This window comes from Mesorhizobium temperatum, assembly GCF_002284575.1.
GTDB classification, from domain to species: domain Bacteria; phylum Pseudomonadota; class Alphaproteobacteria; order Rhizobiales; family Rhizobiaceae; genus Mesorhizobium; species Mesorhizobium temperatum.
In genome coordinates, this window is the sequence record NZ_NPKJ01000060.1 from 395,564 (window position 1) to 446,462 (window position 50,899).

Annotated in this window: 44 protein-coding genes and 1 other RNA gene (1 of these 45 only partly in view); 14 read left to right on the top strand and 31 right to left on the bottom strand. The window is 63.5% G+C overall.

Annotated elements, in window-relative coordinates; genetic code table 11:
* The 6 genes from CIT26_RS23420 to CIT26_RS23445 form a co-directional block, all read left to right on the top strand.
* Nucleotides 1-56: the 3' end of a cupin domain-containing protein gene (locus CIT26_RS23420; protein WP_095494741.1), read on the top strand. Its footprint begins 391 nt before the window's first position; the window shows 56 of its 447 coding nt (coding positions 392-447); its start codon lies beyond the left edge, outside the window; its stop codon occupies nt 54-56.
* 207 nt (nt 57-263) lie between these two features.
* Nucleotides 264-812, top strand: a complete 549-nt coding sequence (locus tag CIT26_RS23425) for an RNA polymerase sigma factor (RefSeq protein ID WP_206072804.1) — start codon at nt 264-266, stop codon at nt 810-812.
* Nucleotides 809-1,213 (top strand): hypothetical protein, encoded by a 405-nt coding sequence (locus tag CIT26_RS23430; RefSeq protein WP_095494743.1) that lies wholly within the window; start codon nt 809-811, stop codon nt 1,211-1,213. The genes CIT26_RS23425 and CIT26_RS23430 overlap by 4 nt, the downstream gene beginning before the upstream one ends.
* Nucleotides 1,210-1,677, top strand: coding sequence for a periplasmic heavy metal sensor (locus CIT26_RS23435; protein WP_095494744.1), 468 nt, complete (start codon nt 1,210-1,212; stop codon nt 1,675-1,677). The genes CIT26_RS23430 and CIT26_RS23435 overlap by 4 nt, the downstream gene beginning before the upstream one ends.
* Nucleotides 1,678-1,748: 71 nt before the next feature.
* Nucleotides 1,749-3,119: a DUF1800 domain-containing protein gene (locus tag CIT26_RS23440; RefSeq protein ID WP_245319528.1), complete on the top strand. Its 1,371-nt coding sequence runs from the start codon at nt 1,749-1,751 to the stop codon at nt 3,117-3,119.
* Between the two features lie 21 nt (nt 3,120-3,140).
* On the top strand, nt 3,141-4,280 hold the full coding sequence (locus CIT26_RS23445; protein WP_206072805.1) for a DUF1501 domain-containing protein: 1,140 nt from the start codon (nt 3,141-3,143) through the stop codon (nt 4,278-4,280).
* A gap of 24 nt (nt 4,281-4,304) precedes the next feature.
* Here the strand turns inward: CIT26_RS23445 and CIT26_RS23450 are convergent, their stop codons facing one another.
* The 23 genes from CIT26_RS23450 to mraZ form a co-directional block, all read right to left on the bottom strand.
* Nucleotides 4,305-4,601 carry an AzlD family protein gene (locus CIT26_RS23450; protein WP_077383210.1) on the bottom strand — a complete coding sequence of 99 codons (297 nt, stop codon included), beginning with the start codon at nt 4,599-4,601 and terminating at the stop codon, nt 4,305-4,307.
* Nucleotides 4,598-5,326 (bottom strand): AzlC family ABC transporter permease, encoded by a 729-nt coding sequence (locus CIT26_RS23455; RefSeq protein WP_095494747.1) that lies wholly within the window; start codon nt 5,324-5,326, stop codon nt 4,598-4,600. The genes CIT26_RS23450 and CIT26_RS23455 overlap by 4 nt, the downstream gene beginning before the upstream one ends.
* Before the next feature lie 107 nt (nt 5,327-5,433).
* A complete protein-coding gene (locus CIT26_RS23460) occupies nt 5,434-6,120 on the bottom strand; it encodes a DUF2461 domain-containing protein (protein ID WP_095494816.1) in 687 nt (228 codons plus the stop codon).
* Entirely contained in the window at nt 6,117-8,267 is a 2,151-nt protein-coding gene (gene ligA, locus CIT26_RS23465) for an NAD-dependent DNA ligase LigA (RefSeq protein WP_095494748.1), read from the bottom strand. The genes CIT26_RS23460 and ligA overlap by 4 nt, the downstream gene beginning before the upstream one ends.
* 189 nt (nt 8,268-8,456) lie before the next feature.
* Complete coding sequence (gene recN, locus CIT26_RS23470; RefSeq protein WP_095494749.1) at nt 8,457-10,127, bottom strand: DNA repair protein RecN; 1,671 nt, start codon at nt 10,125-10,127, stop codon at nt 8,457-8,459.
* A 13-nt stretch (nt 10,128-10,140) separates the two neighbouring features.
* A complete protein-coding gene (locus tag CIT26_RS23475; RefSeq protein ID WP_095494750.1) occupies nt 10,141-11,010 on the bottom strand; it encodes an outer membrane protein assembly factor BamD in 870 nt (289 codons plus the stop codon).
* Nucleotides 11,011-11,222: 212 nt separating this feature from the next.
* Nucleotides 11,223-12,170 carry a UDP-3-O-acyl-N-acetylglucosamine deacetylase gene (lpxC, locus tag CIT26_RS23480; protein ID WP_095494751.1) on the bottom strand — a complete coding sequence of 316 codons (948 nt, stop codon included), beginning with the start codon at nt 12,168-12,170 and terminating at the stop codon, nt 11,223-11,225.
* Between the two features lie 273 nt (nt 12,171-12,443).
* Nucleotides 12,444-14,096, bottom strand: coding sequence for a cell division protein FtsZ (gene ftsZ, locus CIT26_RS23485; RefSeq protein ID WP_095494752.1), 1,653 nt, complete (start codon nt 14,094-14,096; stop codon nt 12,444-12,446).
* A gap of 67 nt (nt 14,097-14,163) precedes the next feature.
* Nucleotides 14,164-15,471 carry a cell division protein FtsA gene (gene ftsA, locus CIT26_RS23490; RefSeq protein ID WP_095494753.1) on the bottom strand — a complete coding sequence of 436 codons (1,308 nt, stop codon included), beginning with the start codon at nt 15,469-15,471 and terminating at the stop codon, nt 14,164-14,166.
* Nucleotides 15,468-16,409, bottom strand: coding sequence for a cell division protein FtsQ/DivIB (locus CIT26_RS23495; RefSeq protein ID WP_095494754.1), 942 nt, complete (start codon nt 16,407-16,409; stop codon nt 15,468-15,470). Before CIT26_RS23495 ends, ftsA begins: the two co-directional genes overlap by 4 nt.
* On the bottom strand, nt 16,397-17,323 hold the full coding sequence (locus CIT26_RS23500; protein ID WP_095494755.1) for a D-alanine--D-alanine ligase: 927 nt from the start codon (nt 17,321-17,323) through the stop codon (nt 16,397-16,399). The genes CIT26_RS23495 and CIT26_RS23500 overlap by 13 nt, the downstream gene beginning before the upstream one ends.
* Before the next feature lie 301 nt (nt 17,324-17,624).
* Nucleotides 17,625-18,590, bottom strand: a complete 966-nt coding sequence (gene murB, locus CIT26_RS23505) for a UDP-N-acetylmuramate dehydrogenase (RefSeq protein ID WP_095494756.1) — start codon at nt 18,588-18,590, stop codon at nt 17,625-17,627.
* Nucleotides 18,587-19,993 carry a UDP-N-acetylmuramate--L-alanine ligase gene (murC, locus tag CIT26_RS23510; protein WP_095494757.1) on the bottom strand — a complete coding sequence of 469 codons (1,407 nt, stop codon included), beginning with the start codon at nt 19,991-19,993 and terminating at the stop codon, nt 18,587-18,589. Before murC ends, murB begins: the two co-directional genes overlap by 4 nt.
* Entirely contained in the window at nt 19,990-21,117 is a 1,128-nt protein-coding gene (murG, locus tag CIT26_RS23515) for an undecaprenyldiphospho-muramoylpentapeptide beta-N-acetylglucosaminyltransferase (protein ID WP_095494758.1), read from the bottom strand. Before murG ends, murC begins: the two co-directional genes overlap by 4 nt.
* A 1-nt stretch (nt 21,118) precedes the next feature.
* Nucleotides 21,119-22,270, bottom strand: a complete 1,152-nt coding sequence (gene ftsW / locus CIT26_RS23520; protein WP_095494759.1) for a putative lipid II flippase FtsW — start codon at nt 22,268-22,270, stop codon at nt 21,119-21,121.
* Nucleotides 22,270-23,673 carry a UDP-N-acetylmuramoyl-L-alanine--D-glutamate ligase gene (gene murD, locus CIT26_RS23525; RefSeq protein ID WP_095494760.1) on the bottom strand — a complete coding sequence of 468 codons (1,404 nt, stop codon included), beginning with the start codon at nt 23,671-23,673 and terminating at the stop codon, nt 22,270-22,272. The genes ftsW and murD overlap by 1 nt, the downstream gene beginning before the upstream one ends.
* 8 nt (nt 23,674-23,681) lie before the next feature.
* Nucleotides 23,682-24,764, bottom strand: coding sequence for a phospho-N-acetylmuramoyl-pentapeptide-transferase (gene mraY, locus CIT26_RS23530; protein WP_095483331.1), 1,083 nt, complete (start codon nt 24,762-24,764; stop codon nt 23,682-23,684).
* Nucleotides 24,765-24,788: 24 nt separating this feature from the next.
* On the bottom strand, nt 24,789-26,222 hold the full coding sequence (locus CIT26_RS23535) for a UDP-N-acetylmuramoylalanyl-D-glutamyl-2,6-diaminopimelate--D-alanyl-D-alanine ligase (protein WP_095494761.1): 1,434 nt from the start codon (nt 26,220-26,222) through the stop codon (nt 24,789-24,791).
* The gene (locus tag CIT26_RS23540) at nt 26,219-27,673 is read right to left on the bottom strand and encodes a UDP-N-acetylmuramoyl-L-alanyl-D-glutamate--2,6-diaminopimelate ligase (RefSeq protein WP_095494762.1); all 1,455 of its coding nucleotides are present in this window, start codon (nt 27,671-27,673) and stop codon (nt 26,219-26,221) included. The genes CIT26_RS23535 and CIT26_RS23540 overlap by 4 nt, the downstream gene beginning before the upstream one ends.
* A gap of 54 nt (nt 27,674-27,727) precedes the next feature.
* Nucleotides 27,728-29,452: a peptidoglycan D,D-transpeptidase FtsI family protein gene (locus tag CIT26_RS23545; RefSeq protein WP_095494763.1), complete on the bottom strand. Its 1,725-nt coding sequence runs from the start codon at nt 29,450-29,452 to the stop codon at nt 27,728-27,730.
* Nucleotides 29,449-29,844, bottom strand: a complete 396-nt coding sequence (gene ftsL, locus CIT26_RS23550; RefSeq protein ID WP_095494764.1) for a cell division protein FtsL — start codon at nt 29,842-29,844, stop codon at nt 29,449-29,451. The genes CIT26_RS23545 and ftsL overlap by 4 nt, the downstream gene beginning before the upstream one ends.
* 6 nt (nt 29,845-29,850) lie before the next feature.
* On the bottom strand, nt 29,851-30,882 hold the full coding sequence (gene rsmH, locus CIT26_RS23555; RefSeq protein WP_167391524.1) for a 16S rRNA (cytosine(1402)-N(4))-methyltransferase RsmH: 1,032 nt from the start codon (nt 30,880-30,882) through the stop codon (nt 29,851-29,853).
* Complete coding sequence (gene mraZ / locus CIT26_RS23560) at nt 30,879-31,337, bottom strand: division/cell wall cluster transcriptional repressor MraZ (RefSeq protein WP_095494766.1); 459 nt, start codon at nt 31,335-31,337, stop codon at nt 30,879-30,881. The genes rsmH and mraZ overlap by 4 nt, the downstream gene beginning before the upstream one ends.
* 405 nt (nt 31,338-31,742) lie before the next feature.
* On the opposite strand from mraZ, the gene CIT26_RS23565 reads away from it, so the two are divergent.
* Complete coding sequence (locus CIT26_RS23565) at nt 31,743-32,858, top strand: cystathionine gamma-lyase (RefSeq protein WP_095494767.1); 1,116 nt, start codon at nt 31,743-31,745, stop codon at nt 32,856-32,858.
* Between the two features lie 9 nt (nt 32,859-32,867).
* Here CIT26_RS23565 and CIT26_RS23570 read toward each other — a convergent pair whose 3' ends face one another.
* The 7 genes from CIT26_RS23570 to CIT26_RS23600 form a co-directional block, all read right to left on the bottom strand.
* Complete coding sequence (locus CIT26_RS23570) at nt 32,868-33,038, bottom strand: type II toxin-antitoxin system RelE/ParE family toxin (RefSeq protein ID WP_245319529.1); 171 nt, start codon at nt 33,036-33,038, stop codon at nt 32,868-32,870.
* 116 nt (nt 33,039-33,154) lie between these two features.
* Entirely contained in the window at nt 33,155-33,439 is a 285-nt protein-coding gene (locus tag CIT26_RS23575; RefSeq protein WP_095494768.1) for a type II toxin-antitoxin system ParD family antitoxin, read from the bottom strand.
* 184 nt (nt 33,440-33,623) lie between these two features.
* Nucleotides 33,624-34,021: RNase P RNA component class A (gene rnpB / locus CIT26_RS23580), an RNA gene on the bottom strand.
* A 59-nt stretch (nt 34,022-34,080) separates the two neighbouring features.
* Entirely contained in the window at nt 34,081-34,860 is a 780-nt protein-coding gene (locus CIT26_RS23585) for a lytic transglycosylase domain-containing protein (RefSeq protein ID WP_095494769.1), read from the bottom strand.
* Between the two features lie 184 nt (nt 34,861-35,044).
* Nucleotides 35,045-35,812 carry an N-acetylmuramoyl-L-alanine amidase gene (locus CIT26_RS23590; RefSeq protein WP_095494770.1) on the bottom strand — a complete coding sequence of 256 codons (768 nt, stop codon included), beginning with the start codon at nt 35,810-35,812 and terminating at the stop codon, nt 35,045-35,047.
* Complete coding sequence (locus CIT26_RS23595) at nt 35,809-36,528, bottom strand: J domain-containing protein (protein ID WP_095494817.1); 720 nt, start codon at nt 36,526-36,528, stop codon at nt 35,809-35,811. The genes CIT26_RS23590 and CIT26_RS23595 overlap by 4 nt, the downstream gene beginning before the upstream one ends.
* Nucleotides 36,529-36,971: 443 nt before the next feature.
* Nucleotides 36,972-37,172, bottom strand: a complete 201-nt coding sequence (locus CIT26_RS23600; RefSeq protein WP_023798723.1) for a hypothetical protein — start codon at nt 37,170-37,172, stop codon at nt 36,972-36,974.
* 200 nt (nt 37,173-37,372) lie between these two features.
* Between CIT26_RS23600 and CIT26_RS23605 the strand changes: the two genes are divergently transcribed.
* The 5 genes from CIT26_RS23605 (at nt 37,373) to CIT26_RS23625 (ending at nt 46,776) form a co-directional block, all read left to right on the top strand.
* Complete coding sequence (locus tag CIT26_RS23605; RefSeq protein ID WP_095494771.1) at nt 37,373-41,248, top strand: hydantoinase B/oxoprolinase family protein; 3,876 nt, start codon at nt 37,373-37,375, stop codon at nt 41,246-41,248.
* 211 nt (nt 41,249-41,459) lie between these two features.
* On the top strand, nt 41,460-42,707 hold the full coding sequence (locus tag CIT26_RS23610) for a BtaA family protein (RefSeq protein ID WP_245319530.1): 1,248 nt from the start codon (nt 41,460-41,462) through the stop codon (nt 42,705-42,707).
* Nucleotides 42,704-43,390 carry a class I SAM-dependent methyltransferase gene (locus CIT26_RS23615; RefSeq protein ID WP_095494773.1) on the top strand — a complete coding sequence of 229 codons (687 nt, stop codon included), beginning with the start codon at nt 42,704-42,706 and terminating at the stop codon, nt 43,388-43,390. The genes CIT26_RS23610 and CIT26_RS23615 overlap by 4 nt, the downstream gene beginning before the upstream one ends.
* A 424-nt stretch (nt 43,391-43,814) precedes the next feature.
* Nucleotides 43,815-45,467: an alpha/beta hydrolase gene (locus tag CIT26_RS23620; RefSeq protein ID WP_095494774.1), complete on the top strand. Its 1,653-nt coding sequence runs from the start codon at nt 43,815-43,817 to the stop codon at nt 45,465-45,467.
* Between the two features lie 103 nt (nt 45,468-45,570).
* Complete coding sequence (locus CIT26_RS23625; RefSeq protein ID WP_095494775.1) at nt 45,571-46,776, top strand: M14 family metallopeptidase; 1,206 nt, start codon at nt 45,571-45,573, stop codon at nt 46,774-46,776.
* A 271-nt stretch (nt 46,777-47,047) separates the two neighbouring features.
* On the opposite strand, the gene CIT26_RS23630 is transcribed toward CIT26_RS23625, so the two are convergent.
* Nucleotides 47,048-48,427 (bottom strand): serine hydrolase domain-containing protein, encoded by a 1,380-nt coding sequence (locus CIT26_RS23630; protein ID WP_095494818.1) that lies wholly within the window; start codon nt 48,425-48,427, stop codon nt 47,048-47,050.
* A gap of 330 nt (nt 48,428-48,757) precedes the next feature.
* Between CIT26_RS23630 and CIT26_RS23635 the strand changes: the two genes are divergently transcribed.
* Both CIT26_RS23635 and CIT26_RS23640 read left to right on the top strand, forming a co-directional pair.
* Nucleotides 48,758-49,549, top strand: a complete 792-nt coding sequence (locus CIT26_RS23635) for a glycoside hydrolase family 25 protein (RefSeq protein ID WP_095494776.1) — start codon at nt 48,758-48,760, stop codon at nt 49,547-49,549.
* 80 nt (nt 49,550-49,629) lie between these two features.
* A complete protein-coding gene (locus tag CIT26_RS23640) occupies nt 49,630-50,808 on the top strand; it encodes a lytic murein transglycosylase (protein ID WP_095494819.1) in 1,179 nt (392 codons plus the stop codon).
* Nucleotides 50,809-50,899 lie beyond the last annotated feature (91 nt).

Sequence of the window (50,899 nt, forward strand, 5' to 3'; positions counted from 1 at the left end):
CGACCGCTCAGGAAAGCGTCGTCCTGTTTCCGGAGATGGACGAGAGGATACCGTAGAAAGGCGACCTTCCAGGAATGATTGGTGGGGCGCCCTTCAACCGAACATTCCGCCAACCGAGTGCCCGCCAGACCGGGGCCATATCTATCGCCCTGGCACGGGTCGCCGACGGATTTCGCATTGAAACTCGTTGAAGACACATAGCGGGTGCAGGATGACGGTTGTGTCGGCAGAAGGTCTGGCGTGGTGGAACGAGAAGGCAGAGCGTGGGCGAGACCGACGAGCGGCTGCTGGCGCTGATCGCGCAGAACAATGCGGCTGCGGTGGAAGCCATGGTCGAGCGCAAGCTGCCACGGCTGATCCGTCTCGCCACGCGAATGCTGGGCGATCGCGGCGAGGCGGAGGACGTCGCGCAGGAGACCTTCTTGCGCATCTGGCGAGCGGCTCCGGGCTGGCGCGCCGGCGAGGCGAAGTTCGACACCTGGCTGCACCGCGTCGCACTCAATCTCTGCTACGACCGGCTGCGCAGGCGGCGGGAGACGCCGGTGGCGGAACTTCCCGATCGCCCCGACGAACGCCCAGGCGCGGAAGCGGATATGCTCGCGGCCGACGATCAGCACCAGCTGCAGCGCGCGCTGGCCGAGCTGCCGGAGCGCCAGCGCGAGGCGATCGTGCTGCAGTATTATCAGGAGCTTTCGAACAGCGATGCGGCAGAGGTCATGGGGATCAGCATCGAGGCATTGGAAAGCCTCTTGTCGCGGGCGCGGCGGCAGTTGCGCTCCAGACTCGGACGAGACAGGGACGAAATGACATGACTCCAGAGAGGTTTTCCGAGCTCGTTGCCGCCTATGGCGGGTCGCCGCAGCGCTGGCCTGAAAACGAGCGCGCGGCGGCGCTGGACTTCATCGCCGCCAACCCGACTCAAGCCGAAGTCGCACTTGCACCGGCGGCGGACCTCGACAATTTGCTGTCGCGCCATCGCGTCACAGCTCCAGACGGCGCGCTCGCGCGAAGGATCATCGCCACGGCGCCGGATGCGCTGTGGCGCCGCACACGGCTCATCTGGCAGTGTGCCGGGTTGGCCGGCATCGGACTGGCGGGCGCGCTAGCCGGTGTGCTGACAGTCGCCGTACTGTTGTCGCTCAACAGCGCCCCTGACGATGGCGACGCCTATGCGCTGACCGCATTCGGCGACATGCAGGGGGACGTGCAATGAACGAACGCAGCATCAGGATTCTGTTTGCCGTCTCGCTCGCAGTGAACATCTTCGTGCTCGGCGCCGCTGCCGGGGCTGGTTACATGTGGCACACGCAGGAGAGGCAGCGCGACGGGGCGGGCGATCAGCGCGGCCTGCGTTTCGCCGCAGCCGGCCTGTCGCCCGAGCAGCGCAAGGCGTTCCGCCAGGCGCTGGCCGAGGCGCGGCGCCAGTCGGCTGCTGATATCGAAGCGGCTCGGGCCGGCCGCGAGCAGATCGCGCGCCTGATCGAAGCTGAGCCGATCGACGCAGCGGCTGTCAGTGAGACGCTCGCCTCGGTCCGGCAAGCCGATATGGCGCTGCGCGGCCGGCTCGAACAGGCAATCGTGAGCTTCGCGACGACACTGACGCCAGCCGACAGGGCGCGGCTTGTCGACGGCCTGCGCGGCCGCAGCAACATGCTGCGCCGAGCGCGCGAAAAATAGAGCCGGAAAGAGCGACGGATTCTGGTCACGACCGCGTTGAAGCCTCTGAAGCAATGCTGACGGAGGCACGATTGGTACGTCCGAGCGAGGTCGCGGTTGCGCTCAACCGCTTCGGCCTGGGCGCCCGGCCCGAAGACGAAGCGCCGGCCGACCCGAAATCCTGGTTGATAGCGCAGTTCGAAAACTACGACGCAAACCCGGCGGTCTTTTCCGGCGCGCAGGACTCGGCCACACTCGGTGCCGGTTATGCCGAGGCGATGCTCGAGGCCAAGGACGCCGATGGGGCCGCAAAGATGGCCGCCCGCAAGGCGGCGCGCCAGGAGGCTCAAGCGCTCTATCGCGACGAGGTCGACATGCGAGCACGCGCAGCGCTCGAAACATCGACCCCCTTCGTCGAACGGCTCGTGCATTTCTGGTCGAACCATTTCGCCATCTCGGCGGAGAAACCGCAGGTGACCCTGATCGCCGGCGCCTTCGAGCGCGAGGCGATCCGCCCACATGTGCTCGGCCGCTTCGAGGATATGCTACTCGCCGCCGAGCGCCACCCGGCGATGCTGTTCTATCTCGACCACGTGCGCTCGATCGGTCCCAACTCGAGATTTGCCAACCGCGCCGCAAAACGCAACGCCAAGCGCAAACCCGGCATCAACGAGAACCTGGCCCGCGAAATCATGGAACTGCACACACTCGGTGCACGCTCCGGCTACAGCCAAGCCGACGTGACCGAATTCGCGCTGGCGCTGACCGGTTTCAGCACCGGACGCGCCAGAGAGCGGGGCCAGGCCAGCGCCTTCACCTTTCGACCCGGGCTGCACGAGCCAGGCCAACGCACGATCATGGGCAAGACCTACGACCAGCGCGGCGACAAACAGGCGCTCGCCGTGCTCGGCGACCTCGCGGCGGCCGCGGCGACCGCAATGCATATCGCCGCCAAGCTGGCGCGCCACTTCATCGCCGACGAGCCGCCGGCAGCGGTCGTGACACGGCTCGCCGAAGCCTTTCGCCGGTCGAACGGCGATCTCGTCGCCGTCTACCGCGCGCTCATCGACAGTCCAGAGGCCTGGCAACCGGCGGCGGCGAAGTTCAAGACGCCGTGGGAATGGACGATCTCAGCGCTGCGCGGCCTGGGCCGCAGCGACATCGGCAAGCCGCGCCTAGCGCAACTGCTCAACCAGCTCGGCCAACCGGTATGGCGGCCGCGTTCGCCGGCCGGCTATGACGACGTTGCCGGGAGCTGGGCCGCGCCCGACGCACTGGTCCGCCGGGTCGAGGCGGCGCAGCGCCTCGCCGCGCAGAGTGGCGACATCGATCCGCGAGATCTCGCGCAAAAACTCTTTGCCGGCTCACTCAGCGAGCTGACGATGGCCGAAGTCGACCGCGCCGAGAGCCGGCGCACCGGCATCGCGCTGCTGCTCGTGTCGCCAGACTTCCAGCGAAGATGACTTCCAGAGGAGATGACCAACATGAAACGCCGTCAATTCCTCACTCTCGCCGGCGCTGGCCTCGGCTCGATGCTGATCGCGCCGCGCATCGTCTTCGCCAATGTGGAAACCGATCGGCGCTTCGTTTTCATCATCCAGCGCGGCGCTGCGGACGGGCTGGACACGATCATTCCCTATGCCGACCCCGGCTACCGCGCACTGCGCGGCTCATTGGTCATCGACGATCCGATAAAGCTTGACGGCACGTTTGGCCTCCATCCTTCACTCACCGGTCTCCGCAAGCTGCATCAGGACAAGCAGGCACTGTTCGTCCACGCGGTCGCTTCGCCCTATCGCGAGCGCTCGCATTTCGACGGTCAAAACGTCCTCGAAAGCGGCGGCACCTTGCCCTATGAACGCAAGGACGGCTGGCTGAACCGGCTGGTCGGCATGCTGCCGAAGTCTCGCGGCGAAGCGATCGCTTTTGCACCGACCATCCCGCTAGCGCTGCGAGGCCAGGCGGACGTCACTTCCTATGCGCCATCCGCCCTGCCAGAGGCGCCGGACGACCTGATGATGCGCGTCGGCAAGCTCTATGACGCCGACGAACAGCTGCATGCGCTGTGGAGCAGCGCGATTGAGACACGGGCGCTGGGTGCGGTGAACGCGCAGCGCAAGGACGCAGCGAGCGTCGGCCGCACCGCCGCGGGCTTCCTCTCCAAGGCCGATGGACCGCGCGTTGCCATGATCCAAACCAGCGGCTGGGACACGCATAGCGGCCAGCAAGGCAGGCTGGCCAACCAACTCAGAGCGCTCGACGCGCTCATCGATGCGTTGCACGTTGGGCTCGGCGATATCTGGAAGGATACGACCGTGCTGGTCGCCACTGAGTTCGGCCGCACTGCCGCCGTCAACGGCACTGGCGGCACCGACCACGGTACGGCATCGGCCGCGATGATCGCTGGCGGAGCGGTGAATGGCGGGCGGGTGCTGGCCGACTGGCCGGGACTGTCTACCGGTGCGCTCTACCAAGGACGCGACCTCGCACCGACGCTCGACCTCGACGCGCTGATTGCGGTGACGGCCGCCGAAACGTTTGGTCTCGATCCGGAAGAGACGATGCGCACGCTCTTTGCAGGAGGTCGATTCGACGCCGCGATCTCCGACATCGTGCGCAAGTAGGACTGGCGTACTCAGCCGGTCCGATTACCCGACGAACTGGCGGGCGAGGACCAGCACAGCGGCGCCGGCCAAAAACATCGCCATAAGCCCGCCGCGCAGCGAGACCAGCCCGGCGACGATCAATGCCGCCCATTCCGCCGGCCCGGCGCCAAGCGCCGCGGGCGCCACCAGCGTCGTCAGCACCGCGGCAGGCACGGCGTTCAGCCCGGCCTCGACGCGCGGATGGATGTTTTCGAAGCGCGAGATCACCAGATGGCCGCCGATGCGGGTCAGATAGGTCGCAATCGCACCGGCGATGATGATCCACAAGGTTGTGCTCATGGCCGCGCCTCCACACCGCTGTGGTGCGGCGGCAGGATGACCACGAGCAGCACGCCGGCCACGGCGCCAATGGAGACGTGCCAGGGCGAGCCCACCGTCTTGTAGGCGATGATGGAGGCAGCTGCACTGGCGACGACCACCGGCAGCCACAGCGGCCGTTTGCGAAAGCTCATGACCAGGCCGAGAAAATAGATCGGCAGCAGAAAATCGATGCCCAGCGCATGCGTATCGGGAATAAGCTTGCCGAACACCGCGCCGAGCGCGCTTTCGATCACCCAGAACACGTAGACCGGCAGGCCAAGCCCCATATACCAGGCGAAGCCGACCGTCTCGCCTGCCTCCGCCTTGCGCTCAGCCACCGCAAACTGCGGATCGGTCAGAATGAAATAGCCAACGGCCTGCTGCATCAATGGCCAGTGCGCGATGCGCCGGCCTATGCCTGCCGAGTAGAGCACATGGCGGAAATTCACGGCGAAGATCGACAGCACGATCAGCCACGGCGCGACATGCTGCCCGAACAATTCGATGCCGACCATCTGGCTGGCGCCGCCGAAAACCATGGCGCTCATCAGGAAGGCTTCCAGCACCGAAAAACCGTTGTCGACGGCAATCGCCCCGAACAGCAGTCCAAACGGCGCCGCCGCCACCACGACGGGCATGCTGAGCCGCACGCCTTGCCAGAATTCGCTCTTCGCACCGTTTTCGGAGATTGCTTGTGCCGACATCAGCCACTCCTTGGGGAAAGACCGTATGTAGGGAGCGCCGCCAGCCTTGTCACACCAATTCGCTTGAGCCAATGATCAGCGGAAATGATCGCTGGAACGCAGCCAGTCTACTCGACCTGGCCTTCAATCGCCCTGCCCCAGCCGAGCAGCGGTCTTGCCCGCAAGGCGAAATCGACAAGCTCGTCGACCAAGGCCGGCCCATGGATTCCCGCAGGGTCGATTTCGTGCCGGACGGCGAAATGCCGGTTGCGGATGGCCGCCGCCAGATCGGCGTCCGTGACATGCTCGAAGCCGCGTGGCGCTCGCTTCATGCAGCCTTCCGCATCGAGTTCGAGACGGTTTTGCTTCAGCGCCTTGATCAGCGCCCGGAATTCGTCCGGCCGCGTCGCGATGGCGTTGCGCATCGCCAGCAAGAGCGCCGGCCCGGGCTGCCACCAGGCAACGCCGGCAAAGCAGCGCTCAAGCCCGATATGGACGAAGAACACGCCCTGTTCCATCTTGGTGCCGTCAGGCGAAAGGATTGCCGACAGATGCCGGTTGTAAGGACTTTTGTCCTTGGAGAAACGCACGTCGCGATTGATCCGGAACAGCGACTTCTTGCGATCGCCGCGCAAGCCCAGCCCCACTGCCGCGAAGCGCTCGGAGAGCGTTTCGACCAGATCGCCGAAAGGGTCGCGCAGCTCGCTTTCGAAAAGGTCGCGGTTTTCCAGAAACCACTCCCGGCTCTGATGAAAATCGAGTGCCTTGAGGAAAGGAATGGCCTTTTGGCCGAAACCGTTAAATGCCACCGTCACGCCTTGCCGATCCGCGCCAGCCACGCGTCCTCGTCGATCACTTCGATGCCGAGCTCGGTGGCGAGCTTGAGCTTGGAGCCGGCACCTGGCCCGGCAACGACGAGATCGGTCTTCTTCGACACCGAGCCGGCGACCTTGGCGCCGAGCTTTTCGGCCATCGCCTTGGCTTCGTCGCGCGACATTTTCTCCAGCGCACCGGTGAAGACCACCGTCTTGCCGGAGACCGGCGACGACACGCGACCGACCGGCTCCTCGTCGAGCACTGTGACTTCCGCCAGCAATGCATCGAGCGCCTGCCGGTTGTGGTCTTCGGCGAAGAAATCGACCACCGCTTCGGCAACGATCGAGCCGATGCCGCTAATGCCGTTCAACTCCTGCCAGGCAGCGTTGCCTGGGTCGCCCTTGCCGGTCGGCATGACGGCGTTTTGCCCGGCTTCGCGAAAAGCGGCAAAGGAAAGGAAATGGCGGGCCAGCCGCTTGGCATTGGTCTCGCCGATGTGGCGGATGCCGAGCGCATAGAGGAAGCGCGAGAACTCGACCTGCCGCCGATCGTCGATTGCCGCGAACAGCTTGCGTACCGAGGTCGCTCCGAAACCGTCGACATTCTCGAGCTTGGTCAACGATGCTGCCTGCCGTGCCTTCAGGGTGAAGATGTCGGCCGGCGAATAGATGCGTAGTGACGGATCCTCGGCATGGAAGAAGAACTCGATCTGCTTCTCACCGAGCCCCTCGATGTCAAAAGCACCTCGAGACACGAAATGGCGCAGACGCTCGACCGCTTGCGCAGGGCAGATCAATCCGCCGGTGCAGCGCCTGACTGCTTCACCCTCCTCGCGCACGGCGTGGCTGCCGCAGGCAGGGCAAAGCACTGGGAAAGCATATGGGATACTGTCGGGCGGCCGCTTCTCCAAGACCACGTCGATGACCTGCGGGATGACATCGCCAGCACGCTGGATGCTCACAGTGTCGCCGATGCGAATGTCGCGGCCTTCGCGGATCGGCTGGCCGTTATTGCCGATGCCTTTGATGTAGTCCTCATTGTGCAGCGTTGCGTTGGTCACCACGACGCCGCCGACCGTCACCGGCACCAGCCGCGCCACCGGCGTCAGCGCGCCGGTGCGGCCGACCTGGATGTCGATGCCGGTCAGGATCGTGGTCGCCTTCTCGGCCGGGAATTTGTGCGCGATCGCCCAGCGCGGCGAGCGTGAGACGAAGCCCAGCCGCTGCTGCAGCTCGAGGCTGTTCACCTTGTAGACGACGCCGTCGATGTCGTAGCCGAGCGTCGCCCGGTTGGATTCGATCAGCCGGTATTGTTCGAGCAGCCCCTCGACGCTGTCGAACAGCTTCATCAGCGGATTGACCCTGAAGCCGAAACGCTCGAACGCGGCCACCATGCCCATCTGCGTGTCGGCGGGCATGGCGCTCACCGCGCCCCAGGTATAGGCGAAAAAGCGCAGCGGCCGGCTGGCGGTGATAGAAGTATCGAGCTGCCGCAAGGAGCCTGCCGCCGAGTTGCGCGGATTGGCAAAAACCTGCTTTCCGGCCTCGGCATTGCGGCGATTGAGTTCGGCGAAATCGGTGAGGCGCATATAGACCTCGCCCCGTACTTCCAATACGTCGGGAAAGTCCCCCGAAAGCACATTGGGAATCTCGGCGATGGTGCGGGCGTTGGCCGTCACATCCTCGCCGACCTGGCCATTGCCGCGCGTTGCCGCCGTCACCAGCCGTCCGGCCTCGTAGCGCAGCGACAGCGACAGGCCGTCGATCTTCGGCTCGGCTGTCATCGCCAGCGGCGCGTCGGCGCCGAGCCTGAGGAAGCGGCGGATGCGGCCGACGAAATCGATCACGTCCGCTTCGGCAAAAGCGTTGTCGAGCGACAGCATCGGAATGGCATGGACGATCTTGCGGAATTTCTCCGAGACCGCCGCACCGACTTTGCGTGACGGCGAATCCTCGCGCACAAGGGCGGGAAACCGCTGTTCGATGGCGAGGTTGCGCCGCCGCAGCGCGTCGTAAGCCGCGTCCGAAATCGTCGGCGCGTCCTCGGCGTGGTAACGCTGGTCGTGAGCGGCGATTTCCTCGGCCAACCGCTTCAGCTCGCTGGCTGCTTCACTTTCGCTGAGTGATTCGACTGACTTTTCGGGCATGCACGGCTCCTCGACGCTGACCCGGAACGATTTCCTGGGCCATGCGCGAAATCAAATTGCTACAGCTTCCTTGCGCGTTCGAAGGACGCGCGGCGCGCCACAATAGATCAGGATTTTGAGAAAATCATTGCTGAACGGCAGGATGGAGCCACATCCTGACTCGATCCACAACGCCAAGCATGAGCTCTGCTATGCTGCGGTGTTTTCGCGAAGCAGCCGCTCGGCCGCCGCACGCGCCTCGTCGGTGATGGTCGCCCCGGCGAGCATCCGCGCGATCTCTTCCTGGCGCGCCGCGCGGTCCATTTCGGCGATGCCGGTGGCGACACGATCGGCGCCGCCGGATTTGGAGATCAGGAAATGCGTCGCCGCGCGTGCCGCCACTTGCGGCGCGTGCGTAACCGAAAGCACCTGCACGCGCTTCGACAGCCGCGCCAGCCTTTGGCCGATGGCGTCCGCCACCGCGCCGCCAACGCCGGTGTCGATTTCATCGAAGACCAAGGTCGGCGCCGAGCTGCGGTCGGCCAGCGCCACCTTAAGCGCCAGCAGGAACCGCGAAAGCTCGCCACCGGAGGCGACCTTCATCATCGGGCCCGGTCTTGTGCCGGGATTGGTGCGCACCCAGAACTCGACCTGATCGATGCCGTCTTCCATGCGGCTCTCGGCCTCACTTGCCATCTCGACGATGAAGGCGGCCCGTTCGAGCTTCAGTGCCGGCAGTTCGGCCATCACCGCCCTGGTCAATCCGATCGTCGCCGCATGGCGAAGCGACGAAAGTTGTGCCGCGGCAATGTCATAGGTTTCGCGCGCGGCGGCGGCTTGCTTCTCCAGCCCGTGCAGGCGCTCCTCGCCGGCGTCGAGATCGGCGAGATCTGCCGCCATCGTGTCGCGCAATTGCGCCAGATCGTCGACCGCCACACTGTGCTTGCGTGAGGCGGCGCGCAGCGAAAACAGCCGCTCCTCGGCCTGTTCCAGCCGCCGCGGATCGTATTCGGTGGCGCGAAGTGCCGCTTCCACGCCCGATTGCGCCGCGTCGAGCGACAGCATCGCTTCGTCGAGCGATTTGACCACGTCGTCGAGCAGGCCGGGCACCTCGGTCACCTTGCGCTGCAGCCGCCGCAACAGGCTGGCGAGTTGCGGCAGGGGCGACGACGGTCCCGAGAGCACATCCTGCGCGTCATGGATTTCCGAGGCGATCTTTTCCGCCCGCATCATAGAGGCACGGAGTTCGGCAAGGTCGGCTTCCTCGCCGGGCTGGGGGTCGAGCTTCGTCAATTCGGCGACCGCGGCGCGCAGATAGTCGGCCTCGCGGGCCGCCGCCTCCACCTTGGCGCGGTGTCGCAAAAATTCCTGCTCGCAGGCCCGCCAGTACCGCCATGCCTCGCCGGTCGCCCGCACAGCGCCGAGATGACCGCCAAAACTGTCCAACAATTCGCGATGGGCGCCGGGATCGACCAGGGCACGCTCGTCATGCTGGCCGTGGATCTCGACAAGCGCGTGACCGACGTCGCGCATCAGCGTCACGCTGGAAGGCTGGTCGTTGACGAAGACGCGGGTGCGGCCGTCCGCCGTCTGCACGCGCCGCAGGATGATGTCGCCATCGTCCTCGATGGCGTTATCGGCAAGCAGCATGCGGGCAGGATGGTTGCGCGGCACGTCGAACACCGCGATGACCTGGCCCTGTGCCGCGCCATGCCGCACCAGCGAGGCGTCACCGCGGGCGCCAAGCGCCAGCGACAGCGCGTCGAGCAGGATGGATTTTCCAGCGCCGGTTTCGCCGGTCAGCACTGAAAGACCGGACGAGAAATCGATGTCCAGCTTCTCGATCAGAACGATATCGCGGATCGACAGTCTGGAAAGCATGGTGGCGCGCCGCTCAGGCGCCGGTGATCAGCTTCCCGGCCTTGGCGATCCACGAGCCGGCATTCTCGCGCGGCTCGAGCCCACCAGTCTGCAGGAGCTTGTAGGAATCCTTGTACCACACGCTGTCGGGATAGTTGGTGCCGAGCACAGCCGCGGCAGTCTGCGCTTCCGATGTCAGCCCCATCGCATAATATGTTTCGGTAAGGCGCGCGAGCGCTTCCTCGACATGACGCGTGTTGGAATAGGTCTCCACCACGAGGCGGAACCGCTTGACGGCGGCGATATATTCACGGCGCTCGAGATAGTAGCGGCCGATCTGCATCTCCTTGCCGGCGAGCTGGTCGTTGGCGAAGCGGATCTTTTCCTTGGCGTCATCGACATATTCGGAATCGGGCCAGCGCGTCACCAGATCCTGCATCGTCTGCACGGTCTGACGCGCTTCCTTCTGGTCCTGGGTGACGTCCCTGATTTGCCGGTAGTAGCTCAGCCCGATGATGTACTGGGCATAGGCCGCGTCGTCGGTCGACGGATAGAGCGTGAGATAGCGCTTGGCCGAACCGATCGCCTCGGTATAGTTGCCCTGGCGATAGTCGGCAAAGGCGCCCATCACCATCGATTTACGGGCGTATTCGGAATAGGGATGCTGGCGGTCGACCGCACTGAATTTGCGGCTCGCCTCCTGCAGGCGCCCGGCATTCAGATTGGCGAGGCCCTGATTGTAGAGAACGTCGGCCGGCTCGGTCTGCTCGACATAGGTCGACAGGTCGACATCCTTCTCGGACGACATGCAGGCCGACAGGAACAGCGATGGAACAACCACCGAAAGCGCCAGGAAAACAGCCCGATGCGGCGCTTTCGATTGACCAATTCGCTTGAAGAACATGATTGGATTCCGCCCTTTCGGCGTCATTTCAGTCGTCATTTCGGTCTGGGGCAGCAGGCATAACCATAATCGCCGTGCCCGGCAACGCTATCTCCGGCCAATCGCACATTTTTGTGGCGACCTGGCGCAGCCTGCACACTTGCGTGATTTCGCCGGCCAATGATGCATTCATGCAACACCGGCCGGCAGCCATAAACCCGAAACGTTAAGAATCAGATCATCCAGGGCGCGTAGACAGGCGCATAGACGGCGCTCATCTCGGCGGTACGACCGCGCTCGCGGCGCGTCGTTTCGACGATCTCGAACGCCGAACGGTCCGACAAAAGGCGGCGCAGCGCTGCCGCATTCAGCCTGTGGCCGCCGCGATAGGAACGGAAGCAGCCAATGAACCGGGCGCCGGCCAGCGCCAGATCGCCCATGGCGTCCATCGTCTTGTGGCGCACGAACTCGTTGGGATAGCGCAAGCCTCCCATATTGATCACGCGGTTGTCGTCGCCGATCACCAGGGAGTTTTCCAGCGAGGAGCCAAGCGCATAGCCGGCTGCCCACAGCCGCTCGACGTCCTTCATGAAACCAAAGGTACGGGCCCGCGCGATATCGCGGCGGAAAATGTCGGCGTTCATGTCGGATGCGAACAGCTGACGGCCGATCGCTGGGCTTTCGAAATCGATCTCGATCTCGAAGCGCGTGCCGTCATAGGGCCTGAACTCCGCCCAGGAGGCACCGTTCTCGATGCGAACCGGCTTGACCACACGGATATAGCGGCGCTTGACCGGCAGCGTATCGATGCCCGCCTGGTCGATCGCCTCGACGAACGCCATGGCGCTGCCGTCAAGGATCGGAACCTCATGGCCGTCGATCTCGATGACGACATTGTCGATGCCGAGCCCGAAAAGGGTGGCCATCAGATGTTCGACGGTGGCGATATGCTCGCCTGCCGGATCGCCGAGCATGGTGCAGAGATCGGTGGCGCCGACCTCGGAAACGAGCGCACGGAACTCCCGGTCTTCGCCTCCATTCGAAAGCTGGAACACGACACCTGTATCAGCGTCTGCCGGCAGGAAATGAACGGTAACGGGATTGCCGCTGTGAACGCCGGTGCCGGTCAGCGTCGCACGCGATTTAAGTGTCGTCTGATAGTCGTGCAAAACAAACCCCATAGCCCATACTGCCAACGTCCGCTTCATTAGCCCAAGGGCGCGGCTCTTTGATCGGCAGGCAGGGCCACTTCCCCGAATCCCAGCAAACCGAAATTGATCGGGGCGAAGATAGTGGTCCGGCAGGAAGTCTCCAAATCACGGTTTCTTACTCTCTGTAACCGCAATCCGAAGCGGATACGGTCTCGTAACTCCCTGTTTTACAAGCACTTTTAACATTAACAGGCAAACAATTTCTTGTCTGCCTGTTAACAACTGTTACGGACCGTTAACAGGTCAGTTGGCCTGGCGGCGCAGGAATGCCGGAATCTCCAGCTGATCGTCTTCCTGGACAGCCCTGCTCTGCGGCGTCAGCCGGCCCTGGTCGTCCAACTGGCCGCGGCGTGGCGCGTAAAGCTGCGGATCCTGGCTGGCAAGGCGGCGCACTTCGGGCGCCGCCTGGCGCAGTTTCGGCTCGCGCGGCTGCGCCGGCTGCAGCCGTGCAGGCTCTTCTTCGCGGCGGGTAAGGCCGTTGGTCAGGCGCTTGAGCAGTCCCATCGGGCCGCTGTTCTCATGGTCAGCCGGGCGGCCCTTGGCTTCCACTTCGGCTTTCACCACCGGCGGGAAATCCTCGACGCGCGGCATGCGCTGGGGTGCTGCGGCCGCCGGCTGAAGCACTTCACGCTGCGGAGCAGGCTGCATCACCTGATGCACGATCGGCTGCGGCTGCGCCGGCGGCGCCTGGAAGATCTTGCTCTGCGGCCGGAAATCTTCCGCCTGGGCAGCCGGCGCGGGACGCGCCATCGCCGCGGCATTCGCCTCGGCGAGTTGGATGGCCTCGGCTACAGGATCGGCGGCGCGCGGCTCGTAGCCCCCCTGCTGGACAGGCGCCGGACGGCTTTCCGTGACCGGAACGGCCGGGCGATTGACCGGCTTTGGCGGGGCCGTGCGGATGGCGATCGGCGCGGCGGCGATTTCAGCCGCCGATTTGTCGATGCCGGTGGCGACCACCGAGACGCGAATGACGCCCTCGAGATCCTCGTCGAACGTCGCACCCAGAATGATGTTGGCTTCCTGGTCGACCTCCTCGCGAATGCGGGTCGCCGCCTCGTCGACTTCGAACAGGGTCAGGTCGCGGCCGCCGGTGATCGAGATCAACAGGCCCTTGGCGCCCTTCATCGAGGTCTCGTCGAGCAGCGGGTTGGCGATCGCGGCTTCGGCGGCGGCCATGGCGCGACCCTCGCCGGAAGCTTCGCCCGTCCCCATCATCGCCTTGCCCATCTCGCGCATGACCGAGCGGACGTCGGCGAAGTCGAGGTTGATCAGCCCTTCCTTGACCATCAGGTCGGTGATGCAGGCGACGCCGGAATAGAGCACCTGGTCGGCCATGGCGAAAGCGTCGGCGAAGGTCGTCTTGTCATTGGCCAGCCGGAACAGGTTCTGGTTGGGGATGACGATGAGGGTGTCGACGCATTTCTGCAATTCCTCGATGCCCAGATCCGCCGTCTTCATGCGGCGCTGGCCTTCGAAATGGAACGGCTTGGTGACGACGCCGACGGTGAGGATCCCCTTTTCGCGGGCTGCACGTGCAACGACCGGCGCGGCCCCCGTGCCGGTGCCGCCGCCCATGCCGGCAGTGACGAAGCACATATGGGTGTTGGAGAGATGATCGACGATCTCATCGATGCATTCCTCCGCCGCCGCGCGTCCGACTTCCGGCTGCGATCCCGCACCCAGGCCCTCGGTGACATGCGCGCCGAGCTGGATCAGGCGGTCCGCCTTGGACATGGTCAGCGCCTGCGCGTCGGTATTGGCGACCACGAACTCGACGCCGCGCAAGCCGGCGGTGATCATGTTGTTGACGGCATTGCCGCCGCCGCCGCCGACACCGAACACGGTGATACGCGGCTTGAGCTCGGTGATATCCGGCTTCTGCAGATTGATGGTCATTGTCTCCGTCCTTTGCCTTTCCCGCCGCTTCGCCGCTGCGGCCGCCTATGGGGCTGTCCCCGTCAATTTAAAAACTGTCTCTCAACCACTGACTCATTCGATGCAGTTTTCCGCCCGTTCCGGTCATCCTGAGACCAGAAATTCCTTTCGCCGGATGGCTCTCGAAATTCGCCATCTGCGGGTAGATCAGAAGCCCGACCGGCGTCGAGAAAGCCGGCCCCTTGGCCGCCTCTGGCAGGCCCGCCACACCGAGCGGACGGCCGATTCGCACATTGCGTCCAAGAATGCGGCGCGCTGCCTCGGGCAGGCCGGAAAGCTGGCTGGCGCCGCCGGTCAGCACGACGCGCTTGCCGACGGCGTTGCCGTAGCCGGACCTGTTCAGCCGGTCGCGCAACAGTTCGAGCGTCTCGTCGATGCGTGCGCGGATAATGCGCGTCATCACCGAACGCGGTATCTGCAGCGGCACCTCGCCATCCTCGCCGATCGGCTGTATCGAGACCAGGTCGCGGTCGTCCGCACTGCCGGGCAGCGCCGATCCATGCATCACTTTCAGCCTCTCGGCGGCGTCGAGCGAGGTCGACAGGCCCTTGGCCATGTCCAGCGTGACGTGGCTGCCGCCGATGGCGATGGCGTCGCCATGGACGAACTTGCCTTCCGAAAACACCGAGATCGTCGTGGTGCCGCCACCCATGTCGATGCAGGCTGCACCCATTTCGAGTTCGTCGTCGACCAGTGCGGCGAGCCCGCTGGCATAGGGCGTCGCCACCATGCGCTCGACCGACAGGTGCGAACGGTTGATGCAAAGCTCCAGATTGCGCAAGGGCGCCGCGTCACCTGTCAGCACATGCATGTCGACGCCGAGCTGGTCGCCTACCATGCCGCGCGGATCACGCACGCCGCGCTCGGCGTCCAGCGAAAAGCCGACGGGAAGCGAATGGATCACCTCGCGCTCGGCCCGCAGCGCCTGCTTGGCGCCGGCGGCAAGCACACGCTTGATGTCGGCCTCGTCGGCCTCATGGCCGCCGAGATTGATGGTTGCCGAGAAGCTTTCGCTCTTCAGCCGGCCGGCCGTCATGTTGACGATCAGTGAATCGACGGTCAGGCCAGCCATGCGCTCGGCGGCATCGACGGCAAGACGGATGGCGTGCTCGGCCCTGTCGAGCTCGATGACGACACCCGATTTCACGCCTTGCGATTTCTGGTGGCCGATGCCGATCACCTGGATGCGATGCGAGCGTCCGCGCAGCAGCATGCCGTCCTCGCGCGGCTTGAGCTTGGCCACGACGCAGCAGACCTTGCTCGAACCGACATCCAGCACTGTCATGATGCCGGACCGGCGCGACGAGGCATCGCTGTTGCCGCCAAGCCAGCTCATATCTTCGTCTCCGCCTTGCGCTTCGGCATTTTCGGCTTTTCATTGAGCGCAGCCTCGCGCTGCGTCGCCGCTTCCGGCGTCAACTGGACGACGAGGCGATCGGAAAGGCGCATGTCGACGGCGGCGATGTCGCGCGTCAGCAGCCCGTTCTCGCGGTCCATCCTGACCAGATCGGCGATCGCCTGGTCCTCGCTATCCTCGGGAAGCTTGACGGTGATGCCGTTCTCCAGCTTCAGGTCCCAACGCCGTTCGCCGATGCGGATATAGCCTTTGACCCGCGCGACAAGCTCTGGGTATTTTTTGATCCTGGCCAGGAAATCGGGCGCTTTGGCCGGCGCGCCGGTGCCGATGATCAACGGCAGCAGCGACTGCCTGCCGCCGGAGAATGGCGCGATCACGGCGCCGGACCGTTCGATGACGGAAAGCTCGCTGCCCTGCTGCCAGAGCGCAAAGGGCTCACGCTCCTCGATGCGCACCTCCAGCGTGTGCGGATAGACCTTGCGCACCGCCGCAACCTCGACCCAGGGCAGCGTGGTTATGCGCTCCCGCGCGGCTTCGGCGTCGAAGCCGATCAGCGACGTCCAGCCATCGAGCTGCATCCTGTCGAGAATGTCGATCTCGGAGGTTGCGCGGTTGCCGACGACCTTGATCTGGTCGACGGCGAAGCCGGTGCGGGCGGTGATGCCCTGGACGATGCCGTCGACATGTCCGCCGAGATAGGCGCCATAGGCACTGCCCGATACGAGCAGCGCCGCCGACAACATGGCTGCGGAAAAAGGCGGCGCCTCGAAGTCGTCCTCGCCCAGACGCGCCAGGACGCGCGCCGGCCGACGAAGCAAACGCGGCAGCACGAAATGGTCAAACGACAACGAAACACCGAACAGCGTCGGCCCGGCCGCGCCCTTCCCCTTGCCCTGTCCCCACTTCAACGCAGACACGAAGCGTCCTCCACCATCCAACTCAACAAATCGCCGAACGAGTGTCCCGCCTGCGCGGCGATTTCAGGCACCAAGGATGTCGGCGTCATGCCCGGCTGAGTGTTGATCTCGAGCCAGACAATTTCGCCGTTCTCGGAGTGTCGATCATCATAACGGAAGTCCGACCGGGAAACGCCCCGGCAGCCGATAGCTTGGTGAGCCTTGAGCGTCAGTGTCTGTATTTTTTGGTAAATATTCGGTGAAATTTTTGCAGGGCATTCGTGTTTTGATCCGCCCGCGACGTATTTTGAATCATAGTCGTAGAAGGAATGGCCGGTCGGGATGATCTCGCAGACGCCGAGCGCCACATCGCCCATCACCGCGCAGGTCAACTCCCGCCCGTGCACGTAGCGCTCGACCATGACGGTATCGCCATACTTCCAATCGGACGAACCGATGACCTGCGGCGGATGCGACTGACCTTCGTGCACGATGACGACGCCGAAGCTCGACCCCTCGTTGACCGGCTTGACGACATAGGGCGGCTTCATCGGGTGCTTGTTCTGGATGGCGAAGCGATTGACCACCTTCGATTCGGCAACCGGGATGCCGACAGACTTGGCGATCTTCTTGGCTTGTTCCTTGTTCATGGCAAGCGCCGAGGCGAGCACGCCGGAATGGGTGTAGGGGATGGCAAGATATTCGAGGATGCCCTGTATGGTGCCGTCCTCGCCGAAAGGGCCATGCAGCGCATTGAAGGCAACATCAGGCCTGAGCTCAGCCAGCACCGATCCGACATCGCGCGAGACGTCGACGCGAGTGACCTGGTAGCCTTCCTTCTCGAGCGCATCAGCACAGGCTTTCCCCGAGGACAAAGACACGGGCCGCTCGGACGAGAATCCACCCAGAAGGACGGCCACGTGCTTGCTTTTCATTTCCCGTCATTCCCTCTCACGGCGGGCCCTTTCACGGCGGGTCTGCATCTTACATGCCCCGGAAAGGGCCACACACTCAAACGCTCGGAGCAGTCCCTGCTCTCATGGTTCCGCAACTTCGATTCCCCGAGCCTCCCGGCAGGTTGCCCCTGACGGAAAAACGCTGGCAACGCGTCGAAACGACTCAAATCAGGAAACGCTTCAGGGCAGAGAATCAGAGAGTTGATTCACTGGCAAGTCCTTACGATTCCGCGAGATTCACTTTCCGCAAAAACGGCCGCGAAAACTGTGTTGTGAGTCTTTAGAGCAACTGTCCGAGGAATTCCTGGACCTCGTGCCCCGGCCGGAAATTGCCGATGCGCTTGATTTCCCAATGCAGCCGGATGCCCGACTTTTCGAGCACACGCGTGCGCACCGTCTCGCCGAGATATTCGAGGTCGTAGCCGGTCGCGGTTCCCGTGTTGATCATGAAGTTGCAATGCATCGGCGACATCTGCGCGCCGCCGATCATCAGCCCCCGACAGCCCGCCCTGTCGATCTCCTTCCAGGCCGAGGTGCCCTCCGGATTCTTGAAGGTCGAGCCGCCGGTCTTTTCGCGGATCGGCTGCACGGTCTCGCGATGATGCTGGACGGCGTCCATCGCCGCCTGGATCGCTGCCTTGTCTGCCAAAACCCCTTCGAACACAGCCGATGTGAAGATCAGCCCGGCAGGTGCTGCCGAATGGCGATAGGCGTAGCCCATATCGGCGTTGCTCAGCGTATGCACATTGCCTTTGCGGTCGAGCGCCCGCACCTCGACGACGCGCTCGCGCGTCTCGACGCCATTGGCGCCGGCGTTCATCCTCAGCGCACCGCCGATGGCACCCGGAATGCCGTGGTAAAATTCAAAGCCGCCTATACCAGCCTGATAGGCGACAGCGGCAAGGCGCTTGTCGGGCGTGGCGGCACCCGCCTTGATTGTGGTCGGCGCAATCACTTCGGCCTCGCCAAAGCCCTTGGCCGAAAGCCGGATGACGAAACCCGCAATACCGCCGTCGCGGACAAGCAGATTCGAGCCGATGCCGACGATGGTCAGCGGTATCTCTTCGGGCACTGCTCTCAGGAACGCGGCGAGATCGTCCTCGTCGGCCGGCTGGAACAGCGCGTCGGCCAGTCCGCCGGCGCGAAACCAGGTGATCTTGTCCATCTCGGCATTGGGCGTGATGCGGCCGCGCAGGCCGGCAAGCCGGTCGCCAAGCTTTTCGATCAATGCCTGGCCGCGCATCATGAGGCAGTACCGCCGAGTTCCTTGGGCAGCGCGTAGGCCCATTGCGTGATGTTGCCGGCACCAAGGAAGACGATGAAATCGCCTGGTTTCGCCAGATCGCGGATAACCGGCGCAATCGCCGCGGGGCCTTCGATGTAGCGCGCGTCGCGATGGCCGCCGGAGCGGATGCGCGACACCAATGCTTCGGACGTCACCCCGTCGATCGGCTCTTCGCCTGCCGCATAGACCGGCGCCACCATCACCGTGTCGGCATCGTTGAAGCAGACGGAAAACTCGTCGAACAGGTCGTGCAGCCGGGTGAAGCGGTGTGGCTGGGCAATGGCGATGACGCGGCCCTTGGTGGCATCGCGCGCCGCCCTCAGAACCGCCGTGATCTCGACCGGATGGTGGCCGTAATCGTCGAACACATCGACGCCGTTCCACGAACCGGTACGGGTGAAGCGCCGCTTGACGCCGGCGAAGGACGACAGGCCCTTCCTGATCGCCTCGGCCGAAAGGCCGAGCTCATGCGCGACGGCGATCGCCGCGGTCGCGTTGGCGACGTTGTGACGGCCGGGCATCGGCAGGCGCAGGCCTGATATCGTCGACTGGCCGCGGCTCTTGCGGTCGCGGATCACCACGTCGAATTCCGAGATCGGGCCGTTCATGCGGTGATTGGTGAAACGCACGTCGGCCTGCGCGTTCTCGCCATAGGTGATGACGCGCCGGTCCTCGATGCGGCTGACCAGCGCCTGAACCTCCGGATGGTCGGTGCACATGACGCCGAAGCCGTAGAACGGCACGTTCTCGACGAACTGGCGAAAGGCCTCGCGCACCTTGTCGAAGGACCCGTAATGGTCGAGATGCTCGGGATCGATGTTGGTGACGACGGCAATCTCGGCCGGCAGCTTCAGGAAGGTGCCGTCGCTCTCATCGGCCTCGACCACCATCCATTCGCCATCGCCCATGCGGGCGTTGGTGCCGTAGGCATTGATGATGCCGCCATTGATCACGGTCGGATCGAGCCCGCCGGCTTCGAGCAGCGTCGCCACCATCGAGGTCGTCGTCGTCTTGCCATGCGTGCCGCCGATGGCCACCGCCTGCCGGAAGCGCATCAGTTCGGCCAGCATCTCGGCGCGACGGACGATGGGAAGCAGTTTCTCGCGCGCCGCCTTCAGCTCCGGATTGGATTTCTTGATCGCCGTCGAGACGACAACCACTTCGGCATCGCCGATATTGTCGGCATCATGACCGACAAAGCACTCGATGCCCTTGTCGCGCAGTCGCTGCACATTGGCGCTGTCGGCCTGGTCGGACCCTTGCACCTTGTAGCCGAGATTGTGCAGCACCTCGGCGATGCCGCTCATGCCGATACCGCCGATGCCGATGAAATGCACGAGGCCGATCGTCTGCGGCATCTTCATGCGTGCGTCTCCTTCCTGAATTCCGATACGCTTTTCTTCGACGCAATAGCCTCTGTCAGATCAGCGAGCAACCGTGCCGCGTCCGGTTTTCCGGCCGATTTCGCCGCCGCTGCCATTGTGGTCAGCCGGTCCGTATCGTCCATCAACGCGCCGACGAGCGCAGCGATGCGCTCGGGCGAGAGCGAGGATTGCGGATGCACTTCGGCGCCGCCTGCCGCTGCCAATGCCGCGGCATTGGCAGCCTGGTCGTGGTCGAGCGCGTGCGGATAGGGCACCAGCAGCGCTGGTCGGCCGATCACCGCGATTTCCGATACGGTCGATGCGCCGGATCGTGACATCACCAGATGCGCCGCAGCCATGCGCGCCGCCATGTCGGTGAAGAAGGGCGATACCTCAGCCTCGACGCCAAGGGCGGCATAGGCCGCCTTCACCCGCTCGACGTCGTCGGCACGAGCCTGCTGGGTGATATCAAGCCGCTTGCGTTGTGCGTCGGAAAGCTGTGCTACCGCCGCTGGAATTGCGTCGGAAAAGAACTGTGCGCCCTGGCTGCCGCCGAACACCAGAAAGCGGAACGGCTGCTCCCCGGTCGACGCCGCATAGGGCGTCTTTGCCGCCTCCAGCACTTGCGGCCTGACCGGATTGCCTGTCGTCACCGTCTTGGCGCCTGCAGCGCTTGAATCTTCCGGCAAGAACCCGCCGGCGATGGCATCGACGCGGCCGGCAAGCGCCCGGTTGGCGCGCCCCATCACCGCGTTCTGCTCGTGGATCATCGTCGGCACCTTGCGCCGCGTCGCCGCATAGAGCGGCGGCAGTGTCGGATAGCCGCCGAAACCGACTACGACGGCTGGCTTGATCCGGCCGATCACGGCGGACGCCTGCCGCACGCCACCCCAGATTTTCCAGAAGGCGGCGAGCACGGCAAAAGGATTTTTCGAACTCATCGTCGCTGACTGGATCGGATGGATGCCTGCGGCCGGAAACTGGCCGGCAAAACGCTCGGCACGATCATCGGTGGCGAGATGCACCGCCCAGCCGCGCCTGATCAGTTCGTGCGCCAGCGCCTCGGCCGGGAAGAGGTGCCCGCCCGTGCCGCCGGCCGCCAGAAGGATCGCGCCCTTCGACATTTCACTCCGCCGGCATGGCGCGCTGCGACGGTGCGAAGCCCAACTGCTTGCGCTTTTCCGGCCGCTTGCGCGTCAGCGCCAGCACCATGCCCATCGAGATGGCGATGGCGATCTGCGAGGAGCCGCCATAGGAGATGAATGGCAAAGTCATGCCCTTGGCAGGCATCAGCTGTAGATTGACCGCCATGTTGATGACCGACTGCAGACCGAAGACCGTGACCAGGCCGCCAACCGCATAGCGTGTGAAATCGTCCTGCTCCTTGAGCGCGGTGCTGAGGCCGCGCAGCACGATGAAGGCGAAGATGGTCATGATGAAGAAGCACATGATCAGTCCGAACTCCTCGCCGGCCACCGAGTAGACGAAATCGGCATGGCTGTCGGGTATCACCCGCTTGACGGTACCCTCGCCCGGCCCGACGCCGAACCAACCGCCGTTGATCAGCGCATCGCGGCCCATGTCGACCTGGAACGTGTCGCCCTCGCCGGTCATGAAGCGATCGATGCGGCCGGCGACATGCGGGAACACCGTATAGGCGGCAAACACGCCGCCGATGCCGGCAGCGCCCAGCGCGATGATCCACAGCCATGGCAGTCCGGCCATGAAGAACATCACCCCCCAGGTGCCGAGCACCAGCATTGTCTGGCCGAAATCAGGCTGCGCCACCAGCAGCGAGATGACGAGGGCCAGCAGCAGCATGGCGAACAGATTGCCCGGGATGTCGGGCTGGCGCTTGTGTTCGGCAAACAGCCAGGCACAGATGACGACGAAGGCCGGCTTCAGGAATTCCGACGGCTGGATCGACACGCCGGCGAGCGACACCCAGCGCCGCGCGCCCTTCACCTCGACGCCGATGTAGAGCACCGCCACCATCAGCACCAGCATGATGCACAGCATCGCCAGGGCCATGCGTCTGATCTGCCGCGATTCCAGGAAGGAGACCGCCAGCATCACGCCAAGTGCAGGAATGGTGAAGATGATCTGCCGTGTGGCGAAGTGGAAACTGTCCAGGCCGATGCGCTGGGCCACCGCCGGGCTTGCCGCGAAGGACAGCACGATGCCGAGCCCCATCAGCGACAGGAACGCAGCCAGGAACCAGCGATCGATCGTCCACCACCAGGTGGCAACCGGGCTTTTGTCGAGACGACTTTGCATTACCGTGTCCCTCCGATGAGCTTCACGCCATCAATAGTGCTCGCAGCTTGCCTGAAGGCTTCGCCGCGCACTTCGAAATTCTTGAACTGGTCGAAACTGGCGCAGGCCGGCGAAAGCAGCACCACCACCTCGCCGTTGCCATCATCCCTGGCCGCGTCGCTTGCGGCGTGCTCGACTGCTGCGGCCAGCGTGCCGGAGATCTCGTAAGGCACCGCCTCGCCGAGCGTCGCCGAGAAGGCTGGTGCGGCCTCACCGATCAGATAGGCCTTGGCGACGCGCGGAAAGAGGCCGCGCAACGGCTCGATGCCACCCTCTTTCGGCAGCCCGCCAGCGATCCAGTAGATGCGCGGAAAGCTGGACAGTGCGGGCGCTGCCGCATCGGCATTGGTCGCCTTGGAATCGTTGATGAACAGCACATGGCCCTTGCGGCCGACCTGCTCCATACGGTGCGCCAGCCCGGGAAAGCTCTCCAGGCCCGACTGGATCTCGCCCAGCTCGAGCCCGACCTTGAGGCAGGCGGCGATAGCGGCCAACGCATTCTGCGCATTGTGCTGGCCGCGCAGCGAGCCGATGCCTTCGAGAAAGGCGATCCGACTATAACGGCCATGCACCGCCTCCATCAGGTCGGTGCCGTCGGCGAAATAGCCATCGGTCAATGGCAGGCGCTTGGAAATGCGGATGACGTGCTGGCCTGCCCGTTCCAGCCGGTCGGCGAGCTGGGCGCACCAGGAATCGTCGACACCGACGATTGCCGTCTCGCTGCCGGCGGCCAGCCGCTCCTTGATCGCGGCGTAGTGCTGCATCGTGCCATGACGGTCGAGATGATCGGGCGTCAGGTTGAGCAGGACGCCGGCGGTCGGATTGATCGAGGGCGCCAGGTCAATCTGGTAGGACGAGCATTCCACGACATAGTGCCGCCCGGGTTCCGGCGGATCGAGCGTCATCACCGCGCGGCCGATATTGCCGCCCATCTGCGTGTCGCGTCCGGCCGATTTCAGGATATGCGCCGTTAGCGCCGTCGTCGTCGATTTGCCGTTGGTGCCGGTTATGGCGATGAAGGGTGCTGCCGGCGCCAGCAAGGTCCGTTGCCGGCAGAACAGCTCGATGTCGCCAATGATCTCGACGCCTGAAGCGCGCGCCAGCTCCACTGTCCAGTGCGGCTTCGGATGCGTCAACGGCACGCCGGGCGACAGCACGAAGGCCGAGAACTTCGCCCAGTCTGCGCCGCGCAGATCGCCGGTCGCGATACCGACGGCCGCGGCATTGGCGACACTGCCGGGATTGTCGTCCCAGGCGAGCACGTCCGCCCCGCCCTCGATCAACGCGCGCGCAGTGGCGATCCCCGAGCCGCCGAGCCCGAAGAGCGAGACGCGCTTGCCTGCGAAGGATGCGGCCGGGATCAAGCGACCTCCTATCGGAGCTTGAGGGTCGACAGGCCGACCAGCGCCAGGATGACGGCGATGATCCAGAAGCGGATCACCACCTGGCTTTCGGTCCAGCCCAGCTTTTCGAAATGATGGTGGATCGGCGCCATCAGGAACACTCGTTTGCCGGTCATCTTGAAATAGCCGACCTGGATGATGACCGACAGGATCTCGACGACGAACAGGCCGCCGACGATGACCAGCACGATCTCGTGCTTGGTGGCAACCGCGACCGTGCCGATCAGGCCGCCCAAGGCCAACGAGCCGGTATCGCCCATGAAGATCGCCGCCGGCGGTGCGTTGAACCACAGGAAGCCGAGGCCGGCGCCGATCACCGCGCCGAGGACCACCGCCAATTCGCCGGTGCCGGGCACGAAATGGATCTGCAGATATTCTGCGAACACCGCATTGCCGGAGAGATAGGCGATGACGCCGAAGGACGCCGCCGCGATCATGATCGGCACGATCGCCAGCCCGTCGAGGCCATCGGTCAGGTTCACCGCATTGCCGGCGCCGACGATGACGAAGCACGAGAACGGGATGAAGAACCAGCCGAGATTGACGAGGAACTCCTTGGCGAAAGGGAAAGTCAGCGACGACGAGAATGGCGCCTGGCCGTTGTGCATGATCACCCAGGCGGCGATGCCGGCGATGACGAATTCAAGCGCCAGCCGCGCCTTGCCGGAAAAGCCGAGATGCGATTGCTTCGTCACCTTGAGATAATCGTCGTAGAAGCCGATCGAGCCGAAACCCAGGGTCACCAGCAGCACCACCCAGACATAGATGCTGGACAGGTTCGCCCACAAAAGCGACGAGCCGATGATGCCGCACAGGATCATCAGCCCGCCCATGGTCGGCGTGCCGGCCTTCTTGAAATGCGTCTGCGGCCCGTCGGCGCGGATCGGCTGGCCCTTGCCTTGCCGCAGCCTCAGCGAATTGATGATAGCCGGTCCGAAGATGAAGACGATCAGCGCCGCGGTTATCAGCGCGCCGCCGGTACGGAAGGTTATGTAGCGAAAGACGTTGAAGACCGAGATCTTGTCCGCGAATTCGACGAGCAGTGTGAACATGCGATTCGGTCCCCGGACCTGGCTCTAGGTCTGTTTGGCGGTTGTGGCTACCGCCGGAAATTTGCTGAGCAGTGCGTCGACCAACTTGGAAAACCCGATGCCTTTCGACGATTTGATCATCACCACGTCGCCGGGCTTCAGCGCCGACAGAAGCACCAGTTTCAGATCCTCTGCGCCGGCGCGATACTCCGTCTCGATCTCATCAGGCAGGATGTCGGCCAGCGCCCGCATTTCCGGGCCGGCGAGAAAGACCGTGCGCGTGTCTGTGCCGACGATGAGATCGGCAAGGGCTGCATGCAGCTTCGCCGAGTGGTCGCCGAGTTCCAGCATGTCGCCGAGCACCGCGATGCGCCTGCCTTCGCCCGACACCGGCGTCGCGTTGAGCAGCGCCATTGCTGCGCTCATCGACGCCGGATTGGCATTGTAGCTCTCGTCGATCAGCGTGATCGGACCTTTCGGGTGACGCAGCACATGGCGCTTGCCGCGTCCGCGTTCGGCCGAAAGATCGGCCAGCGCCAGCGCCACCCTGGCGATGTCGGCGCCGACCAGATGCGCGGCGCCCAGCACGGCCAGCACATTCTGCACCATGTGTCGGCCCGGCGCGCCGACCCTGGCGGTGATCTCCTGCCCGCCGACCTTGGCGGTGATGACAGAATGATCGGCATGCAGCGCGCATTTCAGCAGCTTGAAGGTCGCACGGGCATTCTCGCCAAACCCGCAAATGTGCTCGACGCCGGCGGCTCTCGCCATCTTGTCCAGAAGCTTCCAGCGCGGATCGTCACGGTTGAGAAGGGCGGCGCCGTCCGGTTCCAGCCCCTCGAAAATCTCGGCCTTGGCCTTGGCGATCTCGTCCAGATTGCGGAAGAAGCCGAGGTGTGCCGCGGCGATCAGCGTAACGATGGCGACATGCGGCCGGACCATCTTGACTAGCGGCCGGATCTCGTCGGGATGGTTCATGCCGATCTCGAACACGGCATAGTCGCAGTTCGCCGGCATCCGCGCCAGCGTCAGCGGGACGCCCCAGTGGTTGTTGAAAGACTGCGGCGATGCGTGCACCTTGCCGACGGCGGACAGCACATGGCGCAGTGCTTCCTTGGTGGTGGTCTTGCCCGCCGAACCGGTCACCGCGATGATCTTGGCGTTCGAGCGCGCGCGTGCGGCCAGCCCTAGCTTTTCCAGTGCGGCCAGCACGTCCTGCACGACGATCATCGGCGCCGTCAGCCGCCCGAGCGACGGCAGCTTGCCCTCGGCGACGACCAGCACGCCGGCGCCGGCCTTGATGGCGGCGGTCGCGAAATCATGGCCATCCATCGCCTCGCCCTTGATGGCGAAGAAAGCATCGCCCGGCTCAAGGCTGCGGCTGTCGATCGAGATGCCGCTGATCCCTTCCGGCATCGGACCAAGCGGTCGCCCGCCCATGGCGGCGACGAGATCCTCGGAGGTCCACAGGAAGTTCATGCGACGCGCTCCTGGAGCGCGGCGCGGACTTCCTCATGGTCGGAAAAATGCAGCGTCTCGGCCCCGATGGTCTGGCCTTCCTCATGCCCCTTGCCGGCCACGATCAGCGTGTCGCCGGCATGGAGCATGGCGACTGCCTCGTGGATCGCCTTGCGCCGGTCGCCGATCTCGACGGCGCCGGGTGCAGCGGCAAGGATCGCGGAGCGGATCGTTTCGGGCACTTCCGAACGCGGATTGTCGTCGGTGACGATGACGACATCGGCGAGCCGCGTGGCGATCTCGCCCATGATCGGCCGCTTGCCCCGGTCGCGGTCGCCGCCGCAGCCGAACACGACGATGACGCGACCGGTGGTGAACGGCCGCACCGACGCCAACACGTTTTCCAGCGCGTCCGGCTTGTGCGCGTAATCGACATAGACCGGCGCACCGTTGGCAGTGGTGCCAACAAGGTCCAGCCGGCCCGGTGCGCCCTTCAATTTCTCCAACGCCATCAGGGCTTTGGCGGCAGATGTTCCGGTGGAGATGGCGAGGCCCGCCGAAACCAGGGCATTGGCGATCTGGAAATCGCCGGCCAGCGGCAGGTCGATCTCGTGGAGAACGCCATCGACTTCCACCTCGGCACGCTGGCGGTGGCGCTCGTGCTCGACCCGCTTCAGTGTCAGGAACTCGCCGTGACGGCCGACCGTCAGCACATCCAGTCCCGCCGCCCTCGCCGCCCGGATCGTCGGCTCCGACCACGGATCGTCGGCAAAGATAACGGCCGGTGCACCCTTCGGCAGCAGCGTGTCGAACAGGCGCAGCTTGGCGCGATGATAGTCCTCGACTGTCGGATGATAGTCCATGTGGTCGCGGCCGAGATTGGTGAAGCCGCCGGCTGCAAGCTTCACGCCGTCAAGCCGGCGCTGGTCGAGACCGTGGCTGGAGGCCTCCATCGATGCGTGGGTGACGCCGGCATCCGCCAGTTCCTGCAGCAGCCTGTGCAGATCTACCGGGTCGGGGGTGGTCAGCGAGCCATATTCGTTGCGGCCCGGCGCCACCACGCCGGTCGTGCCGATCGAGGCGGCGGCAAAGGCTGACTGCTCCCAGATCTGCCTGGTGAAGGCCGCTACCGATGTCTTGCCGCTGGTCCCGGTCACCGCGACCATGGTTTGCGGCTGGCTGCCGAAGTAGCGGGCGGCACTCAGCGCCAGCGCAAGGCGCGGATCGTCGACAGCGAGAACCGGCACCGGCAGTCCGGCGACCGCACTGCCCTTCCCGGCCACGATCGCCACTGCGCCGCGCTTGGCGGCATCGGCGGCATAGGCCGCGCCATCGGCCTTGGTACCGGTGAGCGCGAAAAAGACCACGCCCGGTGTCACCTGGCGGGAATCCGACGAAATGCCGGTAACCTCCGCATCGAAGGAAGCTGTCCCCTCGACAGGCAGGATACCGGCTAGGTCTTTCAGCTTCATCGAACCCCGTTCATAGCAACAAAATAGCGCGCTGTTGCCGGCGCGCCCCAAGAATCACTGATAGGAAACCAGCGTTGCGCCATTTTCATGGCTGAAATCTGGCTTCACGCCAAGCATGGAGGCCGAACGTCGGATAATGTTCGCAGCCATGACGCCAGCATTCGAGGCGGCCGTTGCACCCATGCCGGGCTTTTCCGGCCTCGGTTCGTCGGCGATCGTAAGCACGATGTATTGCGGATCGTCCATCGGGAAAGCCGCGACGAAGGCGTTGAAATTCTTGTCCTTTGAGTAGCGGCCGTTGACAACCTTCTCGGCCGTTCCGGTCTTGCCGCCGACGCGGTAGCCTGGAACCCTGGCGTTCCTACCTGACCCTTTCTCGGCGTTCAGTGCGTAGAGATAGCGCATGCTCTCGACCGTCTTGTCGCTGACCACTTTCTTGGCCACCGACATCGCCTGTTCCTGCGCGCGCCTCAGGAATGTCGGCTGGATCAGATAGCCGCCGTTCAGCAGCGCGGCGCAGCCGACCGCCGTCTGCAGCGGCGTTGTCGACACACCGTGACCGAAGGCGATGGTGATCGAATGGACCTGTTTCCAGACTTTGGGCTCGGTCGGGCGGGCGACCTCCGGCAGTTCCGTCTGCATCTTCTCGAGGATCCCCAGGCGATGCAGGAATTCGCGGTGCCCCTCGATGCCAACCGCTTCGGCTTCCTTGGCCGAACCGATGTTGGACGAGTAGATGAACACTTCGGGCACCGACAGCACCCGAGCCTTGCCGTGAAAATCATGGATGGTCTGACGGCCGATCCTGATCGGGCGCGAAGCGTCGAAACGGCTTTCCAGTGTCACTTTGCCGGAATCGAGCGCCATGGCGGTGGTGAAGCTCTTCAACGTCGAACCCATTTCGTAAAGGCCGGCCGACATGCGGTTCAAGCGGTCCTTGTCCTGCGCATTGTAGGGGTTGTTCGGGTCGAAATCCGGAACCGAGGCCATCGCCATCACCTCGCCGGTCTTGATGTTGAGAACGACGGCGCCCGCCGCGATTGCGCGGTATTTCTCCATGCCGGTGGCGACCTCGTCACGCACGATATGCTGGACGCGCAGGTCGATCGAGAGCTGCACCGGCTTCAGATCCTTGGCAACCGCCAGGCCCGACGCCTGAAGATCGCTCAGCCCCTGTTCGTCGATATATTTCTCCATGCCGGAGATGCCTTGGTTGTCGATGTTGGTGAGCCCGACAATGTAGGACGAGGTTTCGCCAGCCGGATAGAAGCGGCGCTTTTCGGTACGGAAGCCGAAGCCGGGAACACCGAGCTGCATGATATCCGATTGTTGCTTGGGCGTCAGTTGCCGCTGCAGCCAGACGAAGCCGGCGCCGCTCTTGAGCTTGTGGTAGGTCTGCTCGTAGTCGATCTCGGGAAGCACCGTCGCCAGCTTTTCGATCGCCTCGTCGGCGTCGACAATGCGGCGCGGTTCGGCAAACAGCGACGCCGTCTTGATGTCCGTCGCCAGCACTTCGCCGTTGCGGTCGACGATGTCGGGCCGTGACGCCGTCACCCGGCTCTGCGGACCGCCGGACAGGTCGGGGTTCTGAAAACCCAGATAGACCAGCCGCCCGGTGATGGTCGAATAGATGCCGAAGAACACCGCCATCGTCATCACGATGCGGGTCCTGCCCTTGCCGCCGGTCGCCTTGCGGGCGCCTTCGACCACAATCGATCCGTCTTCCGACTTGGCGCGGCGCTTCAGCAGTCTGGCGATCGATGGAAATCTGGCGATCATTGGACGATGCCTCCGGTCACCACGGGGTCTTTGTCGTCCAAGGGTCCTTTGCCAGAACTGTCGGCCATGCCGCCCAGCCGCTGCGACGAAAGGTCCTCGATGGTGAGGGGTTTTGCCGGCAGGTCGTCCAGCCCGATGATCTGGCGGGCGCTGACCGGCTCGAGTTCGAGTTGCGACTTGTAGATCTCGGCCAGCTTTTGCAGGCGCGACGGCTGGGTCAGCAGGCTCCAGTCCGCCTTCAGGAGATCGATCGTATCCTCCTCGTAGCGGATCTGCGCCTGGATCTTGTGCACCGCCGCCAATTGTTCCTCGGCCTCGCGCTTGGTCTTGAAGGTCAAGGCCGCAGCCGAAACCATGACGGCGATAAGTACTATGTCGCTGGTACGAAACACGTGCGCTCACCTCTCTCCCGGGCGGTCGGCACCGGGAAGTTTTGGGTCAGGAAGTTTTGGAAGCCCGAAAATCGAAAAGTCGCCGGCGCGCGGCGGTGCTTCGGTGCGGATCGCAGCGCGCAGCCTTGCCGAGCGTGCGCGCGGATTGGCTGATATCTCGGCCTCATCAGGCGTCACGCCGCCACCCGCCTTTTTGAAGGTGGCAGTGCGCGCTTGCGCCTCGGGCAGGTGCCGCGATCCGGTTGCCGCATCGGCGCGATCGGCGATGAAGCGCTTGACGATGCGGTCTTCCAGGGAGTGGAACGTCACCACGGCCAGCCGTCCTCCCGGTTTCAGCACGCGTTCAGCCGCAAACAGCGCTTTGGCCAGTTCGCCGAGTTCGTCATTGACGAAGATGCGCAGCGCCTGGAAGACGCGGGTCGCCGGATGGATCTTGTCCTTCGGCGCGCGGCCGACATGCGTCTCGATGGCGTCGGCAAGGTCGAGCGTGCGCTCGAACGGATGTTTTTCGCGACGGCTTTCGATCATGCGGGCGATGCGGCCGGCGTGACGCTCTTCGCCAAGAAACCCGAAGATGCGGGCAAGGTCGCCCACTTTGAAGCTGTTGACGACATCAGCGGCGCTGAGGCCAGCCTGCGCCATACGCATATCGAGTGGTCCGTCGGCGCGGAACGAAAAACCGCGCTCCGGCTGGTCGATCTGCATTGAGGAGATGCCGATGTCGAGCACGACGCCGTCAGCACTTTCGACATGCTCGTCCAATGTCGAGAACGGCGCCTGAACGAGCCTGAGCTTGCCGCCTGATTGTTGTTCGAGGACACGACCCGCAGCGATCGCATCCGGATCGCGGTCCATGGCGACGACCGAGGCGCCGCTTGCGAGAATGGCTTTGGTGTAGCCGCCGGCGCCGAAGGTGCCGTCGACAATCAGCTCGCCCGCTCCAGGCGAAAGCGCCTCCAGCACTTCGGCAAGGAGGACCGGAATGTGACGGGCCGGTCCGCCAGCGGCGTGAGGGTCATCGCCGTAGCCCGCCATCAGTCCGGTCGCTCCCCAGGCTTCGTCCCCTGCCGAAGCTGCAAAAGCCGGGCGCGTGCTTCCGCCCCATAGGCGGTGAGCCGTCCAGGTTCCCAGATCTGAAAGAAATTGCCGCGACCGACAAACGCCGCTTCCGCGGAAATGCCGGTGTGCTCGCGGATGAAATCGGTCATCGAGATGCGGCCGTCCTGATCGAGCTTGAGAAATGTCCCATCGCCATGGCAGAAGAACGACATGTCGTCCGCCGTCTGCAGGAAGGGGTCTTCCTGCGCGATGCGTTGCTCGTAGCGGTCGAGCAGGTCGAGCCCGCCGACATCCATCGCCGGGCGATCCAGGCAGCGCAGCGCATAGAGTTCCGAATAGCCACGTTTCTGCACAACCGCACGGAAATGCGCTGGAACGGACACCCGTCCCTTCGCATCGATCCTGTTCACCGCGCTTGACAGAAACCGGTCCATTACGCGTTACGGCCGCTTGCGCCGCCGCACCCCTCTGCATCTTCCCGCCCGCGCCGCCCCGGCGCGGTCCCTGCCCAAAACCCACTTCGTTCCAGGCGAAAACAAGCAAACGCGCAGCCGCCGCGGCTGCCCGATTGGCGTACGCTTCACCCTGACGCGGACCGAAGGCTTGAATATTGAAATGGGATATCATGGGGCGCTATGGGCGTCAACGGGAATAGGCTTCACAAACGCGCGCGCCACAACCGATGAGAGCAGCTTTGACGGCACTCCCGTCTTTATGCTCCATTAAGCCTAACGAAGCGTTTAGAGCGGTTTGCCGGCACGGATCGGCGCTTGCCTGCCGGTGTGACCCGGCATAGCGTCTGCGCATTCTTCTCCTCAAAGTCAGGGTTCGAAAAACCGATGTCCGAAACAGCGAAGTCGCGCGCCGCCACCCTCGCCCATTTGCGTGGCGTCAAGCTCGCCAAGGGCGATCCGGTTTCGCTGCCGCTGACAATGACGACAACTTTCCATCTGCCCGGCAATCCGGCCGGCGTCAGCCAGTACGGGCGTTACGACAATCCGACATGGGAGGCGGTGGAAGACATGCTCGGCCACCTTGAGGACGCGCCGTCCATAGCGTTCCCGTCGGGCATGGCCGCGATCGCGGCGGTCTTCTTCGCGCTGCTCAAGGCAGGCGATCGCATCCTGTTGCCGTCCGATGGTTACTACACGCCGCGCCTGCTTGCCGAGCGCTTCCTCAAACCTTTAGGCGTCTCGTTTGACACAAGACCGACCAATTCCTTTCTGGACGGCAGTTTCTCCGGCTACCGGCTGGTGTTCGTCGAGACCCCATCCAATCCCGGGCTGGACATTTGCGACATGGCCGGCGTGGCGCGCCTTGCGCACGAGGCCGGCGCGCTGGTCGTCGCCGACAACACCACGATGACGCCTTACGGTCAGCGCCCGCTCGACCTCGGCGCCGATATCGTCGTTGCCGCTGACACAAAGGCGCCCAATGGCCATTCCGACGCGCTGTTCGGCCATGTCGCCAGCCGTGACGCCGGGATCATCACCGCCATCCGCGACTGGCGCAAACTGTCGGGCTCCATCCCCGGACCATTCGAAGCCTGGCTGGTCCATCGAGGCCTCGAGACGCTGGAAGTCCGCTTCGACCGCATGTGCAAATCGGCCGAACTGATCGCCCGACGCCTGACAAATCATCGGAGCGTGAAATCCGTCCGCTTTCCTGGACTGGAGGATGACCCTTCGCACAATCTGGCGACCACCCAGATGGAACGTTTCGGCTTCCTTATCGGCCTCGACCTGGGGAGTGAAGCCAAGGCCGAAGCGTTCATCGGCGCCTGCGCCCTGATCCAGCCGGCGACCTCCTTCGGCGGCGTCCACTCTTCGGCCGAGCGGCGCGCCCGCTGGGGTGATGCAGTGCCGTCCGGTTTCGTTCGCCTGTCGGTCGGCTGCGAGCCGGTGGAAGCGCTTTGGCAGGCAATCGAGGTGTCACTGGACGGCGTCGACGGTTGAACGAACCGATCACGAAGCCAGATCGTCGGCTTCGATATTGCGCCGGCCATGCAGCACACGCAGGATCTCGACTGCATCCTCGCCGACACGGTACAAGGTGAGGTATTCGCCGACGACCAGATGGCGGATGCCGGGCGCAATGTCTTCGCGCGGTGCGCCGGAGAAAGGATGCAGGGTCAATCCCAACGCGTCTCCAAGACATTCACGAGGCGGATCGCCGCATTAGGATTGTGTTCGGCAATGTAGTCGCCGATAAGTTTCGAGGTCGATTAATGCCAGAGGAAGCAGGCGGTATTTCACTCCTCAAGGCCTTTGGCCTCGGCCATTTTCAGATATTTGGCGCGCAGTCGTTCCATGATCGGCGGCCCGTCCAGCGCCGGTCCGCTTTCGATCCCCTCCTGCACCAGCTTGCGCAACTCCTCGACTGTGTAGCCGTGCAAGTCACGGCGGTCCTTCCATTGCCTGAGTGCGTCGCGGATCACCTCACTCGCCGAAGCATATTCGCCGGCGGCGACCACATCGTCGACCGCCGCCGCCAATTCCGGCGAAAGCGTGATGCTGCGTTTGTCGACCTGACCCATGGTGCGCTCCTAACCACCCGCACTTGGGGAAGGTACGATTTAATCGCACCAGTTTCAAGAAACGCTTGCTTCACGCACAGCCCAGTGAAAGCTGATTCAGTCAATGAAGCGCCTGAACCAGCAGGCGCGCCCGAAGACGCAACCTGCTGATATCAGGGAATTTCCTTGTAGAATCTGGACGAAAATTGCCAGCTGGCCTGTAAGCCGGGTTCTGTATGGCCCTCACCCCTTGCGGCGCGAGAACGTGGCGGCCATTCATCTTGGGCGCATGTTGCCATGCACCTCACGCAACCTACCCGGACGGTGAGCCGGAAACAGCCCTCGAGGGTTTCCCCTCGCACCGCCCCTATTCGGTCTTGCTCCCGGTGGGGTTTACCGTGCCGCTCCTGTTGCCAGTCGCGCGGTGGGCTCTTACCCCACCCTTTCACCCTTACCACGACGGATCGTGGCGGTTTGCTTTCTGTGGCACTTTCCCTAGGGTCGCCCCCGCCGGCCATTAACCGGCACCGTGTCTCCATGGAGCCCGGACTTTCCTCACCCGCAGCCTTTCGGCTTCGCGGGTGCGGCCGCCCGGCCAGCTGGCAAGGCGTATAAAGGGATTCGCGTCCGAAAACGCAAACAAAAAAGCAGGCTCCGGCCTATTACGCCGGCGCTCCAAGCGCGGCCAGCTGAACCTTGACCTTGCCGCAATAGGCCGCGGATATCGGGTTCATACGCTTGGCGCCATGGCCGGCATTGTACTTGAGGATCGTGCCGCAGGTCGTGCCGTCGCCGAGGTTCCGCGCCATGGCGAGGTATTTCATGCCATATTTGATGTTGGTCTCGGGATCGTAGAGACCTTTGATCGAGCCGCTGTAACCCATCATCCGCGCCGTCGACGGCTTGATCTGCATCAGGCCGATCTCACCGGCGCTGCCGACCTGGTTCGGCTGGAAACTGCTCTCGATCATGATGACGGCCTTGGCGAGCGACACCGGCACACCATTGCTGGCGGCATGACGCTCGATGATCGTCGAATACTGGCCGCTGCCGCCAGCGGCCGCCGCCTTCGGCGCCGCCGCCCTGCTTTTCCGGCCGATCGACGCCGTCGTCGCCTGGTCGATGCGGGTCCTGTTGCGCTTCACATGCCGCTTGGAGACTGCCTTCTTTGCAGAGACTGGCTTTTTCACTTTTACCCCAGCTTTTTCCGCCTTTGCGGATGCTGGCTTTTTCACCTTTACCGCAGCAGCTTTTTCCGCCTTTGCGGAGGCTGTCCTTTTATCCTTTGCCCCCTGGCCGGCTTTCGGCGTGGCGGTTTTGTCGGACGCGGTAATGAAACCCTGGTCGGCCCGCTGGCTCAGTGGTGCGCCATTCGCAGCACCGATGGCAAAAGTCATTACGCCGGCAGCAACAGCTGCCGTTAAAACGGTCAATTTCTGCATGGGATCCTGTTCTGTTTGGACCGCGCGAAGAACTTCACGCAGCTAAGCTAATCAACATCGGAACATCTGGGGGGCCGTAGGTCCGACAACTTGCACGGATCGCCTTTGACGACCGAATTGGCGGCAAAAAAGGCGAGGCAAGTCACTTTGAGTGACAGGCTGTAACTTAACAGCTAGGAAAAGACTACTTGGACGGGACTGCCCTTACGGAAGCAAGCAGCCTTTCCAGCGTGCGGATTGTCGACCCGTCGGCCACGCCATCCACTTTGCGTTGGCGGAAGTGCCGCTGAAAAGCCTCGACCACGATTTCGGTTTGCCGGTCAAAATTGCCTGATATCTCCACGCCATAACCGTAGAGCGCCAGCATCGATTGCAGCGCCTCGACCTCGGCATTCGCATCGCCGGCCTTCAGCACCGCGCCACGCCTGACAGGTGCCGCTTCGACGAGATGGCCGACACCGGCCTCGAACAGGGCCTTCCAGGGGAATTTCTCGCCCGGGTCGATCTTGCGTCCCGGTGCTATGTCGGAATGAGCGAGCACCCGTTGGGCTGGAATGGAATGGCGCTGGACAACCCCCTTGCACAGGCCGATGACGGCATCGATCTGCCGTTTCGGAAAATTCCGATAGCCCAGCAAATGCCCCGGATTGACGATCTCGATGCCGACCGAACAGGAGTTGATGTCGGTGCGTCCGAACCACGAACTCTTGCCGGCATGCCAGGCACGGTCGCTTTCCCTGACCATCTGGACGATGCGGCCATCCTCATAGGCGATATAGTGCGACGAAACCTCACTGGCCGGATCGCACAGCCATGCTTCGGCGCCGGCGCCAGTCTGCATGCCGGTGTAGTGCAGCACGATCATGTCGGGCTTGGTCATCTCGCGTCGTGGACCGAAATTCGGCGATACCCCTACCTCGGCGCTCGGCTCGTCGGGCGGGAAGCCGCTCATGCGTGCCGCAGGCCTCGTTCGATCATCTCATAGGCCGCGTTGATTGCCGCTATCCTGCTGGTTGCGATCTTGATGAATTCCTGCGGCAGGCCGCGTGCGATCAGCCGGTCGGGATGGTTGTCCGAAACCAGCTTGCGATAACGCTTCCTGACCTCCTCGAACGTTTTTCCCCGCTCGATGCCAAGCACGACATAGGGATCGGCCGCACCCAGGTCGACGTGCCGGGCCAGAATGCTCTGGTAATGCGCCTCCTCGATCCGGAAGATCTCGGCGATACGATGCAGGAACTGGCCTTCGCGCTCGTGGACCAGCCCGTCAGCCTTGGCGATATGGAACAGCCCGTCGAGAATGTCCTCCAGCATCGCGCAGTTCGAATGGCCGGAGCCGCAAAGCTGCGCCATCCGCGCGGCATAGGTCTCGAAGCCGGCGATGTCGCGCTTGGCCAGATCATAGAGCCGCGCCACATTGCGCGTTTGGTCCTTCGGCACTTCGAATATCTGCTGGAAGGCACGCACCTCGTCCTGCGTGACGATGCCGTCGGCCTTGGCCATCTTGGCCGACAGCGCGATCATCGCCACCGAGAAGGCGACGCGCCGGCGCAGATCGGGGTCGCCGGAGAAAACCGTGCGCACGGCCTCGACGACGTCGGCGACACCCGACGAGGTTGAGGACGAAACGCGGGTGATGAAGTCGCCGAGGCGATCCCAAATCGACATGAGCATCTATTAGGGCTAACCGGCCACCGCTATCAAGCGAAGACAATGCCGCAGGGCCGGCCCAACCTATTTCGCGGGAAGCAGCCGGCGCCAACCGTCGATCATGGAAAACCTACAGACGGCCAACCGCAACACCGGCCATAGCGTGCGAAGCCGCAGCCTTGCGACATCTTGCTGTTCGTTGCCGCTCTGGCGCGAGCTTCATCTACGTCGTCTCGGGGAAACTGCCGCGGCAAATGCGGGCTGGTAAGCCGTCTGCTGGGCGCCGCGTCAGTCAGGCACAATTGCCTGCACGCCTTCGTCACCTTGGAATTTCGACCCTTTCTGTGGGCGAAAAAGTGACGGGCGAACGGTGCTGCTCGCGCTTGCGGCGATGGCCGCAACGCGCGTGTCCTGAAGTCAGAAGGCCGGCATGATGCCGGCCTTCTGTTCGTCACATCAGACTACTGCGCAGGCGCAGATGGCTGTGCCGGAGCCGGCTCGGCCGGCTTCGTGGCGTCAGGGGCCGGCTGCATCGGTTGTTCGTTCGCCGGCGGATTGGTGCTCTGCGTGGTGGTGGCGTCCCCGCCCGTGCCGCTGTCGCTGCAAGCCGCAACGCCAAGCAGGGCAAGCGCCGAAACCGACGCAAGAATGAGTTTCTTCATGACATCTCTCCTCTAATCACGCCCCCGCTACCGGGTGACGATCGAGGACAGAATGCATCAGGCGCCTATGAGTTTCATAACGTTGCGTTTCCGCATGTAACATCATCTGCTTTTGCCGTTGCCGGCGAAGCCGTGGCGAACTAACACCAAGCCATGACGAATTAACAAATTGAATCAATAAAATGCCTGGGAGAGCTGCCGTGACCGCCAAATGGGATTTCTGGATCGACCGCGGCGGCACCTTCACCGATGTCATCGGCCGTGACCCGGAAGGCGGGCTGCACCCGCGCAAGCTGCTGTCCGAGAATCCTGAAGCCTATGCCGACGCCGCCATTCAGGGCATTCGCGATCTGCTCGGATTAAAATCCGGCGCGCCGATCCCGTCCGGCCTGATCGGCGATATCAAGATGGGCACCACCGTTGCCACCAATGCGCTTCTGGAGCGCAAGGGCGACCGCGTGCTGCTGCTCATCACCAGGGGATTTCGCGACGCGCTGAGGATCGCCTATCAGGCGCGGCCCGACATCTTCGCCAAGGAGATCGTCCTTCCCGAGCAGCTCTACGAGTGCGTCATCGAGGTCGACGAGCGCGTGCGCGCCGACGGCCGCGTCGAACGGCTGCTCGACATTGCCGCCTGCCGGCCGGCGATCGAACAAGCCAAGGCCGACGGCGTCGACGCCGTGGCGATCGTCTTCATCCATGCCTGGAAATATCCCGATCACGAAAAAGCGGTTGCAAAAGTCTGCAGAAAACTGGGGTTTCGCCAAGTCTCGGTCAGCCACGAAGTCTCACCGCTGATCAAGCTGGTCGGCCGCGGCGACACCACCGTGGTCGACGCCTATTTGTCACCGATTCTGGCAAGGTATGTGCAGAGGGTGGCGGGAGAGCTGGGCGTCCTCTCCCCCCTCGAGGGGGAGATGGCTGCGCAGCAGCCAGAGGGGGTCGCCCAAGGCAGCGCGAGGCTTCAAGGAACGTCGAGCACTGCCGCAACGACCCCATCCGGCGGCTCCGCCGCCACCCTCCCCTCAAGGGGGAGGGAAAGTCCCCGCCTGATGTTCATGATGTCGTCGGGCGGCCTCACCGCCGCCGACATGTTCCAGGGCAAGGACGCGTTGCTGTCCGGTCCGGCCGGCGGCGTCGTCGGCATGGTCGAGACGGCGAAGCTCGCCGGTTTCGACAAGGTCATCGGCTTCGATATGGGTGGCACCTCGACGGACGTAGCCCACTATGATGGCGACTATGAGCGCGCCTTCGACACCGAGGTTGCCGGCGTGCGCATCCGCGCGCCGATGATGCGAATCCACACTGTCGCCGCCGGCGGCGGCTCGATCCTGCACTACGAGGCCGGCCGCTTCCGCGCTGGGCCGGATTCGGCCGGCGCCAATCCGGGCCCGGCCGCGTACCGGCGCGGCGGTCCGCTGGCCGTCACCGACGCCAACGTCATGCTGGGCAAACTGCAGCCCGATTTCTTCCCGGCCATTTTTGGACCCGGCCAGAACCAGCCGCTCGACGTGCAAACCGTGCGCGAGAAATTCGCAGCACTCGCAGCCGAAATCGGCGACGGCCGCTCACCGGAGGCGGTGGCCGAAGGGTTTGTCACCATCGCCGTGGAAAACATGGCCAACGCGATCAAGAAGATTTCCGTGCAGCGCGGCTACGACGTCACCGAATATCTCCTGAACTGTTTTGGTGGCGCCGGTGGCCAGCACGCCTGCCTCGTTGCCGACGCACTCGCCATGGAAGCGGTGCTGATCCATCCCTTCTCCGGCCTGCTGTCGGCCTATGGCATTGGGTTGTCCTCGATTTTTTCGTCGCGCCAGCAGGCGCTGCTGAAACCGCTGGCGGAAGACTCCAGGCCGGCGATCGACGACCTTATCGCGACATTGCGCAAAGCCGTCATCGACGAGCTTGCAGCACAAGGCATCGCCGAGGACGCCGTCGCCTCGAAACCGGTGCTGCAGGTCCGCTATGACGGCACCGACACCGCGCTGCCGGTGAATTTCGAGCACGGCTCTATCGAACGCGCCAAGGGCGATTTCGAAATGGCCCACAAGGCGCAGTTCGGCTTCGTCTATGACGACAAGCCGATGATCGTGGAATCGGTCGGCGTCGAAGGCATCGACACCGGCGGCACTGGCCGCGACGAAAGTGATTCAGTCCTTGAGGACATCGCCGCAACCCCTTCGCAGAGTCGGAAAATCTTCGCCGACGGCACCTGGCGAGACGCCGGCATCTTCCGCCGCGAGGTACTCAAACCGGGGTACAAGGTTGCCGGCCCTGCCCTGGTCATCGAACCGAACCAGACCATCGTCGTCGAGCCGGGCTGGCAGGCCGGGATCACCGCCAAAAATCATGTGCTCTTGCGCCGCATCGAGAAAAAGCGCCGGCAGGCGGCGCTCGGCACCGAGGCCGATCCGGTCATGCTGGAGGTGTTCAACAACCTGTTCATGTCGATCGCCGAACAGATGGGCGTCACGCTGCAGAACACCGCCTATTCCGTCAACATCAAGGAACGACTGGATTTCTCCTGCGCCGTCTTCGATCGTAATGGCGCGCTGGTCGCCAACGCGCCGCACATGCCGGTGCATCTCGGCTCCATGGACCGTTCGGTGGAAACCATCATCCGGCTGAACTCCGGTGACATCCACCCCGGCGACGTCTTTGCACTGAATGCGCCTTATAATGGCGGCACGCATCTGCCTGATATCACCGTGGTGACGCCTGTTTTTTCCCTCCCCCTCGAGGGGAGGGTGGCCGCGAAGCGGCCGGGTGGGGTCGCTGCGGCAGTGCTCGACGTTCCGGCGGTGCCTGCTGAGAAGACCCCCTCCGCCGCCTTCGGCGGCACCTCCCCCTCAAGGGGGGAGGAGATCCTCTTCTACGTCGCCTCGCGCGGCCATCATGCCGATATCGGCGGCACCGCGCCTGGCTCGATGACGCCGCTCGCCACCACCGTCGACGAGGAAGGCGTGCTGTTCGACAATTTCCGCATCGTCGATCGCGGCCGGTTCCGCGAGAAGGAACTGCAGACGCTGCTCACCGACCACCCCTACCCGGCACGCAATCCGCATCAGAACGTCGCAGACCTCAAGGCGCAGATTGCCGCTAACGAAAAGGGCGTCGCCGAACTGCGCAAGATGGTCGCGCATTTCGGCCTCGATGTCGTTGTGGCCTACATGGGTCACGTCCAGGACAATGCCGCCGAAAGCGTGCGCCGTGTACTGGAGCGGCTGCCCGACAGTTCCGTATACGAGTATCCGACCGACACCGGCCAAGTCATCAAGGTGAAGATCTCGGTCGACCGGAAAAAACGTGAGGCGACTGTCGACTTCACCGGCACCTCGCCGGTCATGAAGAACAATTTCAACGCTCCCGAGCCGGTCGCCCGCGCAGCCGTGCTTTATGCCTTCCGCGTCATGGTCGAGGACATGATCCCGATGAATGCCGGCTGTCTGAGACCCATTAACATTATTATTCCCGAGGGTTGCATGCTGAAACCGACCTACCCAGCGGCGGTCGTCGCCGGCAATGTTGAGACCTCCCAGCATGTCACCAATGCGCTGTTCGGCGCCATGGGCGCGATGGCCAACGCGCAAGGCACAATGAACAATCTCACCTTCGGCAACAAGCAGTACCAGTATTACGAGACGATCTGCTCCGGCTCGCCGGCAGGCCGGATGAACTCCGGCCGCGGCTTTGCCGGCACCTCCGGCGTTCACACCCACATGACCAATTCGCGCCTGACCGACCCGGAAGTGCTGGAATTGCGCTTTCCCGTCCTGCTCGAGGATTTCCACATCCGCGAAGGCTCCGGCGGCAAAGGCAAATGGAGTGCCGGCGACGGCACCGAGCGCACCATCCGTTTCCTCGAAAAGATGGAATGCGCGATCCTGTCCTCACATCGCAACCGCCCGCCGCAAGGCCTGGACGGCGGCGGCGATGGCGAGGTCGGCTCGACCAAGGTCCGCCGCAAGGGCGGCCGCATCGAAATCCTGAAGGCTTGCGACCAGACGGTGCTCGAGGCCGGTGAAGCCGTCATCGTGACGACGCCGACGTCGGGCGGATTTGGCCGCTCCTAGAGGAGGCATCCAGAATTCGCTCCGGCGAGTCAGGTGGGGTGGTTTTTGAGAACCGAAGCGGAGCGGACATTTGGGTCCGTGAGCATCGGAAGCGCAGAAAACCGCATCAGATGACCGCCGGAGTAGATTTATCGATGCCTCCGACTGTCACCGGCCTGTCATAACGCTGCGCTACCCGCTTGCGGCAAAGCAAACGGGGAATCGCCTTGCCATGACCGACATTTCCGGAGAACTGGTTTTTCGCCGCGGCAAGGAAGTTGGCAAGGCCGTCTACCAGAACCGCCCGCTGTCGAAGGCCGGCCTCTCCGAACGGCTCTTCGCGTTGCTGTTTTCCGGCCTCGTCTATCCGCAGATCTGGGAAGACCCCGATGTCGACATCGACGCGATGCAGCTTGGCCAGAGCCACCGCGTCGTCACCATCGCCTCGGGCGGCTGCAACATTCTCGCCTATCTCACCCGGTCACCGGAACGGATCGACGCCGTCGATCTCAACGCTGCCCACATCGCGCTGAACCGCATGAAGCTCGAAGCGGTGCGCCATCTGCCGTCGCAGGGCGACCTGTTCCGTTTCTTCGGCGCTGCCGAGACCCGTCACAATTCGCAAGCCTACGACCGCTTCATCGCGCCGCATCTCGACCCGGTCAGCCGCCATTACTGGGAGCGTCGCAACTGGCGCCGGCGTCGCCGCATCGCCGTCTTCGACCGCAATTTCTACCAGACCGGGCTGCTCGGCTTGTTCATCGCCATGGGCCATCGCACCGCCAAATTCTTCGGCGTCGATCCGGCCGGCATCATGGAAGCCAAAAGCCTCGCCGACCAGCGCCGCTTCTTCGACGAGGAACTGGCCCCGGTCTTCGAAAAACCGCTGCTGAAATGGGCGACCTCGCGAAAAGCCTCGCTGTTCGGTCTCGGCATTCCGCCGGCACAATATGATTCGCTGATCACCTCGGGCGACGGCACCATGGCCAGCGTGCTGAAGGCCCGGCTCGAAAAGCTCGCTTGCGATTTTCCGCTAGAGAACAACTATTTCGCCTGGCAGGCTTTTGCCCGCCGCTATCCCAATCCTGGCGAGGCGGCACTGCCCGCCTATCTCGAAAAGCGCAACTACAAGACGATCCGCAACAATGTCGACCGCGTCGCCATCCACCATGCCAATCTGATCGAATTCCTCGCCGGCAAGGATGCCGGTTCGGTCGACCGCTTCGTCCTGCTCGACGCACAGGACTGGATGACCGACGACCAGCTCAATGCGCTGTGGGCCGAGATCACCCGCACCGCGTCGACTGATGCCCGCGTCATCTTCCGCACCGCGGCCGAACCCAGCCTGTTGCCCGGCCGGGTCTCGAATTCGCTACTCGACCAGTGGAATTATGCGGACGGGGCCTCGCGCGAATTCTCGGCCCGCGACCGGTCGGCCATCTATGGCGGCTTCCATCTCTATGTGAAGCAGGCCGCATGAGCGCGACCGAACTACCGGCCAGGCACGCCGAACCGCCGGCCAGGCACGCCGAGCTGATGGATGGCGTCTACCGCTGGCAGCGCCACATCTACGACCTGACCCGCAAATATTACCTGCTCGGCCGCGACCGGCTGATCGCAGGGCTGGATGTGCCCGCAGGCGGCACCGTGCTCGAACTCGGCTGCGGCACCGGCCGCAACATCGTCCTCGCCGCCCGCCGCTATCCCGACGCCCGCTTCTTCGGCCTCGATATTTCCACCGAAATGCTGGAGACGGCCAGCGCCGCCATGGCCCGCGAAGGCTTGTCCGGCCGTGTTGCGCTGGCGCGCGGCGATGCCACCGATTTCGATGCGGAGGCGCTGTTCGGCCTGGCTACCTTCGACCGCATATTCGTGTCCTATTCGCTGTCGATGATCCCCGGCTGGGAGAAGACGGTGTCGGCGGCACTTGCCGCCCTCTCGCCAAACGGCTCGCTGCATGTCGTCGATTTCGGCCAGCAGGAGGCCCTGCCCGGCTGGTTCCGCACACTGCTGCGCGGCTGGCTGAGAAAATTCCACGTCGAGCCGCGTGAATCCCTGCGCGATGTCCTGGAATCGGAAACTGCAAAAGTCGGCGCAAGCCTTCGATTCAGAACACTTTATCGCGGCTATGCATGGCTCGCCGTGGTCGGGCAGCGCAGCTAGTCAGGGTGTGTTGAAATTCAGGTCAGGCCGAGCCGGAGTCGAAGACGGGCAACTTCGCGCGTCAGGAGCGGACATTGCCATCCACCTCGCCACGCTCTTCACGAGAACGAACTCTGAATCGGATTAGACTAGACCTGGCGAACGCCGCTTGTGTCTTCCGGCGCGAAAGGCCAACGCTCAACCGAGTATCCTCTTGACTCGTCCGGGCTTCCCCGGTGCGGTCGCGCCATTTGCAAACATCGGCTCTCCAACAGCGACGGGGATTTTTGGCGATCGCAATGCAACTCAACCAGATATTGCGACTTGCCACACGGAGCAGCTGGAAATTTATCCTGCCCTCCTTCTACAAAACGCGAGAGCAAGCCATGATGGGCTAGTCGTATTCATCGCGAGACCGCTATCCTAGGAGAAGCGAAGCGGCCAAATGCGTAACTGGGTGACAAAGTTCTGGCGCTCGCTTTCTGCCGGCGGCCTCGTCGTGGGCACGCTGTTCTTCGTAGCTTCTCTTACGCCGACCCTTGTTCCTCGAACCTATCTGACCCAGGGCCTGCTCTCCGGGGCATGTTTCGCCGCCGGATACGGCATCGGAGTCGCCTGGCGCTGGCTGTGGGCCTATATGGAGCTTCCGGAACCGCGTGAGCGGTTCCTGCTTGCTCTCAAGATCGCCGTCGCGGCCATTTGCGCAGCGATCGCCATCTTGTTTTTATGGTGGGCAGCGGAATGGCAAAATTCAATCCGTCAACTGATGCACCTCGAACCCGTGACGAGCGCGCATCCGCTTGAAGTCTGCGTCATCGCGATCGTCACGTTCCTGATGCTCATCGCGCTGGCCCGGCTCTTCAAACGCATCTCCCGTTTGGTTTCAGAAAGGTCGGGCCGCTTCGTCCCCCGCAGGGTCTCGAATGTGATCGGTTTCACTGTCGCGATACTGTTGTTCTGGGCGGTCGCAAATGGCGTGCTCGTTCGCTACGCGCTCTACGTCGCCGATTCGTCCTTCGCAACGTTTGATGCCCTCGTCGAACCGGATCGAGCGCAGCCGATACCTCCGCTCAAGACCGGCAGTGCCGCTTCCCTCGTCACCTGGAAAGAACTTGGACGGGCAGGACGAGAGTTCATCGCGACGGGACCTACCGCTAGCGAGATAAGCACGTTCACGCAAAAGGATGCGCGCGAACCCATCCGGGTCTATGTGGGGCTTCGGGCGGCCGACACTGCCGAAGAGAGGGCGCAACTTGCCCTTGAGGAATCAAAGCGCGTCGGGGCCTTCGAACGCTCCGTACTGGTCGTCATCACGCCTACCGGAAGTGGCTGGATCGATCCCGCCTCGATGGATACGGTTGAATACCTCCACAATGGCGACGTGGCGAGTGTTGCCCAGCAGTACTCCTATCTGTCGAGCCCGCTATCGTTGCTGGTCGAGCCGGAATACGGCTCGGAAGCAGCAAGGGCTTTGTTTGCCGCAGTCTATGAATACTGGACGACGCTTCCCCACGACAGGCGACCCAAACTCTATCTGCATGGCCTGAGCCTCGGAGCGATGAACTCCGAGAGATCGGTGGAGCTTTTCGAGATCCTTGGTGACCCTGTCCAAGGGGCGCTGTGGAGCGGTCCGCCCTTTGAGAGCAGAATTTGGCGCAGCATAACGGAGCATCGCAATGCCGGTACGCCCGCTTGGTTGCCGCGGTTCCGGAATGGTTCGTTCGTCCGCTTCATGAACCAGAATGGCGAGGCCGGTCCGGCGGACGCGCCTTGGGGTCCCATGCGCATTGTCTACCTCCAATATGCCAGCGATGCGATTACGTTTTTCGATTATCGCGACTTCTATCGTCGTCCCGAGTGGATGGACGCTCCACGCGGCCCGGACGTCTCGCCGGAACTGCGGTGGTATCCGGTGGTATCGATGCTACAGTTGGCCTTTGACATGGCCGTCGCGACCAATACGCCGATGGGCTATGGTCATGTCTTTGCGCCCGAACACTACGTCGACGCGTGGCTCGCGGTGACTGATCCGCGGGGCTGGTCTGCCGACCAGATCGCGCGATTGAAGCAGTATCTTGCCGCTCGCGGCAGGATGTGATCGCTGCCCGCGACGAGTGCGTTATGCGAGCGGTTTGCTTACGAAAGTCTACACGTTTGGCATTCGACTTTGGCTTTCCATACGACATAAGGAGATCCTCATCATGTCGGACAAACCTAAAAAGGGCCTCGATCGCCGGGATCTAATTGTAGCATCCATTGCCTCGGTAGGCGCGGCGGCCGTCTTCGCGGCCAATGCTGGTCCTGCGAACGCCCAGGACTCAGCGGCTTCATCTGTTAGCCCGACACCGGGTGCGCCATCAGCAACGGTCTATACCGGCGATGTGATCCAGGGGAAAAAAGTCGTCAGCGTGCTCGACGTCAAGGACCTGGAGCCCGGCAAGGAGCATTTTTTGTATTTTCAGGGCGTGCAGATGCCCACCGGACAGCACTGGTATGTGTCTGTGACGGTCGCTAGGGGGGCAAAGCCGGGCAAGCGCGCTGTCCTGGTCAGTGGTGTGCATGGTGACGAGATGAGTTCTGTGCATACGGTCCAGACCGTGATGAACCAACTTGATCCGGCGGAGATGTCGGGCACGGTGATGGCGGTCACGGACGTGTCCCGTCCAGCCATGGAAAGCATGCAGCGCAGATGGCCCAATTCTGGCAGGGGCATTGACCTGATCGACATGAATAGGGAATGGCCCGGCAACGAGAACGGTGCCAGTGCGGCCAGCCGCCACGCCGGTCTCCTGTTCAACCGGCTCCTTCGGCCGAACGCTGACGTCGCAATCGACTTCCATACCGGGACGACCGGATTCGATGCCTCCGCATTCAATATTGGCGACATGGATGTGCCCGAGATCAAGGCGATGCTGGAACTTTATCCAGTGGGCCAGATCTTCGACAATCCTGTGTATCCAAGTGTCCTTCATAACGCGTTTGTCGCCGCGGGTATCCCATCCTTTTGTCCGGAGGTTGGTGCTGCGCGTATCCTCGACCTTGAGATGATTCCCCTATTCGTTGAAGGCACGATGAACGTCCTCAAGCATCATGGCATCCTTGCCGGGCCAATGGGACGCACAGGCAAGGATGTGAATGTTTTTGTCGGCAACAGTGCGTTCCCGATCCTGGCAACCCAGGCCGGATTCGTCGAGCATCTGGTCAAGCTGAACGACAAGGTCGGACCCGGACAGAAAGTGGCCATTCAGCGTAACAGCTTCGGCGAGGTGGTTGCGGAGTACACCAGCAGCGTGGCTGGAGAGGTGGCGGGTCTGCGCAGCGATACGACGGCCGAGGCCGGCAATACCTTGGTATTTGTCCTTTTCCACAGGGCGGCGCCGGAGGGCGTCGAGACTTATCCCGAGTAGTTCACACCCTGCCGAGGCGGCTTAGGTGAACTGACGAGCGATCGCGCCAATCCAAACGCGTCGCCGAAGTGGTGCCTATGGTGAAATTCGATATCGCCGGACTGGAGGCCGCGCCGACAGATTGAGCCTTACCGTGCTCGTAGGATCCGTACTCCAAAAACGACTAGCGACGGAGCGTCCGCTTCCCACCCAACTTGCGTCGTCCCGGCTCTCGGCGTCAAATGTCCGAGAAGGGTTCGAACTCGGTCGTTCAGGTGATTGGGTTTTGACCCTAATGCAGCGCCTTCACCAGCGCTGCCACCATCGTCTGCGGCCGGTAGCGGAGCTTGGCGGGCGTCAGGCCGAGCCGCACCACCACCAGCTGCTCCGAGGGGATGATGGCGACCGTCTGCCCGTCATGGCCTTCCAGCCAATAGGTATCCCCAGGCAGGCCCGCAGCGATGCCGGCGCCGGGGTTCTCCTCGTCGCCCGGCCCCTCGATCCACACCTGGCCCCTGCCGTAGACTTTCGAGGCGGGTACGGCTTCCCGCATCCAGGCGACGAAGCCGGCAGGCAGTATCTCCTTGCCGTTCCAGACGCCGTCCTGCAGCAGGAATTGGCCGAAGCGCGCCCAGTCGCGCGCGGTGGCGTAGAGATAGGACGAGCCGACGAAGGTGCCGTGCTCGTCGGCCTCCAGCACCGCGCTCTTCATGCCGAGCGGGTCGAACAGTGCGACCCGTGGCCACGCCAGCGCCTCGTCCTTATCGCCGATCGCATCCTGCCAGAGCCGCGACAGCATCACTGCCGTGCCGCTCGAATAGGAAAATACCTTGCCCACCTCGCCGGTCAGCGACTTGGATCCGGCAAAGCCCGCCATATCAGGCTCGAGGTAGAGCATCCGCGTCACGTCGGTAACGTCGCCATAATCCTCGTTGAACTCCAGCCCGCTCGACATCGCCATCATATCAGCGAGACTGATTGCAGCGCGGCCGTCGGCTTTCCAGGGTCCGAACAGGCCCTGGTTCGTCATCACCACCTTGCCGTCCTTCACCACCGTGCCGACAATCGCGGCATTTACGGTCTTGGTCATCGACCAGCCAAGCAGCGGCGTCTTTTCGGTAAAGCCGTCGCCATAGCGCTCGGCGATGATGCGGCCGTTCTTGACCACCACCACCGCCCGCATACCGGCGCCGGTCATTGCAGGATCGCCGAGGATGTTCGCGATTTCGGGATTCTGCGAGGCATCGACCCTGTCGCCCTCCGGCCAGTGTGCATCGAGCGGCGGCGCCGGTGTCAGCGCCGGCCCGGCGGCTGCTTTGGCCGTGGCGATGTCGCCATCCGGAACCGAAGCACAGCCGAGCCCGTCTCGAACGACCGCGACGCTCTTGCCGAACACGCCGAACAGCCCCGCCCAAACCGTGCCCTGCTCCTTGTCGACGGAGACCCTCATCAGCCTGAGCAGCGGATGGCCCGGCGCCTGCACGTCGACGGCGAGCACCTCATCGGCATCGCGTCCGGCGATAAAGACATTCGAGCAGACGATCTTGGCCGTATAACCCGAGCCGACGCGGATCAGTTCCGGCGGCGCGATGTAAAGCCAGGCGGCGAGTGCTGCGACCGCCAGCACGGCCAGCCCGAGCAGCCATTTCACCAGCCTCAGAACAATCCGCATTTCCGACTCCCCCCGGACGCTCATCCATGCCATCGATTTGCCGCCATTGCTTCGGCAAAATCGCGGTTCTGGTCGAGCGCTGTCAACGGAATATCAACCATAATCGGCGATCACTGATGCATGTCACCCAAAAGCATGCCCCCGGGCCCGAACCGGGGGTGCGCAGCGGTTTTGGGATAACGACATGCATAACAAAGATTAAGGCGCGCCGAAGCGGCGCACTCTAAAAGATAGAGCGGTCCTGTGGGGCGATCGCTTGGGGGCACGGTCGAGGGACCACCTGCAGCAACAACCCATCAGCGGCCGGCTGAAACCGGTTCAGGAGTAGCGATGCGCCGTTTCGCGGCTTTCATCTTGCTGACGCTGCTGGGCGCCTGCTCGACCGTCGACGATCTTGCGCCGTCGCTGCCGGGCGCCCCGACCGTTGCGGTGCGCGCACCCCGTTTTGACGACTCCGACCCGCATGAATGGGACAGCGGCGCGCCGTGGAGCTATGCCGTTCACGGCACCGACGTCTCCAAATACCAGACCTCGGTCGATTGGCCGGCTGCCAGGGCCAGCGGCATTTCCTTCGTTTTCATCAAGGCGACGGAAGGCGGCGATCGCTTCGACGCGTATTTCAACGAGCATTGGAGCCGCACGAAAGCCTCAGGAATCCCGCGCGCGGCCTATCATTTCTACTATTTTTGCACACCGGCCGCCACGCAGGCGCGCTGGTTCATCCAGAACGTGCCCAAGGACCGCTCGGCGATGCCGCCGGTTCTCGACATGGAATGGAACCCGCAATCGCCGACCTGCAACCTGCGCCCCGATGCGGCCACGGTGCGCAGCGAGATGAGCACATTCCTCGAAATCGTCGAAAACCACTATGGCAAGAAGCCGATCATCTACACTTCGATCGATTTCTTCGACGACAACGGCCTGTCGGTTTTCCGCGACTATCCCTATTGGCTGCGTTCGGTGGCCGGCCATCCGCGCAAGAAATACGGCAGCCACCCCTTCACCTTCTGGCAGTACACCGGAACCGGTATTGTGCCGGGCATCTCAGGCAAGGCCGATATCAACGTTTTCAACGGCTCGGAAGCAGCCTGGAACAAGTGGCTGCGGCAGAACACCCGTTGACACCGGGCCTGCCGCCTGCTTTTCGACACAGCCAAATGAAGGATGCTTGCAACCGCTGGTGATCTTCTTGGGGGATGGCGATGCGATTGCGCTTGGAAATTCTCGCGGCGCTGCTTCTGGCCGCCACGGCGGCGCCAGCGGTGGCACAGCAATGCGGCGGCGATTTCGAGGCATGGAAGCAGGGCGTAGCGGCGGAGGCCAGGAACGCCGGCGTCGGCACTGCCGGCCTTGAGGCGCTGGAAAAGGCCACCGCCGACAAAAAGGTGCTGGCGCGCGACCGCGCCCAGGGCGTCTTTACCCAGACCTTCATCGAGTTCTCGAACCGGATGATCTCGGCCTACCGGCTGAAGCAGGGCGCCGCCAATCTGAAAAAATACGCCGACGTCTTTGCCCGCGCCGACCAGGAATTCGGCGTCCAGCCGCCGATCATCGCCGCCTTCTGGGCGCTGGAAACCGATTTCGGGGCCGTGCAGGGCGATTTCCACACCCTGAACGCACTGGTCACGCTCTCGCATGACTGCCGCCGCCCGCAGCTCTTTCGCCCGCAGATCACGCCGCTGCTGACCCTCATCGATCGCGGCGTCGTGCCGGCCGATGTCACCGGCGCCTGGGCGGGGGAAATCGGCCAGACGCAGATGCTGCCGTCCGATTATCTCGGCCGCGGCGTCGATGGCGACGGCGACGGTCTGGTCGACCTGCGCAGCAGCGCGCCGGATGTTATCATGACCACGGCCAACAAGATCATGTCGCGCGGCTGGAAACGCGACCAGCCCTGGATCGAGGAAGTCCGCGTGCCCGACGACATGCCATGGGACCAGACTGGCCGCACCAACAGGCTGCCGCTGACGCAGTGGGCTCAGTGGGGTGTCACCAACCCCAACGGCACGCCGCTTGTCGACAACGGCCTGAAGGCAGGTCTCGCGCTGCCCATGGGCCGCAAGGGGCCGGCCTTCCTCGTCTACGACAATTTCGACGTCTACCTCGAATGGAACCAGTCCTTCACCTATGCGCTGACCGCGGCAAATCTCGCCTTGCGGCTGGCGGGTGCGCCGCAATTCGATCCGCGCAATCCCGAACCCGGCCTCAACGGCGCCCAGATGAGGGCATTGCAAACAAAGCTCGAGGCCAAAGGCTATGACGTCGGAACGGTCGACGGCATCCTGGGCACCAACACCCGCGAGGCGATCCGCAAGGAGCAGATGCGGCTTGGCCTGCCGGTCGACGGCTGGCCGACGCCGGAGCTTTTGGCGAAGCTGTAGCTCCTTTTTTCCTTCTCCCCTTGTGGGCTAGCGTGCGCACACATTTGCGTCTTGGGGATGTCAAGCGGGAAGGTCGGCGGCTGCGAAAAGG

Coding starts and splice junctions, on each gene's coding strand:
- CIT26_RS23430 (WP_095494743.1), top strand. CDS start 809: ATGACTCCAGAGAGGTTTTCCGAGCTCGTTGCCGCCTATGGCGGGTCG.
- CIT26_RS23435 (WP_095494744.1), top strand. CDS start 1,210: ATGAACGAACGCAGCATCAGGATTCTGTTTGCCGTCTCGCTCGCAGTG.
- CIT26_RS23445 (WP_206072805.1), top strand. CDS start 3,141: ATGAAACGCCGTCAATTCCTCACTCTCGCCGGCGCTGGCCTCGGCTCG.
- CIT26_RS23450 (WP_077383210.1), bottom strand. CDS start 4,601: ATGAGCACAACCTTGTGGATCATCATCGCCGGTGCGATTGCGACCTAT.
- CIT26_RS23455 (WP_095494747.1), bottom strand. CDS start 5,326: ATGTCGGCACAAGCAATCTCCGAAAACGGTGCGAAGAGCGAATTCTGG.
- ligA (WP_095494748.1), bottom strand. CDS start 8,267: ATGCCCGAAAAGTCAGTCGAATCACTCAGCGAAAGTGAAGCAGCCAGC.
- recN (WP_095494749.1), bottom strand. CDS start 10,127: ATGCTTTCCAGACTGTCGATCCGCGATATCGTTCTGATCGAGAAGCTG.
- CIT26_RS23475 (WP_095494750.1), bottom strand. CDS start 11,010: ATGTTCTTCAAGCGAATTGGTCAATCGAAAGCGCCGCATCGGGCTGTT.
- lpxC (WP_095494751.1), bottom strand. CDS start 12,170: ATGGGGTTTGTTTTGCACGACTATCAGACGACACTTAAATCGCGTGCG.
- ftsZ (WP_095494752.1), bottom strand. CDS start 14,096: ATGACCATCAATCTGCAGAAGCCGGATATCACCGAGCTCAAGCCGCGT.
- ftsA (WP_095494753.1), bottom strand. CDS start 15,471: ATGAGCTGGCTTGGCGGCAACAGCGATGCCTCGTCGCGCCGGTCCGGC.
- CIT26_RS23500 (WP_095494755.1), bottom strand. CDS start 17,323: ATGAAAAGCAAGCACGTGGCCGTCCTTCTGGGTGGATTCTCGTCCGAG.
- murB (WP_095494756.1), bottom strand. CDS start 18,590: ATGATGCGCGGCCAGGCATTGATCGAAAAGCTTGGCGACCGGCTTGCC.
- murC (WP_095494757.1), bottom strand. CDS start 19,993: ATGAAGATGCCGCAGACGATCGGCCTCGTGCATTTCATCGGCATCGGC.
- murG (WP_095494758.1), bottom strand. CDS start 21,117: ATGTCGAAGGGCGCGATCCTTCTGGCGGCCGGCGGCACGGGCGGGCAC.
- ftsW (WP_095494759.1), bottom strand. CDS start 22,270: ATGCAAAGTCGTCTCGACAAAAGCCCGGTTGCCACCTGGTGGTGGACG.
- mraY (WP_095483331.1), bottom strand. CDS start 24,764: ATGTTCACACTGCTCGTCGAATTCGCGGACAAGATCTCGGTCTTCAAC.
- CIT26_RS23535 (WP_095494761.1), bottom strand. CDS start 26,222: ATGAACTTCCTGTGGACCTCCGAGGATCTCGTCGCCGCCATGGGCGGG.
- CIT26_RS23540 (WP_095494762.1), bottom strand. CDS start 27,673: ATGAAGCTGAAAGACCTAGCCGGTATCCTGCCTGTCGAGGGGACAGCT.
- CIT26_RS23545 (WP_095494763.1), bottom strand. CDS start 29,452: ATGATCGCCAGATTTCCATCGATCGCCAGACTGCTGAAGCGCCGCGCC.
- mraZ (WP_095494766.1), bottom strand. CDS start 31,337: ATGGACCGGTTTCTGTCAAGCGCGGTGAACAGGATCGATGCGAAGGGA.
- CIT26_RS23565 (WP_095494767.1), top strand. CDS start 31,743: ATGTCCGAAACAGCGAAGTCGCGCGCCGCCACCCTCGCCCATTTGCGT.
- CIT26_RS23575 (WP_095494768.1), bottom strand. CDS start 33,439: ATGGGTCAGGTCGACAAACGCAGCATCACGCTTTCGCCGGAATTGGCG.
- CIT26_RS23585 (WP_095494769.1), bottom strand. CDS start 34,860: ATGCAGAAATTGACCGTTTTAACGGCAGCTGTTGCTGCCGGCGTAATG.
- CIT26_RS23590 (WP_095494770.1), bottom strand. CDS start 35,812: ATGAGCGGCTTCCCGCCCGACGAGCCGAGCGCCGAGGTAGGGGTATCG.
- CIT26_RS23595 (WP_095494817.1), bottom strand. CDS start 36,528: ATGTCGATTTGGGATCGCCTCGGCGACTTCATCACCCGCGTTTCGTCC.
- CIT26_RS23600 (WP_023798723.1), bottom strand. CDS start 37,172: ATGAAGAAACTCATTCTTGCGTCGGTTTCGGCGCTTGCCCTGCTTGGC.
- CIT26_RS23610 (WP_245319530.1), top strand. CDS start 41,460: ATGACCGACATTTCCGGAGAACTGGTTTTTCGCCGCGGCAAGGAAGTT.
- CIT26_RS23615 (WP_095494773.1), top strand. CDS start 42,704: ATGAGCGCGACCGAACTACCGGCCAGGCACGCCGAACCGCCGGCCAGG.
- CIT26_RS23620 (WP_095494774.1), top strand. CDS start 43,815: ATGCGTAACTGGGTGACAAAGTTCTGGCGCTCGCTTTCTGCCGGCGGC.
- CIT26_RS23625 (WP_095494775.1), top strand. CDS start 45,571: ATGTCGGACAAACCTAAAAAGGGCCTCGATCGCCGGGATCTAATTGTA.
- CIT26_RS23630 (WP_095494818.1), bottom strand. CDS start 48,427: ATGCGGATTGTTCTGAGGCTGGTGAAATGGCTGCTCGGGCTGGCCGTG.
- CIT26_RS23635 (WP_095494776.1), top strand. CDS start 48,758: ATGCGCCGTTTCGCGGCTTTCATCTTGCTGACGCTGCTGGGCGCCTGC.
- CIT26_RS23640 (WP_095494819.1), top strand. CDS start 49,630: ATGCGATTGCGCTTGGAAATTCTCGCGGCGCTGCTTCTGGCCGCCACG.